52 protein-coding genes, 1 pseudogene and 1 riboswitch (1 of these 54 cut by a window edge) are annotated in these 56566 nt (G+C 65.2%); of the genes and pseudogenes, 16 read left to right on the forward strand and 37 right to left on the reverse strand.

What is annotated here, in order from left to right; genetic code table 11:
• Positions 1–460: 460 nt before the first annotated feature.
• Together XI03_RS16390 and XI03_RS16395 are read left to right on the forward strand one after the other, a co-directional pair.
• A complete protein-coding gene (locus XI03_RS16390; RefSeq protein ID WP_271592687.1) occupies positions 461–1369 on the forward strand; it encodes a DUF2189 domain-containing protein in 909 nt (302 codons plus the stop codon).
• A gap of 128 nt (positions 1370–1497) precedes the next feature.
• Positions 1498–2322: a lytic murein transglycosylase gene (locus XI03_RS16395; RefSeq protein WP_271592688.1), complete on the forward strand. Its 825-nt coding sequence runs from the start codon at positions 1498–1500 to the stop codon at positions 2320–2322.
• 70 nt (positions 2323–2392) lie between these two features.
• Here XI03_RS16395 and XI03_RS16400 read toward each other — a convergent pair whose 3' ends face one another.
• On the reverse strand, positions 2393–2719 hold the full coding sequence (locus XI03_RS16400) for a hypothetical protein (RefSeq protein ID WP_038949145.1): 327 nt from the start codon (positions 2717–2719) through the stop codon (positions 2393–2395).
• Between the two features lie 599 nt (positions 2720–3318).
• Between XI03_RS16400 and XI03_RS16405 the strand changes: the two genes are divergently transcribed.
• From XI03_RS16405 to XI03_RS16425, 5 genes are all read left to right on the forward strand, one after another.
• A complete protein-coding gene (locus XI03_RS16405; protein WP_007590701.1) occupies positions 3319–3471 on the forward strand; it encodes a DUF1127 domain-containing protein in 153 nt (50 codons plus the stop codon).
• 129 nt (positions 3472–3600) lie between these two features.
• Complete coding sequence (gene trmFO, locus XI03_RS16410; RefSeq protein WP_271592689.1) at positions 3601–5028, forward strand: methylenetetrahydrofolate--tRNA-(uracil(54)-C(5))-methyltransferase (FADH(2)-oxidizing) TrmFO; 1428 nt, start codon at positions 3601–3603, stop codon at positions 5026–5028.
• A gap of 7 nt (positions 5029–5035) precedes the next feature.
• Entirely contained in the window at positions 5036–6130 is a 1095-nt protein-coding gene (locus XI03_RS16415; RefSeq protein WP_038973380.1) for a serine/threonine protein kinase, read from the forward strand.
• A gap of 93 nt (positions 6131–6223) precedes the next feature.
• Positions 6224–6781: a CAP domain-containing protein gene (locus XI03_RS16420; RefSeq protein WP_028144484.1), complete on the forward strand. Its 558-nt coding sequence runs from the start codon at positions 6224–6226 to the stop codon at positions 6779–6781.
• 91 nt (positions 6782–6872) lie between these two features.
• Positions 6873–8051, forward strand: a complete 1179-nt coding sequence (locus tag XI03_RS16425) for an aminotransferase class V-fold PLP-dependent enzyme (protein WP_271592690.1) — start codon at positions 6873–6875, stop codon at positions 8049–8051.
• 56 nt (positions 8052–8107) lie between these two features.
• Here the strand turns inward: XI03_RS16425 and XI03_RS16430 are convergent, their stop codons facing one another.
• On the reverse strand, positions 8108–8569 hold the full coding sequence (locus XI03_RS16430; RefSeq protein ID WP_038949151.1) for a cupin domain-containing protein: 462 nt from the start codon (positions 8567–8569) through the stop codon (positions 8108–8110).
• Positions 8570–8695: 126 nt separating this feature from the next.
• On the opposite strand from XI03_RS16430, the gene XI03_RS16435 reads away from it, so the two are divergent.
• A complete protein-coding gene (locus XI03_RS16435) occupies positions 8696–10249 on the forward strand; it encodes a winged helix-turn-helix domain-containing protein (RefSeq protein ID WP_271592691.1) in 1554 nt (517 codons plus the stop codon).
• A 31-nt stretch (positions 10250–10280) separates the two neighbouring features.
• Here XI03_RS16435 and XI03_RS16440 read toward each other — a convergent pair whose 3' ends face one another.
• From XI03_RS16440 to yajC, 6 genes are read right to left on the reverse strand one after another with little or no spacing between them, the layout of a single operon-like run.
• Entirely contained in the window at positions 10281–11525 is a 1245-nt protein-coding gene (locus tag XI03_RS16440) for a threonine ammonia-lyase (RefSeq protein ID WP_271592692.1), read from the reverse strand.
• 45 nt (positions 11526–11570) lie between these two features.
• Positions 11571–12434: a phytoene/squalene synthase family protein gene (locus tag XI03_RS16445; protein WP_271592693.1), complete on the reverse strand. Its 864-nt coding sequence runs from the start codon at positions 12432–12434 to the stop codon at positions 11571–11573.
• Between the two features lie 7 nt (positions 12435–12441).
• A complete protein-coding gene (locus tag XI03_RS16450) occupies positions 12442–12825 on the reverse strand; it encodes an Mth938-like domain-containing protein (RefSeq protein WP_028144478.1) in 384 nt (127 codons plus the stop codon).
• Positions 12826–12885: 60 nt separating this feature from the next.
• The gene (gene secF, locus XI03_RS16455; protein WP_028144477.1) at positions 12886–13905 is read right to left on the reverse strand and encodes a protein translocase subunit SecF; all 1020 of its coding nucleotides are present in this window, start codon (positions 13903–13905) and stop codon (positions 12886–12888) included.
• A gap of 10 nt (positions 13906–13915) precedes the next feature.
• A complete protein-coding gene (gene secD / locus XI03_RS16460; protein WP_028144476.1) occupies positions 13916–15520 on the reverse strand; it encodes a protein translocase subunit SecD in 1605 nt (534 codons plus the stop codon).
• Between the two features lie 47 nt (positions 15521–15567).
• Positions 15568–15942 (reverse strand): preprotein translocase subunit YajC, encoded by a 375-nt coding sequence (yajC, locus tag XI03_RS16465; protein ID WP_014495068.1) that lies wholly within the window; start codon positions 15940–15942, stop codon positions 15568–15570.
• Between the two features lie 182 nt (positions 15943–16124).
• On the opposite strand from yajC, the gene XI03_RS16470 reads away from it, so the two are divergent.
• Entirely contained in the window at positions 16125–17105 is a 981-nt protein-coding gene (locus XI03_RS16470; RefSeq protein WP_271592694.1) for an ATP-binding protein, read from the forward strand.
• Between the two features lie 174 nt (positions 17106–17279).
• On the opposite strand, the gene XI03_RS16475 is transcribed toward XI03_RS16470, so the two are convergent.
• Together XI03_RS16475 and XI03_RS16480 are read right to left on the reverse strand one after the other, a co-directional pair.
• A complete protein-coding gene (locus XI03_RS16475; protein ID WP_271592695.1) occupies positions 17280–18680 on the reverse strand; it encodes a LysM peptidoglycan-binding domain-containing M23 family metallopeptidase in 1401 nt (466 codons plus the stop codon).
• A 109-nt stretch (positions 18681–18789) separates the two neighbouring features.
• Positions 18790–19440 (reverse strand): protein-L-isoaspartate(D-aspartate) O-methyltransferase, encoded by a 651-nt coding sequence (locus XI03_RS16480; RefSeq protein ID WP_038949157.1) that lies wholly within the window; start codon positions 19438–19440, stop codon positions 18790–18792.
• A 228-nt stretch (positions 19441–19668) separates the two neighbouring features.
• Here XI03_RS16480 and XI03_RS16485 point away from each other — a divergent pair, with 228 nt between their 5' ends.
• Positions 19669–20040, forward strand: coding sequence for a response regulator (locus tag XI03_RS16485; protein ID WP_008547195.1), 372 nt, complete (start codon positions 19669–19671; stop codon positions 20038–20040).
• 103 nt (positions 20041–20143) lie between these two features.
• On the opposite strand, the gene surE is transcribed toward XI03_RS16485, so the two are convergent.
• From surE to XI03_RS16545, 12 genes are all read right to left on the reverse strand, one after another.
• The gene (gene surE / locus XI03_RS16490; protein ID WP_018317879.1) at positions 20144–20911 is read right to left on the reverse strand and encodes a 5'/3'-nucleotidase SurE; all 768 of its coding nucleotides are present in this window, start codon (positions 20909–20911) and stop codon (positions 20144–20146) included.
• A 97-nt stretch (positions 20912–21008) separates the two neighbouring features.
• Positions 21009–21371 (reverse strand): hypothetical protein, encoded by a 363-nt coding sequence (locus tag XI03_RS16495; RefSeq protein ID WP_028145377.1) that lies wholly within the window; start codon positions 21369–21371, stop codon positions 21009–21011.
• A 94-nt stretch (positions 21372–21465) separates the two neighbouring features.
• Entirely contained in the window at positions 21466–22797 is a 1332-nt protein-coding gene (gene serS, locus XI03_RS16500; protein WP_028145378.1) for a serine--tRNA ligase, read from the reverse strand.
• A 138-nt stretch (positions 22798–22935) separates the two neighbouring features.
• Positions 22936–23751 (reverse strand): twin-arginine translocase subunit TatC, encoded by an 816-nt coding sequence (tatC, locus tag XI03_RS16505; protein WP_271592696.1) that lies wholly within the window; start codon positions 23749–23751, stop codon positions 22936–22938.
• Entirely contained in the window at positions 23748–24263 is a 516-nt protein-coding gene (tatB, locus tag XI03_RS16510; protein ID WP_271592697.1) for a Sec-independent protein translocase protein TatB, read from the reverse strand. Before tatB ends, tatC begins: the two co-directional genes overlap by 4 nt.
• A gap of 88 nt (positions 24264–24351) precedes the next feature.
• A complete protein-coding gene (locus XI03_RS16515) occupies positions 24352–24585 on the reverse strand; it encodes a twin-arginine translocase TatA/TatE family subunit (RefSeq protein ID WP_028145381.1) in 234 nt (77 codons plus the stop codon).
• A gap of 167 nt (positions 24586–24752) precedes the next feature.
• Positions 24753–25517 carry an SMC-Scp complex subunit ScpB gene (gene scpB, locus XI03_RS16520; protein ID WP_028145382.1) on the reverse strand — a complete coding sequence of 255 codons (765 nt, stop codon included), beginning with the start codon at positions 25515–25517 and terminating at the stop codon, positions 24753–24755.
• Between the two features lie 21 nt (positions 25518–25538).
• Complete coding sequence (locus tag XI03_RS16525; RefSeq protein ID WP_018317872.1) at positions 25539–26378, reverse strand: segregation and condensation protein A; 840 nt, start codon at positions 26376–26378, stop codon at positions 25539–25541.
• Positions 26375–27403 carry a beta-N-acetylhexosaminidase gene (gene nagZ, locus XI03_RS16530; RefSeq protein WP_271592698.1) on the reverse strand — a complete coding sequence of 343 codons (1029 nt, stop codon included), beginning with the start codon at positions 27401–27403 and terminating at the stop codon, positions 26375–26377. Before nagZ ends, XI03_RS16525 begins: the two co-directional genes overlap by 4 nt.
• 46 nt (positions 27404–27449) lie before the next feature.
• Positions 27450–29033, reverse strand: coding sequence for an SPOR domain-containing protein (locus XI03_RS16535; protein WP_271592699.1), 1584 nt, complete (start codon positions 29031–29033; stop codon positions 27450–27452).
• Positions 29034–29174: 141 nt separating this feature from the next.
• A complete protein-coding gene (gene argS, locus XI03_RS16540; RefSeq protein WP_271592700.1) occupies positions 29175–30965 on the reverse strand; it encodes an arginine--tRNA ligase in 1791 nt (596 codons plus the stop codon).
• A gap of 9 nt (positions 30966–30974) precedes the next feature.
• On the reverse strand, positions 30975–32183 hold the full coding sequence (locus tag XI03_RS16545) for a deoxyguanosinetriphosphate triphosphohydrolase (protein ID WP_271592701.1): 1209 nt from the start codon (positions 32181–32183) through the stop codon (positions 30975–30977).
• Positions 32184–32306: 123 nt separating this feature from the next.
• Here XI03_RS16545 and erpA point away from each other — a divergent pair, with 123 nt between their 5' ends.
• Positions 32307–32636, forward strand: a complete 330-nt coding sequence (gene erpA, locus XI03_RS16550) for an iron-sulfur cluster insertion protein ErpA (RefSeq protein WP_038949166.1) — start codon at positions 32307–32309, stop codon at positions 32634–32636.
• 4 nt (positions 32637–32640) lie between these two features.
• Here the strand turns inward: erpA and XI03_RS16555 are convergent, their stop codons facing one another.
• Positions 32641–34971: an ATP-binding protein gene (locus tag XI03_RS16555; RefSeq protein ID WP_271592702.1), complete on the reverse strand. Its 2331-nt coding sequence runs from the start codon at positions 34969–34971 to the stop codon at positions 32641–32643.
• Positions 34972–35105: 134 nt separating this feature from the next.
• Here XI03_RS16555 and xth point away from each other — a divergent pair, with 134 nt between their 5' ends.
• A complete protein-coding gene (gene xth, locus XI03_RS16560) occupies positions 35106–35903 on the forward strand; it encodes an exodeoxyribonuclease III (protein ID WP_212475501.1) in 798 nt (265 codons plus the stop codon).
• A gap of 61 nt (positions 35904–35964) precedes the next feature.
• Here the strand turns inward: xth and XI03_RS16565 are convergent, their stop codons facing one another.
• The 8 genes from XI03_RS16565 to XI03_RS16600 all read right to left on the reverse strand — a co-directional run bounded on the left by XI03_RS16565 (position 35965) and on the right by XI03_RS16600 (position 45965).
• Positions 35965–36795 carry a tetratricopeptide repeat protein gene (locus tag XI03_RS16565; RefSeq protein ID WP_271592703.1) on the reverse strand — a complete coding sequence of 277 codons (831 nt, stop codon included), beginning with the start codon at positions 36793–36795 and terminating at the stop codon, positions 35965–35967.
• Positions 36782–38506: a dihydroxy-acid dehydratase gene (gene ilvD, locus XI03_RS16570; RefSeq protein WP_028145391.1), complete on the reverse strand. Its 1725-nt coding sequence runs from the start codon at positions 38504–38506 to the stop codon at positions 36782–36784. The genes XI03_RS16565 and ilvD overlap by 14 nt, the downstream gene beginning before the upstream one ends.
• 1441 nt (positions 38507–39947) lie before the next feature.
• On the reverse strand, positions 39948–40529 hold the full coding sequence (locus XI03_RS16575; RefSeq protein WP_038971501.1) for a hypothetical protein: 582 nt from the start codon (positions 40527–40529) through the stop codon (positions 39948–39950).
• A gap of 63 nt (positions 40530–40592) precedes the next feature.
• Positions 40593–42830 carry a TonB-dependent receptor gene (locus XI03_RS16580; protein WP_271592704.1) on the reverse strand — a complete coding sequence of 746 codons (2238 nt, stop codon included), beginning with the start codon at positions 42828–42830 and terminating at the stop codon, positions 40593–40595.
• 114 nt (positions 42831–42944) lie between these two features.
• Positions 42945–43159, reverse strand: a riboswitch (cobalamin riboswitch).
• Between the two features lie 43 nt (positions 43160–43202).
• The gene (locus tag XI03_RS16585; protein ID WP_240536374.1) at positions 43203–43466 is read right to left on the reverse strand and encodes a hypothetical protein; all 264 of its coding nucleotides are present in this window, start codon (positions 43464–43466) and stop codon (positions 43203–43205) included.
• Between the two features lie 113 nt (positions 43467–43579).
• Entirely contained in the window at positions 43580–43789 is a 210-nt protein-coding gene (locus XI03_RS16590) for a hypothetical protein (protein ID WP_028141611.1), read from the reverse strand.
• A gap of 139 nt (positions 43790–43928) precedes the next feature.
• Positions 43929–44105, reverse strand: a complete 177-nt coding sequence (locus XI03_RS16595) for a hypothetical protein (protein WP_018320305.1) — start codon at positions 44103–44105, stop codon at positions 43929–43931.
• 123 nt (positions 44106–44228) lie between these two features.
• Entirely contained in the window at positions 44229–45965 is a 1737-nt protein-coding gene (locus tag XI03_RS16600; protein WP_028141610.1) for an adenylate/guanylate cyclase domain-containing protein, read from the reverse strand.
• A gap of 317 nt (positions 45966–46282) precedes the next feature.
• Here XI03_RS16600 and XI03_RS16605 point away from each other — a divergent pair.
• A pseudogene (locus tag XI03_RS16605) lies at positions 46283–48468 on the forward strand (transglycosylase SLT domain-containing protein).
• An 80-nt stretch (positions 48469–48548) separates the two neighbouring features.
• On the opposite strand, the gene XI03_RS16610 reads toward XI03_RS16605, so the two are convergent.
• From XI03_RS16610 to XI03_RS16620, 3 genes are read right to left on the reverse strand one after another with little or no spacing between them, the layout of a single operon-like run.
• A complete protein-coding gene (locus tag XI03_RS16610) occupies positions 48549–48845 on the reverse strand; it encodes a hypothetical protein (protein ID WP_240536373.1) in 297 nt (98 codons plus the stop codon).
• Positions 48846–48898: 53 nt separating this feature from the next.
• Complete coding sequence (locus tag XI03_RS16615; RefSeq protein WP_049801976.1) at positions 48899–49087, reverse strand: hypothetical protein; 189 nt, start codon at positions 49085–49087, stop codon at positions 48899–48901.
• Positions 49084–49479, reverse strand: coding sequence for a hypothetical protein (locus tag XI03_RS16620; RefSeq protein WP_095424098.1), 396 nt, complete (start codon positions 49477–49479; stop codon positions 49084–49086). The genes XI03_RS16615 and XI03_RS16620 overlap by 4 nt, the downstream gene beginning before the upstream one ends.
• A 709-nt stretch (positions 49480–50188) precedes the next feature.
• Between XI03_RS16620 and XI03_RS16625 the strand changes: the two genes are divergently transcribed.
• The 3 genes from XI03_RS16625 to XI03_RS16635 all read left to right on the forward strand — a co-directional run bounded on the left by XI03_RS16625 (position 50189) and on the right by XI03_RS16635 (position 53747).
• On the forward strand, positions 50189–52612 hold the full coding sequence (locus XI03_RS16625; RefSeq protein WP_038949824.1) for a PAS domain S-box protein: 2424 nt from the start codon (positions 50189–50191) through the stop codon (positions 52610–52612).
• Positions 52609–53274: a response regulator transcription factor gene (locus tag XI03_RS16630; RefSeq protein WP_028141606.1), complete on the forward strand. Its 666-nt coding sequence runs from the start codon at positions 52609–52611 to the stop codon at positions 53272–53274. Before XI03_RS16625 ends, XI03_RS16630 begins: the two co-directional genes overlap by 4 nt.
• 92 nt (positions 53275–53366) lie before the next feature.
• Positions 53367–53747, forward strand: a complete 381-nt coding sequence (locus XI03_RS16635) for a response regulator transcription factor (protein WP_085968097.1) — start codon at positions 53367–53369, stop codon at positions 53745–53747.
• A gap of 54 nt (positions 53748–53801) precedes the next feature.
• Here XI03_RS16635 and XI03_RS16640 read toward each other — a convergent pair whose 3' ends face one another.
• From XI03_RS16640 to lpdA, 3 genes are all read right to left on the reverse strand, one after another.
• Positions 53802–54773, reverse strand: a complete 972-nt coding sequence (locus tag XI03_RS16640; protein ID WP_038949823.1) for a tripartite tricarboxylate transporter substrate binding protein BugD — start codon at positions 54771–54773, stop codon at positions 53802–53804.
• A gap of 181 nt (positions 54774–54954) precedes the next feature.
• Positions 54955–56196 (reverse strand): threonine synthase, encoded by a 1242-nt coding sequence (locus XI03_RS16645; protein WP_271592705.1) that lies wholly within the window; start codon positions 56194–56196, stop codon positions 54955–54957.
• 215 nt (positions 56197–56411) lie between these two features.
• Positions 56412–56566 carry the 3' portion of a dihydrolipoyl dehydrogenase gene (lpdA, locus tag XI03_RS16650; protein ID WP_271592706.1) on the reverse strand. It continues 1267 nt past the right edge of the window, so 155 of the gene's 1422 nt are visible here — the last part of the coding sequence; its start codon lies beyond the right edge, outside the window — the gene reads right to left on this strand; it ends in the stop codon at positions 56412–56414.

Here is a 56566-nt window from a genome sequence, read left to right on the forward strand (position 1 = left end):
GCCGGAGCCGAAGCGTCCGGCGCGGCGCCTGCGGGCGCACTGCCCGGCGCTGCGCCACCGGCGGGCGCGGCGGAAGCAGGCTGGCTGCCGAAGATCGCGCTCATGATTTTCCCGAAAATGCTCATGTCTGCTCCCCGAAAAGGATCCGTTGGAAGGGCCTTGAGTGGCACTTATAGACCAAGTTACTGCGTAGCGCCCGCAAAGTTCCGCGAGCCAGCACGCAGCATCAGCTTATCTGCGGCGAAATGACGACCGAATGACACCGTCGAGTTGCGCTGCGGCATCGAATTTCACCCAAGCGTGAGGGACAGGACTCGCAAATGGGCGTACGCTTCCAGCTCAGCTCGCGATGTCATCCGGAATTCGCGTCCGGTCGGGATCGCGGGACTTCAGAGAATGGCGGCCGCTCGCGCCGTTTGCCGGCGCCGAATTCGGCCGCTCGGCAAGGGAGCTAGCGACCATGGCCACACTCTACCAGGGCAATGTCCCCACGATGGCCCAGCCCACTGATGCGGCTGGACCGGTGATCCGAACCATCCAGCTGTCCGATCTGCACGATGCGCTGAGGCGCGGCTGGGAAGATTTCAAGGCCGTGCCGAGCCACGCCATCATTCTCTGCGTGATCTATCCGGTGCTCGGCCTCGTGCTCGCCCGCGTGGTGATGGGCTATTCGGTGCTGCCACTGTTGTTTCCGCTGGCCGCCGGCTTCGCGCTGATCGGGCCCTTCGCGGCCCTCGGTCTCTACGAGCTCTCCAGCCGGCGCGAACGCTATGAGGAAGCCAGCGCCTGGGATGCGATGGAGGTGCTGCGTTCGCCCTCGTTCGGAGCGATGCTCGGCCTCGGCACATTGCTGCTCGCGCTGTTCGTGAGCTGGGTTGCGACCGCGCAGGCGATCTATGTCGCGGCGTTCGGCTATGAGGGCGTCACCGGGCTCTCGGACTTCATGACGCGCGTGCTGACGACGCAGCAGGGCTGGTGGCTGATCGTGGTCGGCTGCGGCGTCGGTTTCCTGTTCGCGCTCGCCGCGCTGTGCATCAGCGCCGTGTCGTTCCCCTTGATGCTGGATCGCCATGCCGGCGCGTTCGAGGCGATGAGCACCTCGCTGCGCGTGGTCGCCAGGAACCCGGTGCCGATGGCGGCCTGGGGCGTAATCGTCGCGGTCCTGCTCGCGCTCGGCACGATCCCGGCGTTCCTCGGCCTTGCCGTGGTGATCCCCCTGCTCGGCCATGCCACCTGGCATCTCTACCGCAAGGTGATCGTCTCGGAGCCCGGTGCACGTCCGGTGCCGCCCCCGCCGCATCGTCCGCGCAAGCCGGCTGCCGACTTCCCGGCCAACCTCTTCCCCTGGCGTAACAGGACGGACGCCTGACGATATCGTGACATGCGATCCTGCCCTGGTTCGGGCAGGATCGCGGCCTGTCGCACGCCTTGCTTTGGCCGCGGTTCCGATCGAGATTGCCGGCCGGCCAGATCGCTTCACGGAATTCATTACCTCGAATGACCTCGACGATTTCTCGTCTCGCTCTCGCAGCCTTCGCTCTCTCCGCGTCAATCCTGTCCGCCCAGCCAGTGTTCGCCGCGGTTGCCTGCGGCTCGGGCAATTTCGATGCCTGGCTTGCGGACTTCAAGACCGACGCTGCGGCCAAGGGCATTTCACAGCAGGCCATTGCATCTGGTCTCGCCGGCGTGACGCTCGATCAGAGTGTGCTCAACCGCGACCGCTCGCAAAAGGTCTTCGCCCAGACCTTCGAGGAATTTTCCGGCCGCATGGTGCCGCCGCGCCTGGAGCGCGGCTCCAACAGGATGAAGCAGTACGGCTCGGTGCTGTCGCGCATCGAGCAGACCTATGGCGTTCCCGGCGAGGTCCTGGTCGCGATCTGGGGCCTGGAGACCGATTTCGGCGTCAACACCGGCAAGTTCGCCACGATCCGCTCACTCGCAACACTGGCCTACGATTGCCGGCGCGCGGAGCAGTTTCGCGCCGAGCTGCTGGACGCACTGCGCATCGTCCAGCGCGGCGATCTCGTGCCAGCCGAGATGAAGGGCGCCTGGGCAGGCGAGCTCGGCCAGACCCAGTTCATGCCGTCGTCCTGGATGAAATACGCCGTCGATTTCGACGGCAACGGCAAGCGCGACCTCCTGCACAACGCGCCCGACGTGCTCGCCTCCACCGCCAATTATCTTGCCGGCTATGGCTGGCAAAAGGGCAAGGATTGGCAGCCGGGCAGTCCGAATTTCGCGGTGCTGCAGCAGTGGAACAAGAGCGAGGTCTATTCCAAGACTGTCGCCTATTTCGCCACCCAGCTGGCGCGCGCCCCCTAAACACCCATCAACAAACGCGTAGGGGCCGATCGCCCGGCGACCGGCCCTCTCTTGTGCGTCTACCTACCCATCACTTGCCCATGGTGGCGTGCATCGCCTTGTTCAGATGCGCGCCGCATGCGCCCATTTTGCCGTTGAGCAGCGAATCCTGCGCAGCCGCGATCTCCTTCTGCGCCACAAACTTGCTGTCACCGTCGGCCATGTTCTCGATCGCGGTCTCCGTCTTTTCCAGATTGGCCGAGCTGCAACCGCCCGTGGCGTGCTTGGCGGCCTGGGCCGGCGCGACGGCGAACGCGACGGCGGCGATTGCGATAACCCCGAGTAACTTCGTCATGACGTTACCTTCCTTCTCTTGATCTTGGGACAGACCCGGCGACATTGCCGGAATCTGCAACATGACTTTCCTCCCGACGCGGCAACTTGCCGCAATAAATTCCCCGCGAGAATTGCGTGATGTTGCGCGCCACGCAGAGCCGCATGCGAAATTTCTGATTTTCATTACATCCTGGTAATCATCGCCACACGCTCGGCGTGTGTGCGCTGCGTTATCGGGGTGCCAATGGGCCGTTCCGCTCCATTCCCGTCGCCAAAATCTGCTCCGGAAAAGCCTCTAGGACCAGTTCGGGGCTGACAAGAAGTGAACTTAAATTCAAATCGGCGAGGTCCGTCTCATGCGAATCACGCATGCCGGACTTGGGTATAGAAGCTAAGCGTCCGACTTGCCGGTGACAGGAACGCAACCTATTTCGGCTATGATCGAGATCAATCGACAGCTCTTAAATCCGTGATTTCACGGGAGTTTGTCGCTGGATTCGGTCCATACCGTCCAAGCCTTGGGCGGGACTGGTGAGAGGTTAAGCGTCCCTTACCCACGGTATGCGTTACTCGCTTAGCTGCATCGCAACATCGGAACTTTCGCACTGCACCACTCTCACTTATATTCATTTCAACGATGCAGTCCGGGCAAGGGCTGAATCGAACTACAGGAGACTACCAATGCTGCTCTCGCTCATCCGCATGATCCAGGCCTTCCGGGACTATCAGCGCAATGTTGCCGAGCTGTCCCAGCTCAGCGATCGCGAACTGGCCGATATCGGCCTCGATCGCTCGGACATCCCGCGCGTTGCCGCCGGTCAGTATCAGGGCTGATATCGTTTCAGCCCTTCCACCGGAACGGACCGATAGCGCCCGCCTCGTGCGGGCGTTGTCGCATCTAGCGGCAGAAAACTCGATCTCGGCGATTCCACTCCCCGCCGAAAAGCGCTACCTGTCCGCCCCATGACAGGACCTCAATCCAACATCGTGCACGTGATCGGCGCCGGCCTTGCCGGCTCTGAAGCCGCCTGGCAGGTGGCCAAGGCCGGCGTGCCCGTGGTGCTGCACGAGATGCGGCCGACCCGCATGACCGAAGCGCACCGCACCGACGGGCTCGCAGAGCTCGTCTGCTCCAATTCGTTCCGCTCGGACGACGCCGCCAACAATGCCGTCGGCCTGCTGCATGCCGAAATGCGCCGGCTCGATTCGCTGGTCATGCGTGCAGCCGACGCCAACCAGGTGCCTGCTGGCGGCGCTCTCGCCGTCGACCGCGACGGCTTCTCCGCGGCCGTCACCAAGGCGCTGAACGACCATCCCCTGATCCAGATCGCCCGTGGCGAGGTCAAGGGCCTGCCGCCGGCCGATTGGAGCAACGTCATCGTTGCAACCGGTCCCCTCACCTCCGCTCCACTGGCCGATGCCGTCCGCGAGCTGACCGACGAGAACGCGCTCGCCTTCTTCGACGCGATCGCGCCGATCGTGCACCGCGAATCCATCGACATGTCGGTGGCCTGGTTTCAGTCGCGCTATGACAAGGTCGGCCCCGGCGGCACCGGCGCGGACTACATCAACTGCCCGATGACCAAGGAGCAGTATGACGGCTTCGTCGCTGCGCTCATCGCCGGCGAGAAGACCGAGTTCAAGGAGTGGGAGACCAACACGCCCTATTTCGACGGCTGCTTGCCGATCGAAGTGATGGCGGAGCGCGGCCCGGAGACCTTGCGCCACGGCCCGATGAAGCCGGTCGGCCTCACCAATCCGCACGATCCCACGACCAAAGCCTACGCCATCGTGCAGCTGCGCCAGGACAACAAGCTGGGCACGCTCTACAACATCGTCGGCTTCCAGACGAAGCTGAAATACGGCGAGCAGCAGCGCATCTTCCGCACCATTCCCGGGCTGGAGAAGGCCGAATTCGCCCGCCTCGGCGGCCTGCATCGCAACACCTTCCTGAACTCGCCAAAGCTTCTCGACAGTCAGCTGCGCCTGCGCGCGCAGCCGCGGCTGCGCTTCGCCGGCCAGATGACGGGCTGCGAGGGCTATGTGGAATCGGCCAGCGTCGGCCTGATCGCCGGTCTCTATGCAGCCGCGGACGCGCGCGGCGAGACGCTCGTTAGCCCGCCTAGCACGACCGCGCTCGGATCGCTGCTCGGCCACATCACCGGCGGCCATATCGAGACCATCGAGCCCGGCACACGGTCGTTCCAGCCGATGAACATCAATTTCGGTCTATTCCCACCGCTTGCGACCGCGCCGACGAAGAAACCCGACGGCACGCGCCTGCGCGGTAACGAGAAGACGGTGGCCAAGAAGCAGGCGATGAGCGCACTGGCACTCGCCGATCTCGATCGCTGGATCGCCGATCATTTGCGCATTGCCGCAGCCGCGTGAGTTTGCGATGAGCCTCCCCAAAGACGACGCCGCGACGCTCTCGGCGCGCTGGACCGAGGGCGTGCTGCTCAAGCGCGACGTGTTCTCGACCGTCGAGCGCGGGCGCTTCCGCGGCGAGAGCGGCGAGGTCGATGCCGTGCTGCGCCGGCTCGACGAGGTGCCGTGGTGGTCGTTTCTCCTGGCGCGCCATCTGTTCGCCCGCGAGAAGCACGCTCTGGCGCTCGCCAAAGGCCTCAACGTTGGTCCGGAACTGCTGTGGGCCGGACGCCGTGCGCTGGTGCGCGGCTTCGTCGACGGCGTCGCCTTGCATCTGGCAAAGCCGCATGGCGACCTCGCCTATTTCCGCTCGGCCAAGGCGGCCCTGCGCCGGCTGCGCCGCGCCGGTATCTGCCACAACGATCTTGCCAAGGAACAGAACTGGCTGGTCGGCCGCGACGGCCTCGCCTATGTCACCGACTTCCAGCTCGCCGCCTGCTTTGCACGGCGCGGCCGGCTCTATCGCATCCTGGCCTATGAAGACCTCCGGCATCTGCTCAAGCACAAGCGCTCCTACGCACCTGAGGCGCTGACGCCGCGCGAGCGAAAGATCCTTGCGAAGAAGTCATTCGCCGCCAGCCTGTGGCTTGTCACGGGCAAGAAGGTCTACCGCGCGATCACGCGCGGCCTGTTCAACTTCACCGATCGCGAGGGCGGCGGCCGCAGGCTCGTGAACGACGCGCCGGTGCTGACCGAGCTGATCCGCAAGAACCCGGCCGTCCGCGACACCGCCATCGTGGCTTTCGCGGACCGCCGCTCCGGCGTCGGGCTCTATGCCTTCGTCGAAGCCGACCAGGCCACGCTCGAAGGCCAGTTGCGGAACGAGCTTGCGGCCGCAAAGGGGCCGAAACCGCCGGAGCACATCCAGGTGGTGCACGCGCTGCCGCGCGACGCCGGCGGCAAGCCGCGCACCGAGATCCTGCAACTGGTTGCCATGAACCAGCTCGACCTGATCGAGCCGATGATGAAGAACGACCAGGACCGCGCCTTCCTCAAGGACATCCTGGAACAGCGAAAAAATCTGCGCGACCGCTTCAACTTCGAGGCGGATCTGCCAACTCACTGACGGCCCGCCTCGCCTTGAAGCGTCCACATTGGCGATAGAGAAGCGGTCGGACAAGGCAGGCGCGGCGGAGTCATGGGCGCTCGGGGGACGATGATGCATCATCTGGTGGGCGGCCTGATTGCCGGCCTTCTGCTGCTGGCGGCCGCGCCCGCAATGGCCGAGACCCCGGCCGAGCTGATCTCCAGCTTCCGCCTCAAGCACGGTGAAGTTCGCGTCGTCCGCGATTCCACCCTCGACCGAATCGCCATGGACCAGGCCCGCGCGATGGCGGCGAAAGATGACCTCAGTCACGACGCGCTCGGCCCCTTCAATCGCCGCGTCGCGCCCGCCGGCGCGGGCCGCGCCGCCGAGAACATCGCCTACGGCTACGACAATTTCGAGAAGACCCTGGGACAGTGGATCGACTCGTCCGGGCACCGCAAGAACCTGTTGCTGCACAACGCCTCCCGCGTCGGCATCGCCAGCGCGAGGAATGCCAGCGGCAAGCGCACCTATTGGGCCATGGTGATCGCCGGCGATTATGAGCCGAAGGGCAAGGGCAAGAAGAACAAGGACAAGGAGCCCCTAATTGCCGTGAAGCGGGAAGCTGCGCCTGCGAGCAAGCCCAAATCGAGCAACTGCCACGTCAAGCTGCTCGGCCTCTGCATCTGAGATCCAGCCGACGTCCCTGGCCCGACGTCTTGCTCGGCCCCTTCGGCGCGTCTAATTCATGCATGAGGGATCGCGAGAAGTGGAGGCGTTGGTGATCGACATCGACCAAATTCGATCTGACACACCGGCCGCCAGTCGGCTCGCGTATCTCCACAATGCGGGGGCGGCGCTCATGCCGACTTCCGTTGTCGCGGCGATGAAGCAGCATATCGATCTGGAAAGCGAGATCGGAGGCTATGCGGCCGCGGATCGCGAGACCGACCGGCTCGAAGCGGTCTACGGCTCGGTGGCGCGTCTGCTGAATGCCGCACCCGACGAGATCGCGCTCGTGGAGAACGCGACGGTCGCCTGGCAGATGGCGTTCTACGCGCTTCCGTTTCGCAAGGGTGACCGCATCCTGACTGCTGAGGCGGAATACGCGGCCAATTTTGTCGCGTTCTTACAGGTCTCCAAGAGGACCGGCGCGACGATCGACGTCGTGCCGAGCGATGCCAGCGGCGAGCTCGACGTCGACGCGCTCGAGCGCATGATCGATGAGCGCGTAAAGCTCATCGCGATCACCTGGGTCCCGACCAATGGCGGACTGGTCAATCCGGCGGCAGCGGTCGGCAAGATCGCGCGGGCACGCGGCATTCCCTATCTGCTCGACGCCTGCCAGGCGGTCGGCCAGATGACGGTCGACGTCGAAGCCATCGGCTGTGACATGCTGTCGGCCACGGGTCGCAAATTCCTGCGCGGCCCGCGCGGCACCGGCTTTCTCTACGTTCGCCGCGCGCTGCTGCAACGGCTCGAGCCGCCGATGATCGATCACTTCGCCGCGCCCTGGGTCTCGCGCGATGAATATCGGCTTCGCGACGATGCACGCCGCTTCGAGACCTGGGAGAACAATTACGCGGCCCGGCTGGGCCTCGGCGCCGCCGTCGACTACGCCCTGGAGATCGGCATCGCTCCGATCGAACAACGCTGCCGAATGCTTGCCGGCCGTCTTCGCAACGGCCTCGCGGCCCTTCCCGGCATCACCATTCGCGACCTCGGACGCGCGCCGGGTGCCATCGTCAGCTTCACGCTGGACGGGCACGAGGCGGACGCCGTTGTCGCCAGTGCCGCTGCAGCAGGCATCACCATCGGCGCTTCAGATCCGTCGAGCACGCGCATCGATGCCGAACTTCGCGCCTTGCCGCATGTCGTGCGGGCATCGCCGCATTATTACAACACGGAAGCCGAGATCGATCGGCTGATCGCTCATCTGGCGGATCTGGCGGCACGGTAACAAAAGGCCGGCGCGGCCGGGCCTTGAAGTCGGTCCACAGTCGCGCCGTCTGGGCTTCAAGCTCTTGTCGTCAGCGCCGAGAGCTGGTCGGTATCGAAGCGGGCGCGTAGCTCGCTGATGGCCTTCGCATCCGGGCGACCGCTTGCCGTCAGCTTCGCCAGCTCCTCGAAGTAATGCTCGTGTCCCGGCGGGGATACGGTCATGAGCACACGCGCGGGCTTCTCGCTCGCGTTGGTGATGTTGTGGGGAACACCGGGAGGAATGAAGAGGAAGGTTCCTGGGGTTGCCCGGACAATCTCATCCCCGACGAACCATTCACACTCGCCTTCGAGCATGTAGAAGGTCTCCTCCTGGACACGATGAACGTGCCGGCCGGTGGCGAATCCTGCCGGAATTGTCCAGTCGAACATGCTCGTGTGCCTGGTGTCCTCGCCCGTCACCAGGAAGGCCATTGGCTGGCCGCGCAGCGTGACCCCCTCGGTCTCGCCGGGCCTGCGGATGACGTGTTTCGCGGTCATGTACACCTCCATCGCTGTTGCAGCGTTCCTCACGGCTCGCGCGATGGTGGTCCCGTCCAGCCGGAAAGTCGCGAAGCAGTTCGGAAAACGTTGCAAAAAACCTGCGAAATGTGGCCTTCTTCGGCGATGGCCACGATCCTTGAATTTGGTCCCTTTCGGCTCGATGGCGATGCGGGGATCCTGTTCCACGGTGCTGAGCCGACCGCTCTCGGCCAGCGCGCAGTGCTGCTGCTGGCGCTCCTCGTCCGGCAGGCTGGTGTGCCGGTTTCGAAGGATGCCTTGATCGAGGCGGCCTGGCCCGCCCAGGCCGTCGAGGACAGCAACCTGACCGTCCAGATCGCGGCGGTGCGGCGCACGCTGGCGGACATCTCCGGCGAGGCGCGTTGGATCGAGACGCTGCCGCGCCGTGGCTATCGCTATGTCGGTCCGACCGTGACGAGGTCCGATCCGGATCCCGCACGAGCAACACCGCAAGCGCCGTTGCTGTCACTGCCCGACAGGCCGTCGATCGCAGTGCTACCTTTCACGAACTTGAGCGGCGACGAGGAGCAGGACTATTTTGCCGACGGGATGGTCGACGACATCATCACCGGCCTCTCGCGCATCAACTGGCTGTTCGTGATCGCGCGGAATTCCACGTTCGCGTACAAGGGCCGCGCGGTGGACGTGAAGCAGGTCGGCCGCGAACTTGGCGTACGCTACGTGCTGGAAGGCAGTGTCCGCAAGACCGGCACGCTGGTCCGCATCACCGGTCAGTTGATCGATGCGTCGACTGGCATGCACGTATGGGCCGAGCGATTTGACCGCCGGTCCGAAGACGTCTTCGCCCTCCAGGACGACATCGCATCGTCGACCGTCGGTGCGATCGCACCCAGCCTGCGGCGCGCCGAGATCAACAGGGTCAGGCGCAAGCGGCCGGACAGCCTGGATGCCTATGATCTCGTCCTGCGCGCCCAGCCGGACGTCGATTCCGGCATGCCGGCCCAGGTCACCCAGGCGCTCGTGCTGCTCGAACGCGCGATCGCGCTGGAACCTGCGTATGCGCTCGCGCACGGCAATGCAGCGATGTGCCATCATTGCCTGTTTCTTCGAGCCGGATTGCAGGAGGCCAATCGCGAGGCCTCGATCCACCACGCGCGCTCGGCCATCGCCCATGGCCAGGATGATGCGCTTGCTCTCACGCTCGCAGGCTTTTCGATCGGCATGGACGGGCACGATCGCCCCGCAGCCTTCATCGCGTTCGAGGCCGCGCTCGCCATCAGCCCATCATCGGCGCTGACCTACATCCTCGGCAGCGTCATGCTCGGCTGGGGCGGAGATGCTGACCGCGCTATCGAATGGAGCGAACGAGGCCTGCGGCTCAGCCCGTTCGATCCATGGGCTTTCGCCGCTTTCGACGCCCAGGCTCTCGGGCACTTCCATCACGGCCGATATGAGGATGCGTGCCGCGCCGCTTACCGCTCGGTTCAGGCCAATCCTCGCCACAGCATCACCCATGTGCAATTGGCCGCGGCGCTGGCAAAGCTTGGACGATTGCAGGAGGCGAAGGCGGCGGCCGCGCGGGTGCTGGAGCTGCACCCGACGTTCCGCTATGGCCGTCAATTTCAGGGCGTCAACTGCGCGCCAGCGCTCGCTTCCTCGCTCGGCGACGCCCTCCGCATCGCAGGCCTTCCGGAGTAGCGCTCGGCTCGGCCTGGCGTCTCAACGTGCCCTAGGTGCAGCGCGCGCTCAGTCCGGACGCACTGAGCTTCGCCATCACCTCGTCGAGATGGGCGGCATCGCGGGTCTCGATGACGAGTTGCAGGAGCGTGGCCTTGGCCGGCAGGTCGGAGAAGGTCCGCTGGTGCGAAACCTCGATGATGTTGGCGCCGGCCTCGGCCAAAAGGGCCGCGACGGCGGCCAATTGCCCGGGTCTGTCTGGAATGTCGAGTGAGAGCTGGGTCAGCCGCCCCTCGCGCGCCAGCTCGCGCGTGAGGACGGATGCGATCAGCCGCGTGTCGATATTGCCGCCGCTCAGGACGAGACCGACTTTCTGGCCGGCAAAGCGTGACGGATCGGACATCAGAGCGGCAAGGCCGGCGGCGCCGGCGCCCTCGACGACCGTCTTCTCGATCGAGATCAGGGTTGCGACCGCGCGCTCGAGCTCGGCCTCGTTGACAAGCGCAATGTCGTCGACGAGGCGTCGGACGATTTCGGTCGTGATCTTGCCGGGCGATTTCACCGCGATGCCTTCGGCGAGCGTGTCGCCCCGCGCCGGCAGATTGCCGTCATGGATGGCGTTGTACATCGAGGGATAGAGCCAGGCCTCGACGCCCAGAATTCGCAGCGACGGCTTGATCGATTTCGCCGCGATGCCGATGCCGCTGATCAGGCCGCCGCCGCCGATCGGCACGACCAGCGTGTCGAGCTCCGGCACGGCCCTCATCATCTCCAGCCCGACCGTGCCCTGCCCCGCGATCACCAGCGGATCGTCGTAGGGGTGGACGAAGATCATGCTTTTGGCTTCGCCGTGGCTTCGCGCGAACGCGGCCGCCTCCTCCAGCGTCGCGCCTGTGACGACCACTTCAGCGCCGTGATGCCTGGTGTTCTCGACCTTCACCATGGGCGTGCCGACCGGCATGACGATGGTGGCGGGAATGCCGAGCCGCTTGGCGTGATAGGCGACGCCCTGCGCGTGGTTACCCGCCGACATCGCGATCACGCCCCGCGCGCGCTCCTCCGGCGTTAGCGCGGTGAGGCGGTTGAGCGCGCCCCGCTCCTTGAACGAGGAGGTGAACTGGAGGTTCTCGAATTTAAGCCAGATCTCGCAGCCGCAGATGCTGCTCAGCGTGCGGCTGTAGCTGCAGGGCGTCTCGACGACGGCGCCCCTGATCGTCTTGGCTGCGGCAGCAATGTCGCTTGGGGCGACCGGCAGACCGCTGAGATCAAAGGGCGGGATTGGGGACAAGTCAGCCATAGGACAGCATAGGGCATTTGGCCGGCTCAGGCGATAAGCCAGCCGCTATTTGGTAAACTCGCGCGACCGCGAAGCCCGCCACAGCGTCCACAGCGTGCGCAGCCGGGGCGATGGCCTCGGCGTGAAGGGATTGCGCCCGGGTTGCGACAGCAGCTTGAGGTCGGCCCGCACCTGTCCAAGCGGCAGAAATGCTGCCCGCGCCGCTGCCGGCACCTCCGCCAGCAACGACAGGGCCGTAGCCAGATGCTGCCTCGCTTCGCCCGCGAGCTGCTCCAGCACGGCACGCAAATTCGGCGTCTCCTTGCCGGCGAACACATCTTCCATGTTGCAATCGTGGCTCGCCAGCAGCTGCTGCGGCAGGAACAGCTGCCGGTGCGCGGCATCGCGCGGCAGGTTTGCAATGACCTGGACGATGCCCTGCGCCAGCCCGGCATGACGGGCGAGATGCTCGGTGGCGTCCGAGGGCGGCGCCAGGATCTGCGCCGCCAGAGCGAACAGCGCCGATGAGGTCGCGGCCAGATAGCCTTCCAGCGCCGCCATGGTCGGCATCGGGTCGTTGTAGAGGTCGAACTGGTGCTCGTCGACGAGCAGCGACAGCGGCTCGACCGGCAGGTCGAAATCGCGGATCGCTCGCAGCAGCTCCGCCGCCACCGGATTGCCCTCGGCGCTGCCATGGACGTGGCCGGAGAGCATGTCGGTCCACCATTGAAAGCGGATTTCGCCGGGCAAGGGCTGGCTCACCTGATCGCGGACGCGGACGATCTCGACATTGAAGGCATAGAGCGCCAGCAGCGCGCGGCGCTCGGCGGCGGGCGCGAACAGCGTCGCGACGTAGCGCGGAAAGTCATGGCTGCGCACGAGATCGGCGCAGAAGGTGACGGAATCGGGCGGCGGCGCGGCGCTGCTCATGTGCTGTTCATGGCACCGCGATCAGTGCAGCGGCAACCCGCCGCCGTTCGCCGATCATGATGTTGTAGGTGCGCACCGCAGGGCCGGTCTGCATCGTATCCAGCACCACCCTCACCGCCTTGAGCGCCTGCCGCAGCGCCGGCGGCGGCAGCCAGACCCCGGTTCCGGTGCCGATCAGGAGCGTGTCGATGCTGTTGGCGGCCGTGAAGACCCGGTCCAGCGAATAGCGGTCGATCTTCTGGGGATCCGTCACGTCCCAGGCCCAGATCGCGTCGGGCAGGCAAAGCAGCGAGCCCCGATGCGACATGCCGGCGAAGGCGAAGCCGCCCTTGCCATAGGCCTCGATCGGCGCCGAGCGCGGGAAATGCGGTGCATTGGGATCGCCGGCCATGAGCTTCGTCCGAATGGGCTTACTGCCCTCGCAAACGCCTGCGAGGGCATGCGGTTCGGATCATGCCTTGCTTTTCTTCGCCGGTGGTGCCGTATCGGGCGCATCCTCGCGATGCTCGCCGACGCCGAGATAGATCAGGATCGGCGCCGCGATGAAGATCGAGGTGTAGGTGCCGACCAGCACCACGCCGAACATCATCACCGCGGTGAAGCTGTGGATCGCGTGCCCGCCGAACAGGAGCAGCGCCAGCAGCGCCAACGTCACCGTGAAGTGGGTGATGATCGACCGCGACAGCGTCGAGTTGATGGACTCGTTGAGCAGCTGCGGCATCGGCATCTTCTTGTAGCGCCGCAGCATTTCGCGGATTCGGTCGTAGATGACGACGGTGTCGTTGAGCGAATAGCCGAGAATGGTCAGCAGCGCGGCGATACTGGTCAGGTCGAAATCGACCTGGCTGATCGACATGAAGCCGATCGTGAGCACGATGTCGTGCACGTTGGCGATCATGGCCCCTAACGCGAACTGCCATTCGAACCGGAACCAGAGATAGATCAGGATCGAGACGATCGCGAGCATCAGACCGAGCATGCCGAAGGCCAGCAGCTCGCCGGAGACGCGCGGGCCGACCACTTCGACGCGGCGATACTCGACGGAATCGCCGAGCGCGGAACGAACCTTCTGCACCGCCTCCTGCTGCGCGGCATCGCCGCCCGGCTGCTCTGCGACGCGGATCAGGACGTTCGCGGCATCGCCGAACTGCTGCAACTGCACTTCGCCGAGACGCAATCCATCCAGCGTCGTGCGCATCGCGGCGATGTCGGCGGCGCCCGACTTCGCCCTGACCTCCAGCAGCGTGCCGCCGCGGAAGTCGATGCCGAAATTCAGGCCATGGGTGAAGAACAACGTGATCGCGACGATCGACAGCGCCGCCGAGATCGGGAAGCTGATGCGGCGGAAGCGCGTGAAATCGAAATGCGTTTCGTCAGGGACGATACGCAGCGACGGCAGCAGGCCGAGCGCGGCAACCACGGTGAGGACGGCAATGAGGACGCCGAGCCCGATGAGAACGGTGTGAGTCACGATCAGGCTCCTAGATCGGCACGCTCTGCGGCCGCTTCCACCGCACCCACCAGGCGACGATCAGCCGCGTCAGCGTGAAGGCGGTGAACACCGTGGTGATGATGCCGATGCCGAGCGTCACGGCAAAGCCGCGCACCGGGCCGGTGCCGATGTAGAACAGCACCGCGGCGGCAATGAAGGTTGTGATGTTGGAATCGAGGATAGTCGCGAGCGCCCGCTTGAAGCCGGCGTCGATCGCCGAGATCGCGTTGCGACCGCCGCGCAGCTCTTCGCGGATACGCTCGTAGATCAGCACGTTGGAGTCCACGGCGATGCCGACGGTGAGCACGATGCCGGCGATGCCGGGCAGCGTCAGCGTGGCGTTGAGCAGCGACAGCAGGCCGAAGATCATGGCGACGTTGATGGCCACGGCGATGTTCGCGAACACCCCGAACAGCCGATAGGTCAGCAGCATGAAGATGATGACGAGGATGGAGCCGACATAGGCCGCGAGTTCGCCCTTCTCGATCGAGTCCTGGCCGAGGCCCGGACCGACGGTGCGCTCCTCGACCACCGTCAGCGGCGCCGGCAATGCGCCGGCGCGCAGCAGGATCGCCAGATCGTTGGCCGATTGCACGGTGAAGCTGCCGGAGATCTGGCCCTGGCCGCCGGTGATGGGCTCGCGGATGACGGGCGCCGAGATCACCTTGTTATCCAGAACGATCGCGAACGGCAGGCCCACGTTCTCCTGCGTGGCCTGCGAGAACTTGCGCGCACCCGAGGTGTTGAACTTGAAGCTGACGACCGGCTCGCCCGTGCGCTGGTCGAAGCTCGCCTGGGCGTCGGTCAGATCGCCACCGGCGACCAGCACCTGCTTCTTGACCACATAGGGCGTGGGCGGCGGCGATGCGCTCATCAGGAGTTCGGATTCCGGCGGCAACCTGCCCGCTTGCGCCTGATCCGGCGGCACGGAGGTGTCGACCATGCGGAATTCCATCTTCGCAGTCTTGCCCAGCAGTTCCTTCAGGCGGGTCGGGTCCTGAAGTCCGGGGACCTGCACCAGGATGCGGTCATTGCCCTGGCGCTGGATCACGGGCTCGACGGTGCCGAGCTCGTTGACGCGGCGTTCGACGATCTGGATCGACTGCTCGATGGTCTTGCGCAGGCGATCGAGCATCGCGGCCTGCGGGACGCTCAGGCGGATCACTCCGCCGCCGGCATCGGTCACCTCGAGGTCGCGCTGACCGCTGGATCCCATCAGGCCGCCCAGCGGCTGAGACAGCTCGCGCAGCTTGGCGAGCGCCGCCTGAGCGTCGGATTCCTTGGTGATGCGAACCTCGACCGCGTCGTTGCGCACGGTGACGCCGCCGGTAAAGCCGATCTTGGCATCGCGCAGCGTGCGGCGAACGTCGTCGCGGACCTGGTCGAGCCGTTCCTTCTTCACGTAGTTGGAATCGACCTCGAGCAGCAGGTAGGAGCCGCCCTGGAGGTCGAGGCCGAGCACGAGCCGGCGCTGCGCCCAGGCGGGCCAGGTCTTGACCTGGGCCTCGGGGAAGAAGTTCGGGACCGCGCAGAGGCACACGATCAGCGCCGTCAGGATGATCCCGAGCGCCTTCCACCGCGTGAAATACAACATCGACTGGACCTGTCAGATCAGGAGACTTGAGATGCTCGCGGACGCGCTCACTTCGAGGCGGCGTCGTCCTTGGCGGCTTCCTTGCTATCCTTGGATTCCTTCGCCGGCTCGCCCTTGGCGCGCACGCCCGAGATCATCTGGCGCATCTGCCGCACGCGGACGCCGTCGGAAATCTCGAACTCGATCTGGTCGTCGTCGACGACCTTGGTGACCTTGCCGACGAGGCCGCCCGAGGTCACGACGGTGTCGCCGCGGCGGATATTCTTCACGAGGTCGGCGTGATCACGGACCTTCTTCTGCTGCGGACGCAGAATCAGGAAGTACATGATCACGAAGATCAGGGCGAACGGCAGCAGCGACATCAACATGCTGTTGGTGTCGCCGGCGCCCGCGGCCTGGGCATACGCAGGGGTAATCAGCATTCGGACGATCCTCGTGAGAACGGGGGAAAGCCGGTCAGGCCCTCAAAGGCGACCGGTTCGGTCAAATTCGCGCGGACTATAGCGGCCATTGCCCCAATTGCAACGCTGCCAGACTGCCCTTTTGACCCACCTTGCGGCGCGCCGTCAGGCCCGATAAGGCTGCGTTCTCAGGAACTTCGGACATGCCCAAAAACCTTAGCAAAAGCCCGGCCGGCAAAGGCCCCCGCACCCCTGCCCGCAAGCCCGCCCCCGTCGCGGCAAAACGCCCCAAGGGGGCCGTCAAGGCAGCCCCAGACCTCTCCCAGGAGCGCATCGTCCGCGCGCTGGAGACAATTGCGGCGCACCTGTCCGCCCAGGGCAAGCCGGCCCTCGAACGCGAGTCGTTCGAGCAGGCCGATGCCTATGTCTGGCACCCCGACGGCCGCCTCGCAGCCGTGCCGCGGGTCAGCCGCGTCGAGCTGTTCCTGCTCAAGGGCGTCGACCGGATGCGCGACATCCTGATGGAGAACACCGAGCGCTTCGCCAATGGCCTGCCCGCCAACAACGCGCTGCTCTGGGGCGCGCGCGGCATGGGCAAGTCGTCGCTGGTGAAGGCGGCGCACGCCAGCATCAACGCGGAGCGCAAGCCTGCGGACAGGGTGAAGCTGATCGAGATCCATCGCGAGGACATCGAAACGCTGCCGACGCTGATGGAGAAGCTCCGGGACGCCAGCTTCCACTTCATCGTGTTCATCGACGACCTCTCCTTCGACGGCAATGACGCGTCCTACAAATCGCTGAAGGCCGTGCTCGAAGGCGGCATCGAGGGCCGGCCCGAGAATGTCATCCTCTACGCCACCTCCAACCGCCGCCATCTGCTGGCGCGCGACATGATCGAGAACGAGCGCTCGACCGCGATCAATCCCGGCGAAGCCGTCGAAGAGAAGGTCTCGCTGTCAGATCGCTTCGGCCTGTGGCTCGGCTTCCACCGCTGCAGCCAGGACGAATACCTCGCCATGGTGCGCGGCTATTGCAGCCATTTCGGCATTGAGGTCGACGATGAGGCGCTGGAGCGCGAGGCGCTGGAATGGTCGACCACCCGCGGCTCCCGCTCGGGCCGCGTCGCTTGGCAGTTCGTGCAGGAGCTGGCGGGCCGGCTGGGCGTGAAGCTGACGGCGAAGTAAGGCTAGCTATAGCCCCGCCCACAACTGTCATTCCCCGCCTTGTGCGCAATTGCGCACTGGAGCGGGGAATCCAGCACGCAGTGGCTTTTCGGCTCAACAATGACTGCCTCTGGAATACTGGGTCGCCCGGCCAGGCCGGGCGACGACAGCTTCAATGCGGAGGCAATTTAGGCCTTACGCCCCGTTCAGGAATTGAAGCGGGTCAACCGGGCTCGATCCCTTGCGGATCTCGAAGTGGAGCTGCGGCGACGCCACCTCCCCGGATTGACCCGACTTGGCAATGACCTGACCGCGCTTGATGGTATCGCCGCGCTTCACCATCAGCTCACTCGCATGGGCATATGCGGTGACGTAGCCGTTGGAGTGCCGAACCAGGACCAGATTGCCGTAACCTTTCAGCTCGTTGCCGGAATAGGCGACGACGCCGTCTTCGGCCGCCTTGACCGGCGTCCCCTCGGGCACCGCGAGGTTGATGCCGTCATTGGACTTGCCGTTGGTCTTGGCGCCGTAGGTGGTGACCACCTTGCCGCGCACCGGCCAGCGGAAGGTCGGCAGCGCGCTGGTGGTCTCCGCAGCTTTCGCCGGAGCCTCGGCGGGCTTCTCTTCGACATTGGTCGTGGCCTGGGCCAGCCGAGCACTCTGCACCGGTGCGGCGACAGCCGCCATCTTGGTGGCGGGCGCAGGAGCGGCAGCAACCGGCTGGAGCGTCCCGACAACCGGAGCAGCCCCCACGGGAGCCGCCGCAACCGGCGCCGCGAGGGCAGCGGTCTTGGCACCGGGCACGGTCAGCCTGGTGCCGAGCTTGAGCTTGGCCGACGGATCGAGGCCGTTGGCACGGGCGAGCTCAGCCGACGATATATGGTTCTTGCGGGCAATGCTGGCGAGCGTGTCGCCGTGATTGACGAAGTGGGTGCTCGGCGGCGCAGCCAACGCCGCAACCGGCTTGGCTGCAGGCGCCATCGCGGGAGCCGCCGCGACGGGAGCCAACGCGGGCGCGGGTGCAGCGGCGGTGGCCGGATGCGGGATGATCAGCTGCTGGCCGGGCGAGAGCGAACGCGGCCCCTTGTAGCCGTTGGCCGCGAGGATCGCCTGCGGCGTGACACGATAACGCTTGGCGAGCACGTCGAGCGTGTCGCTGGTGCCGACGATGATCTTGGTCCCTCCGGCCGGCTGAGCCGCGGCAACGGAACGCGGCGGCACGGTGGCCGTGGTTTCCAGATGCGGCTGCGCCGGGGGCGCGTAGGAGCTGACGCCGCGCCCGCCTCCGGACACGCCACCACCACCCGTGACTGGATAGGATTGCGGTGCGGCCACCGCCGGCGGCGGCAAGGGCTGCGACTGATAATAGCCCGGCTGCGTCTGCGGCCGCGAATATTGCGGCAGCTCGCGCTGCTGCGGCGGCGGGGCCTGCTGCACCGAACCGGTCTGGTCAGAGGAGAAGGGGTTGGAGAAGTTCGACTGGGACAGCCGCGACGACATGTCGGCGCTGCACCCTGCGAAGCTGAAGGAGATCAGCGCCAGCACCGCGACCTGCGGTACGCGGCGCGAGTAAAGCAACTCGGCGACGACGGACATGGTTACTCACTCGTACGCAACAGAACTGGTGTTTTAAGTAAACACGCGCCGAGTAAATAACGGCTTAACCCTCCCAATAAGATGTTGGCCGCGCAGCCGATCCGGAAATCTACAGCTCCCGCGCCACCCCGGGCAGTGCCGGCACGAAGCGGACCTCGACGAGTTCCTTGCGCTCGATCCCAGCTTCGGTGCGGGTCAGGCGGACCAGCGTCTGCACGCCCTGATGCGGGCCGACCGGCGCGATCAGGATGCCGCCGACCTCGAGCCGCTCGACCAAATTGTCCGGAAGCCGCTCCACTGCGGCGGTGACGATGATGCGGTCGAACGGGCCGATATTGGGCGGCAGATTGAGCCCGTCGCCGAGCATCACCTCGACATTGTGACAGTCGAGCTTTTCGAGCCGAGCGCGCGCCGTATCGGCAAGCTTGCGATAGCGTTCGACGGTCAGGACCTGGCCGGCGAGCCGCGACAGCACGGCGGCCTGATAGCCGGAACCTGCCCCGATCTCGAGCACGCGGTGCCGCTTCTGAAGCTGGAGCTGCTCGGTCATGTAGGCCACGACGAAGGGCTGGCTGATGGTCTGCCCGCAGGCGATCGGCAGCGCGCTGTCACGATAAGCGCCCTCGCGATCGGCCTCGTCGACGAAAAGCTCGCGCGGCACCTCCTCCATGGTTCGCAGCACCGCCTGATCGCTGATGCCCCGACGCCTCAGCGAGAGCTGAAACATCATCTTTTCCGGCGGATGCTGATCGGGGGTCATTGCCTGCTTGTGCTGTCGTGCCGGGTCCGGTGGACGTTAAGCCCGGGCGCAGGAATCGTGTTCCTGCTCAGGAACCCATGATAACCTTCGCCTGGAGCATTTGACCACAAATTGGCTTGCCATGGGCGAGCCGCGATGACCATTTTCAGGTATCCGTTCGTCGAAACGCGCATTGCGTCAATTCGTGTTATCTGCGAACGTTTTTGGCAATGGGCAAGGGACTCAACTATGACCGCGACAGGGCTTTCCGGCCGCTCTGTATTCCTCGTCGAGGACGAGGTGATGATCAGGATGATGGTCGCGGACATGCTCGAAGAGCTTGGCTACAAGGTCGCAGCTGAGGCGGGCGACATCACCGAGGCCATGCGGCTCGCCCAGGCGACCGAGTTCGACATCGCCATTCTCGACGTCAACGTCAACGGCAAGGTGATCTCGCCGGTCGCCGACGTGATCAAGGCGAAAGGCTGCCCGTTCATCTTCGCCACCGGCTACGGCTCCTCCGGCCTGCCCGAGCAGTACCGCGACCGGCCGGCGCTCCAGAAACCGTTCCAGCTCGACGCGCTCGGCAAGACCATCGAAGCCGCGCTTCGCGGTGGCTAAAGCATGATCCGGAAAAGTGCGCAGCGGTTTTCCGAAAAGATCATGCTTAAACGACAACCTAAAGCGCGATGACGATTCATCCTGATCGCATCGCGCTTTAGCGTTACTTCAGCGTCGCGCTGAGCTCTTCCGAAAACGCTTCGTTGGTGCGGTCGAGCCTGAGGGGGGTGACCGAGACATAGCGCTCGCGAAGCGCCGCCAGATCAGTGCCGTCGGCCGGCGTATCCATCATCGCGGCGCGCTCGAATCCGATCCAGAAATAGGGATTGCCGCGGCCGTCCTGGCGCTCGTCGATCCTGAGGAAACCGAGATTGCGCTTGCCCTGGCGCGTGACGCGGATGCCCAGCACATCCTCCGGCGCGCAGGACGGGAAATTGACGTTGATGACCGTGTCCTTCGGAATGCCCGCGGCAATCACCTTGCGCAGGATGTCGGGCCCGAACTTGCGCGCGGTGTCCCATGGCGGGCGCTCGCGGGTCTCGACGCTGAACTCCTGCGACAGCGCGAATGACGGCAACCCCAGGATGGTGCCTTCCAGCGCGCCGGCGATGGTGCCGGAATAGACCACGTCCTCGGCGACGTTGCGGCCCTTGTTGACCCCGGACAGCACGACGTCAGGCAGCTTGGCACCGAGGATATGGCGCGCGCCCATGATGACGCAGTCGGTCGGCGTGCCGCGCACGGCAAAGTGCCGCGGCCCGACTTCGCGCAAGCGCAAGGGATCGTTCAGCGACAGCGAGTGCGACACGCCGGACTGGTCGAGCTCGGGCGCCACCACCCAGACGTCGTCGGACAGCGCGCGCGCGATCTCCTCCACGACCTTGAGGCCGGGGGCATGAATGCCGTCGTCATTGGTGCAGAGAATACGCATGCGAAGGGTCGATTCCAAAAAAGCGGGGTCTGAGCCGTCTTATCCGGCTCCGGCCGATCAGGCAAACCGGCTGATCAGGGGTTCCTGCCTGAACCCGTTAGCGGCGGATGCGCCATTGTGGAAGGAAGCGCGCCAGCCGCCCCTCCGCACGCAGACTCATCGCGGGTACCGCCGGACTGACGACGGCAGCCTCGATCACGCCGAGCGCCTCCAATTGCGCAACGAACGCATCCGGCTCCGGCTCTCGCGGAAAGCGTTCGCGCGCCACCGTCAGCGCGTTGTCGAAGTCGGCAGCGTTCACACCGGGCTTGGCCCGCCGGCTCTGCACGAGGTCGTCGTCCCAGAGCCGGGCGATCTCGATGTCCAGCACGCCGCGCAGGCGCTGATCGACGGCCTGGATCCCGGCCCCCGTCACCGCCCATTGTCGGCCGACCCAGAAGATGTCGCGGTGCAAGGCCATGAACGGAGGGTTCGCGTTGCGGGTGGCCGGCAGGATAGCCGGCCGCCCGATCTTCGCAACCAAACGTTTCTGCGTTTCAGGCAGGTAACACGCCCTACTCGCGCCCGATCACCTTCACGCCGCCCATATAGGGCTGAAGCACGTCGGGGACCGCGATCGAGCCGTCCTCCTGCTGATAGGTCTCCATCACGGCGATCAGCGCGCGGCCGAGCGCGGTGCCCGAGCCGTTCAGCGTGTGGACGAAACGCGGCTTGCCGTCGGGACCGCGCGAGCGCGCATCCATGCGGCGTGCCTGGAAGTCGCCGCAGACCGAGCAGCTCGAGATCTCGCGGAATGCCCCGCCCTCGCCCTGCCCCGGCATCCAGACCTCAATGTCATAGGTTTTTTGCGACGAGAAACCCATGTCTCCTGCGCAAAGCGTCATCACGCGATAATGCAGCCCGAGCCGCTGCAGCACCTGCTCGGCGCAGGACAGCATGCGCTCCAGCTCGTCCTTGCTCACCTCCGGCGTCGTGATCGAGACCAGCTCGACCTTGGTGAACTGGTGCTGACGGATCATGCCGCGCGTGTCACGTCCGGCCGCGCCGGCCTCGGCGCGGAAGCACGGCGTCAGCGCGGTGAGCCGCATCGGCAATTGCTTCTCGTCGAGGATGGATTCGCGCGCGAGGTTGGTGAGCGAGACTTCCGCGGTCGGAATGAGGCCGAGGCGCTCTGTCCTCAGCCGCTCCTGGTCGGGCGAGGCAAGGAGCTCGCCCTTGATCGCCCAGAACTGATCATCCTCGAACTTCGGCAATTGTCCGGTGCCGAACATGATCTCGTTGCGCACCAGCAGCGGCGGATTGATCTCGGTATAGCCGTGCTCGTCGACATGCAGATTCAGCATGAACTGGCCGAGCGCGCGTTCGAGCCGCGCCAGTCCCTTCTTCAGCACGACGAAGCGTGCGCCGGAGAGCTTTGCCGCCGCCTCGAAATCCATGTCACCGAGCGCGGTGCCGAGATCGTCATGCAGCTTCGGCGCAAAGCCGTAGTTGCGCTTGTTGCCGAATACGTGGTGCTGCACGTTGCCGTGCTCGTCGACACCATCGGGCACGTCGTCGAACGGAATGTTCGGGATGGCGGACAGCTCTTTGGTCAGCTCCTCATCGGCGGCTTTCGCGGCGGCTTCGAGCTGCGGCATCGTGGTCTTGAGCTCGGCGACCTCGGCCATCAGCTTGGCCGCGCGCGCCTCGTCCTTCGCCTTCTTGGCATCGCCGATTTCCTTGGAGGCCGCGTTGCGCCGAGCCTGCGCCTGCTCGGAGGCCAGGATCGCCGCGCGCCGCGTCTCGTCGATCGCGAGCAGCGAGGCCGACAACGGCTTCAGGCCGCGCCGGGCGAGGCCGGCGTCGAAGGCTTGCGGATTGTCGCGGATCGATTTGATGTCGTGCATGGCTGTCTTCCCGTCATGGCCGGGTTAATCCCGGCCATCCACGTATCTGCCGCCTTAGATCAAGTCGTGGATGCCCGGGTCAAGCCCGGGCATGACGAATCATGGGCTGAATGGCGCTATGATAGAGCGAAAGCGCCTCTACTCCGCCGGATTGGCCGGCGTCGACACGTCGGTGCCGGTGGTCGCCTGCGAGGCTGCCGCCGCCTTCTTCTCCACCATCCCCACCGCGATGATCGAACCCTCGTAGAGCAAGAGCAAGGGAAGCGCGAGCGAGCACTGGCTGAGCACGTCGGGCGGGGTCAGCACCGCCGCGATGACGAAGGCGATGACGATGAAATAGCGGCGCTTCTCGCGCAGCATCTTCGAGGTCACGATGCCGATCCGCCCGAGCAGCGTCAGGATCACCGGAAGCTGGAAGGCGATGCCGAAGGCGAAGATCAACGACATCATCAGCGACAGATATTCGCCGACCTTGGGCAAAAGCTGGATCTGCGCGGTCTCGTCGCTGCCGGCCTGCTGCATGCCGAGCGAGAAGCGGACCAGCATCGGCAGCACGACGAAATAGACCAGCGCCGCGCCGAGCACGAAGAAGAACGGCGTTGCGACCAGGTACGGCAGGAAGGCCTGCTTCTCGTGCTTGTACAGCCCGGGCGCGACGAATTTGTAGATCTGCGTCGCCACGATCGGGAACGAGATGAAGCCGGCGCCGAAAAGCGCGAGCTTGAGCTGGGTGATGAAATATTCCAGCAGCGCCGTGTAGATGAACTTGGAATTCTCCGGACCCGCGACCCACACGAACGGCCAGACCAGCACGTTGTAGATCTGCTTGGCGAAGAAGAAGCAGAAGATGAAGGCCACGCCAAAGCCGAGCAGCGCCTTGATCAGCCGCGAGCGCAGCTCGATCAGGTGGTCCATCAGCGGGGCTTTGCTGGCCTCGATATCGGCGTCGCTCATGACGCTTTGGCGTCCTTGATCGCTTCGGATGGCGCGGTGTCCTGCGCAACCTGCGCCTGCTCGACCTCACGGGTGATGGCGAGCGGCTCGTTCGCAGCCGCATGCGCCTCGGCTTCCATGAAGGTCGCGGGCGTCGGCGCTTCCGGAGTGGTAGGAGTGACAGGCGCTTCAATTGAAGTCGGCGGCGGTTCGACAGCCGTCGTGGTCGGCGTCTCGGCGGGCTTGTCCAGCGCGTCGACGCGGAGCGCGTCGCTGACGTCCTTCTGGAGCGAGGACAGCGGATTGAAGCCGGTCGCGGCTTCCTTGACCTCGTCGAAGCTCTTCTTGAGGTCGGCCATTTCGGCCTCGCGCATCGCTTCCTGGAACTGGCCCTGGAATTCGGCGGCCATCTTGCGGGCCTTGCCCATCCACTGTCCGACCATGCGCAGCACGCCCGGCAGCTCTTTCGGGCCGATGGCGATCAAGGCCACGACCCCGATCAGGACCAGTTCACTCCACCCGATGTCGAACATGAGGTCTTCCGTTCACGCGAAGCCGCAGCCGACCCAATCCCTTGCGCGCAGGATCGGGCCGCACCCCGCGTCTCGCGTGCTCTTTGGCTCAGACGGCCTTGCTGCCGACGTCGGACCGCGCCGCGGTCGGCGCATTGTTGTGCTCGATGGACTTGGCCGGCTCGGGCTTCTCGGCGGGCTTGTCGTCGTCCTGCATGCCCTTCTTGAACGCCTTGATGCCCTGCGCCACGTCGCCCATCAGATCCGAAATCTTGCCGCGGCCGAACAGCAGCAGGACCACTGCGATCACCAGGATCCAGTGCCAAATGCTGAGTGAACCCATCCTGCAACCCTCCAAACGCGCATGGCCGGGGACCCGGCCGATCTTCACTGAAACCTAGGCTTGGCGGGTGTCAAAAACAAGGACCAAGGCAGCGCCAATTCGCTGTTGGCACTACGTAATCTTGCTAGTGTTAACCGGTCGCAGGGCACCGGTAAAACGCAAAGGCCTCACTCTTCGGTGCCGCCTTCGCCGCCCTCCTCTTGGCCGCCTTCCGGTGCCTCCTCCGGAGTCTCGGGCTCAACCGCAGGCGCCAGCGCCAGATCGAGATCCTCGCCCGGTTCCAAGGGATCCTCGTCCTCGCGGAGCTGCGGGTCGTCCGACGGCGTCGGCACGCTGAATCCGGTCGGCAGGCGCGAATCCAAGAGGCCCGTGCCCTTCAGCTCCTCGAGACCCGGCAGATCGCCGAGCTGTTCCAGGGTGAATTGCGACAGGAAGTCCTCGGTGGTTCCGAAGGTCAACGGACGGCCCGGCGTCTTGCGGCGGCCACGCGGCTTGATCCAGCCGGTCTCCAGCAGCACGTCGAGCGTGCCCTTCGAGGTGACGACGCCGCGGATCTCCTCGATCTCGGCGCGCGTCACCGGCTGGTGATAGGCGATGATCGCCAGCACCTCGATTGCCGCGCGCGACAGGCGGCGGGTCTCGGTGCTCTCCCGCGTCATCAGCCAGGCGAGATCGCCGGCGGTGCGGAAGGTCCATTTGTTCGCAACGCGAACGAGATTCACCCCGCGCAAGGAATAGTCGGCCTGCAATTGCTCGAGCGCGGCCTTGACGTCGACGCCCTCGGGCATGCGCTTGGCCAGCGTCGCGGTATCCAGCGGTTCACTCGAAGCGAACAGCAGTGCTTCCAGCAGCCGCAATTCCTCGGGACGTGCCTGGGATTCGTTCTCCATCGGCTCGGCCTCTTCTACCCGCACTTCAGCCAGGCTTGCCATGGCAGCTTCTCCTTCTTGCACTTAACCGACCGGCGCATCAGGCGCAGGAGCTGCGTCCGGCACCGGTTTGGGGCGCCCCTTCCGGAAATAGATGGGCGCAAACGCCTCTTTCTGGTTCAGCTCCAGCTGACCTTCGCGCACCAATTCGAGCGCAGCAGCAAAGCTCGAGGCGAACACCGTTGCGCGCTGCGTCGGATCGGCGACGTGCCGGACCAGGAAGTCGTCGAGCACGCCCCAATCGTCCTGCTCGCTGATGCTGCCGACCAGCCGCTCCAGCGTGGCGCGCGCCTCGGCGAGCGACCACACCGTGCGCTTGGCCAGATGCACGCTCGCCAGCACGCGCGACTGGCGCTGCGAGGCGTAGGCGGTGAGCAAATCGTACAGCGTCGCCGTGTATTTCGGGTGCTTGATCTCGGCGATCTGCTCGGGCTCGCCGCGCGGGAAGATGTCGCGCAGCAATTGCTGCCTGTTCATCAGCCGGTTGGCGGCTTCGCGAATGGCCTCCAGCCGGCGCAGGCGGTTGGCGAGCGCCGTCGCCATCTGCTCGGCGCTCGGGCCTTCCGCGCTCGGCGGCTCCGGCAGCAGCAGGCGCGACTTCAGGAAGGCGAGCCATGCCGCCATGACGAGGTAATCGGCGGCGAGCTCGAGCCGGATCTTTCGCGCGGCTTCGATGAAGTGGAGATACTGGTCGGCCAGCGCCAGGATCGAGATCTTGGCGAGGTCGACCTTCTGCTGCCGCGCCAGCGCGAGCAGCAGATCGAGCGGACCCTCATAGCCCTCGACGTCCACCACCAACGCCGGCTCACCCTCGGCAAGCTCTGCGGGCCGCCCGGTTTCGAAAGATAGAATTTCTGCGGTCATGCCGATGCCGTGTTTGCCCGTGCGATCAATGCGTTCAGCTCAGTGCGTGCGGCGACGCGATCGAGCGGTTGCGGCGCCTTGCGCGCGGCGAGCGCGGCGTTCGCCCGCTCCAGCGCCCTGCCCGACAGCTCAGGTGTCTGGCCGGCGACCTCGCGCATCTCCTCGATATTGCCGTTGCAATGCAGGGCCACATCGCAGCCGGCCGCGAAGATGGCGCGGGTCCGCTCGGCGATATTCCCCGACAGCGCGTTCATCGACACGTCATCACTCATTAACAAACCCTGGAACCCGATTGCGCCGCGAATCACGTCAGCAATCATTGTCGCAGATGTCGTCGCCGGATGGGCGGGGTCGACCGCGCTAAACACAACATGTGCAGTCATGGCCATCGGCAGGTCCGACAGCGGCTTGAAGGCGGCGAAGTCGGTCCGTTCCAGCTCGCCCCTGGGCGTATCGACCGTCGGCAGCTTGAAATGGGTGTCGGCAGTGGCCCGGCCATGGCCGGGGATGTGCTTGAGCACCGGCAACACGCCGCCCTGCTCCAGGCCCTCGGTGACCGCGCGCGCGATCGCCGCGACCTTGCCGGGCTCGGTGCCATAGGCCCTGTTCCCGATGACAGCATCGGCACCCTCGACGGGCACGTCGGCCAGCGGCAGGCAATCCACGGTGATGCCGAGATCGGCAAGATCAGCCGCGATCAGGCGGGCGGACAGGCGCGCCGCGGTGAGCCCGAGCGCCGAATCAGTGTCGTACAAGGTCGAGAAAACGGCGCCCGGCGGATAGACCGGCCAGTGCGGCGGACCGAGCCGCTGTACCCTACCGCCTTCCTGATCGATCAGGATGGGCGCGTCGGCAGCACCTGCCGCCGTCCGCAATTCCGCAACCAGTGCAGCGACTTGAGCTGGCGTTGCGACATTGCGCTTGAATAGGATGAAGCCCCATGGGCGCTGGTCGCGGATAAACTCCCGCTCGACGGCGGTCAGTTCCGTTCCGGATACACCGGTAATGAAGGCCCGCGTGCTCATAACGGCCGATTAACCCTGACCCGCGAGGGGGTCAAGGAAACGGCCGTTAATTCCTCTGGACGAAGCAGGCGGACAAGCCTGCGGACTTCAGGCTGTTGCAGGCGTGCGTCGCTTCCTCTGCCGAACCATAGGGCCCAGCGAAGGCGCGGTAGACGACCCCCTTGCCCTTGTCGCTGAGGTCGACCCGCTTGATCACCGGCGAACGGGAGCCGAGCACGCTGCCATATTTGCTCTGAAGCACGCGATACGACGCGGCCGCGCTATCCTCGCTCTGCTGCGAGGAGACCTGCACGATGTAGCCGCCACCGCCGCTGCTGGCGGGCGCGATTTGCGTCGGGGTGGTCGCAGCCATCCGCTGCGGCGGTTCGGCTGCCGGGACCGATTGCGGCGCCAGCGACATCGGCTGGTTGGCGCTGGCATTGGCCGAGGTCGGCGGATTGCGCGGCGCGACCGGCGCAACGGGCGCAGCCACAGGCTTCGGCGCAGCCGTTGGCCTGGCGGCAGCGGCCGATTGCGGCGTGGCGCTGTCGGTCTGATCGCCCTTCACGGCGACAGTCCTGATCGGGCGCGGCGAATTGTTCGACATCGTGCCGTTGCTCGCGCCCGTGCTCGGCGGCGGCACCGCAGACGGCGACACGCTCGCCACCGACGGCGGGTTCGCATTCTGGTTCAGCGGCGGGAACACCACGCGAGGACCGCCCGCCTTGGCGTTGACGTCGACCGGCGCCTCTTCCCGCGGCACGATCTTCTCGGTGCCATCGCCGCTCACCATGCGATCCGGCACCTTGGCCGAGGAATCCGTCGGCGCCGGCACGATCTTGGTCGGGGTGTTGTCGGCCTTGATGATCGGCGGCTCGCCGCTGCGGGGCGAGCCGACATAGGTCTTGTAGGCGAAGGCGGCGCCGGTGCCGACCACGGCAAGCGCCAGGATCGCTGCGACCGTCATCATGCCGCCGCGCTGCTTCTTGGGCTCTTCGGGCTCCGCCTCCGGATAGTCGCTCTGATACGCGTAGGGATCGTCGGGATAGGCGGGATCGCGCTGATAATCCTGCTCGCCTGCCTCCAGCCGGCCGTAGAGCGCATCGTCGTAACGCGCCGGATCGGGCTGCTGATGTGGCTCCTGATAGGCCTGTTGCTGGTAAGCCTGATCCTGCTGGTAGGCCTGATCCTGGTAGGATTGCGCCTGATAGGCGTGATCCTGATAAACCTGCGGCTGATGAAGCTCAGGCTCGGGCGCGGCAGGCTGGGCTGAATAGCGGTGCAACGGGTGGACCGGGTTTACGGACACGGGATAGTCTGGCTCGGGAGCTGGCGCCGGCTGCGGCTGCACGTTGGCCCGCCGCATCCATGAGGGCGGCCCGGGCTGCGCCGGGGGGGCCTGCTCGGCATAGTCCTGTTGATAATCGTCCTGTCGATCCTCTTGCCGATAGTCGTCGTCCTGATAGCCCTGCGCGGGCGCGGGGGCTGCCGGCGGATGTGCGCCGGGCCGCCCCTGAGCTGCGAAGGGATCGGTCTGTCCGATCAGGCGGGCGAGCTCGGCCAAGGGATCGCTCTCCGCCTTGCCATGCTGGGCGCCACCGCGACCATAGTCATCGGAGGGCAACGGTCTGTCCTGATATCGTTCGGCCATCGTGATGATGCGTCCCTTCGGGAAAGCCGCGCGCCCCTCGACCAAGGCACGGCTTTCGACCCACAAGGCTTTCAACCAAGTCTAAGCGATCCGGCTTCTGCCGGTTACCCCCGATATTCCCCTTAAGTAGTTCGCCCCAAACTACCGCATCTCGTTCGGAGCATGGACGCCGAGGATGGCGAGGCCCGATGCCAGAACCGAGACGACGCCCTGGACCATGGCCAGTCGCGCCTTTGTAAGCTCTGCATCATTATTGATAATGAAGCGTAAATAGGGCAAATCGCGCCCCTTCGTCCAAAGTGCATGAAATTCGCTGGCTAAATCATAGAGATAAAAGGCAATTCGGTGCGGCTCGTGGGCCGCGGCTGCGGCTTCCAGCATGCGCGGAAATATTGCGAGACGCTTGAGCAGGTCGAGCTCGACGGGGTCTGAGAGCCGTTCCACCGCCGACTCAGCGAGCCAGGCGATCCGCTCGCCGGCATCCTCCGGCAGTTCCGGGAACACCTCCGTCCGCGCGTTGCGGAAGATCGAGTGGCCGCGAGCGTGGCCGTACTGGACGTAGAACACCGGGTTGTCGCGCGACTGTTCCATGACCTTGGCGAGGTCGAAGTCGAGCACGGCGTCGTTCTTCCTGTAGAGCATCATGAAGCGGACGGCGTCCTGGCCGACCTCATCCACCACCTCACGCAAGGTGACGAAGTCCCCGCTCCGCTTGGACATTTTCACCGGCTCGCCGTTGCGCAGCAACTTGACGAGCTGGACGATCTTGACGTCGAGCGAGCCCTTGCCCGACGTCGTCGCCTTTACCGCCGCCTGCATGCGCTTGATATAGCCGCCATGGTCGGCGCCCCAGACGTCGATCATTTCCGCAAAACCGCGGTCGAACTTGTTCTTGTGGTAGGCGATGTCGGCGGCGAAGTAGGTGTAGGAATTGTCCGACTTGATCAGCGGACGATCGACGTCGTCGCCGTAAGCCGTCGCCTTGAACAGCAGCTGCTCGCGGTCTTCCCAATCCTCGACCGGCGCGCCCTTCGGCGGCGGCAGGCGGCCTTCGTAGACGTCGCCCTTGGCCTTCAGGAAATCGATGGTCTCGGCAACCTTGTTGTTGCCGGTCTCGATCAGCGAGCGCTCCGAGAAAAACACATCATGACGGATGTTGAGGGCGGCGAGATCGTCCTTGATCTCGTCCATCATCATCGCGATCGCCTTGGCGCGCACCGTCGGCAGCCATTCGACCTCGCTCATCGCGAGGAGCTTGTCGCCGTGCTCTTTCGCCAGCGCCGCGCCGACCGGCTTCAGATAGTCGCCCGGATAGAGCCCTTCCGGGATCGCACCGATGTCCTCGCCGAGCGCCTCGCGGTACCGCAGGAACGCGGAGCGCGCGAGCACGTCGACCTGGGCGCCGGCGTCGTTGATGTAATATTCGCGCGCGACGTCGTGGCCTGCGAAACGGAGCAGGCTCGCCAGCGCGTCACCAAACACGGCGCCGCGGCAATGGCCGACATGCATCGGTCCGGTCGGATTGGCCGAGACGTATTCGACATTGACCTTGGACCCGCCGCGGACGCGGCCGTAATCGGCGCCCTCGCGCAGCACGGTCCGCAGCGCCTCGGCCCAGGCGGCGGGCTTCAAGGTCAGATTGATGAAGCCGGGACCGGCGACGTCGACCTTCGCGATCAGCGCGTCGGCGCGCAGCCGCTCGGCGATCTGCTCGGCGAGGTCGCGCGGCTTGGCCTTTGCCTCTTTCGCCAGCACCATGGCAGCGTTGGTCGCCATGTCACCATGGGAGGGATCGCGCGGCGGCTCGACCACCACGCGCGAGAAATCGATGCCCTCGGGCCAGTTGGCTTCCACGGCCAGCGTACGGCAGGCGGCGTGCACGCGTGCAAGCACGTCGGCGAACAAATGCAGTGCTGAGGATGTGTCGGGCATGGCCGCCGCCTAACGCAAATCCGGGGTCGAGTCAAAAAGCCGCTGGTGCTCGGTCAGGGCGAACCGGTCGGTCATTCCGGCAATGAAATTGCCGATCCGGCGGGCCCGGTCACCCTCATTGTCAGCCTCCGCCCCCGAGAGCCATTCCGGCGGCAGCTCGCCCGGGGATTTCAGGTATCTCGCGAACAGGTCGAACAGGATCTGCTCCGCCTCCCCCATCACCCGCATCACCCGCTTGTGACGGTACATGTGCTGGTAGAGGAAGGTCTTGATGGCGGCCTCCTCCTCGGCGACCTCGGCCGGAAATGCGACCAGCGCCCGGCTCTGCTGGCGGACATCCTGGGCCGATTGGGGCTTCAGCGCGGCGAGGTTCTTCTGCGCCTGCGCGAACACCGCACCGATCAGGTGCGAGATCAGCTCGCGCACCAGCTCGGCACCGCGCCTGAGGTCCTCGAGGTCGGGATAGTGCGCCGAGGTCTCGGCGATGATCTCAGCCGTGAGCGGCATCACCTTGAGATCGTCGAGATGGAACAGGCCGGCACGCAGACCATCGTCGATGTCGTGGGCGTCATAGGCGATGTCGTCGGCGATGGCGGCGACCTGCGCCTCCAGCGAGGCGAAGCTCCACAATTCGAGGTCGTAGGTCTCGATATAGTCGGCGATGCCGACGGGAATGCCGTGCTCGCGATAGCGCCCCACCGGCGCGCCGCTGTGGTCGGTCAGCGGACCGTTATGCTTGACGATGCCCTCCAGCGACTCCCAGGTCAGGTTGAGCCCGTCGAAATCAGGGTAGCGATGCTCGAGCGAAGCGACGACGCGGAGCGTCTGGGCGTTGTGGTCGAAGCCGCCAAAATCCTTCAGGCAGGCGTCCAGCGCCCGCTCGCCGGCATGGCCGAACGGGGGATGACCGAGATCGTGGGCCAGCGCCAGGGTTTCGGTGAGATCCTCGTCCAGCCCGAGCTGCCGGGCCAGCGCACGGGCGATCTGCGCCACCTCCAGCGAATGGGTCAGCCGGGTGCGGTAGTGGTCGCCCTCGTGGAACACGAACACCTGGGTCTTGTACTTCAGGCGGCGGAACGCGGTGGAGTGGATCACCCGGTCGCAATCCCGCCGGAACGGGCTGCGGGTCCGGCTCGGCGGCTCCGCGACCAGCCGGCCGCGGCTGCGGTCGGGATCGCAGGCATAGGGCGCATGGGGGGCAGCCATTCCGACGGACACGACGAATTTAGTCCCTATCCATTTGATTCTGCGTATCCTTGCACTTAACTATGCCGGACGCGGGATACCAAATGAATTGGGCAAGTGAACCTGGTATGACCGCGGGACTATCGGAGACGAGCCATGACGACCGACGTGACCATCAGTGACCGCGCCGCACGCCGGATTGGGGAGATCCTCAAGGGCGAAGGCTCTGGCGCGATGCTGCGCATCTCGGTCGAGGGCGGCGGCTGCTCGGGTTTCCAGTACAAATTCGACATCGACCGTGCGCGAACCGACGACGATCTCGTGATCGAGCAGGACAATGCGGTGGTGCTGGTCGATTCCGCCTCGCAGCCGTTCCTGGCGGGATCGCAGGTCGATTTCGTCGACGACCTGATCGGCGCCTCGTTCCGCGTCAACAATCCGAACGCCACGGCATCCTGCGGCTGCGGCACCAGCTTCTCGGTCTGACCGCCTACGCGCCTGTTATCTGCCTCTCCTCATCCGTCCACTCCATCTCGGCCGGCATCAGCTCCGGCTGCAGCGGCGCGTCCTCGGACATCACGTGGCCGTCGAGCGCACGCAGCAAGGCCGCGACCAGCGCCGGCTTGCGCAGCGGCTTGGCGAGGAAGTCCGACATGCCCGCCTCGCGGCAGATCCTGACATCCTCGGGGAAGGCATTGGCGGTCAGCGCGACGATCGGCAAGGCCGCGAAGCGCCCGCCTTGCGCACGGATCGCGCGGGTGGCGGCAAGCCCGTCCATGTCGGGCATGCGCACGTCCATCAGCACCACATCGTAATTGCCTTCGGATGCTGCCGCGACGGCCTCAGCGCCGTCGGTGACGACGCGCAGCTCGACGTCGAAGGCCCCCAACATCTTGCTCACGACCATGCGGTTGACCGCATCGTCCTCCGCGACCAGCACCTTCAGCGGCCGATCGAGACCGGCGATACGGGTCTTGAGCTCGTGGGCCTCATCGTGGCCGGCCGTCTGCTCGGAGGCCTGCGCCTGGCTCCAGGGCAGGACCAGCGTGAAGCGGAAGGTCGATCCCTCGCCCGGCGTCGAGGTGACGCCGATAGTGCCGCCCATCTGCTCGATGATGCGCCGGGAGATCGCAAGCCCGAGCCCGGTGCCGCCGAAGCGGCGGCTGATCGAGGCGTCGGCCTGCGCGAAGTCGCTGAAGAGCTGGCCAAGCTTTTCGGGGGCGATGCCGATGCCGCTGTCGGTCACCGTCCATTCGACGGTCGCCAGCAAGTCGCGGCGCGCCTGGCAGGTCGCCGAGATCGTCACCTCGCCTTCATCGGTGAACTTCACCGCGTTGGACGCGAGGTTGAGCAGCACCTGGCGGATGCGCGCGACGTCGCCGCGCAGCGTCGGCGGCAGGTTCGGGTCGAGTGCCAGCTTGACCGTCAGCCCCTTGCCCTTGGCGCTCGCGCGGACCACGGTCACGACAGCCTCCACCAGCGCCTGCGGGGCGAAGTCGATCACTTCGAAGGTGAAGCGCCCGGCCTCGAGCTTGGACAGGTCGAGGATGTCGTTGAGGATGCGCTGGAGATTGTCGCCGGACTCGCGGATCGTGGTCACGGCCTCGCGCTGCTCCGGATCGAGCTTGGTTTCGAGCAGCATGCTGGCAAGCCCGAGCACGCCGTTCATGGGCGTGCGGATCTCGTGGCTCATCACGGCGAGGAAGTCCGACTTGGCGCGGCTCTCGGCCTCGGCCTTTTCCGCGCGCCAGCGTTCGGTCACGTCGCGGCCGAAGCCGCGATAGCCCAAAAATTGTCCCTCGCGATCATAGGCCGGCTTGGCCGTCAGCGACCACAGCCGCGCCTCGCCGCCGGCGACGACCTTGAGGTTCATCTCGTGCAGCGGCTCGTTCTGCTCCATCAGGCCGACGACGTTGTAGGCCGCGCTCTTGTCCTCGGGGCACAGCATGTCGAGCACGTCGGCGAAATGCGATCCCTTCAATAGCGGCAGCGGCAACTGAGCGACGTCTGCGAAGCGCTCGGGCACGTCGACCAGATGCCCTTCGGCGTCGGTCTGCCACAACCAGTCGCTGGCGTTCTCCTGGAAGTCCTTCAGCAGCAGCGAGATGATCTCGGTCTGGCGTTCGAGCTCGAGCTGGGCCTTGAGATTGCCGAGGAACAGATTGCCCTGCGAGACGATGCTGCGCGCCATGAAAAATGCGAACAGCAGCAGGAACACCGCCGTCACCAGATACGGCCCGGCGCCGCAGAGCAATAGCGCCCCGGCGCAGGCGGTCGTCATGGTGGCGAGATAGACGAGGCCGGCGCGCGGGAACGTCGACAGCGTGAAGGCGCCGCCCGACATCATGCCGACCATCAGGCAGGCCAGGATCAGCTGGCTCGTCGGCTCGATGCGGCTGAACAGAGCGAGCGGCAGCGCGCCCCAGATCGCGGCGAGCAAGACCGCCTGCCGCAGCATCTGCCGCGCAGCGCGGGGCGAGGCCTCTTGCGGCGGGTTCTGATGCGACCGCCGCCAGGCGCGCACCGCGAGCGAGGCGGTGGCGGCGAGCGTCAGGCCCCAGATCGCGAGGAAGTCGTTCCATCCCCTGCCCCAGAACAGGATCAGCACGATGGCGACGTTCAGCATCGTCACCGCCATCGTCACGGGGATCAGCCGCGTCACGGCGTCGATCTGCTTGGCGCGGATGCGGCGGATCTCGCGCTCGCTGAGATCGGCGGTCAGGCCGTCCTCGATCTCGAAGCCACCGAGCCAATACAGGAACGCGCCGATCAGGCCGTCACGCGGCTCGGTTCGCTTCATCGATTTGTCCGGCCATCCCATTCGCGGAACCTTTTGACGATCAATGGCCTGCCGCCTGCTTAAGCCGGGTTAATTTTGTGGGAGATTTTGCGGCGTCCTTGACGGGCGCGTTTGCAGTTTGTTCTAACCATGGCCCCTTCCCGGAGCCCGCCGACATGACCATCAGAGTTGCCACCTGGAACGTGAACTCGGTCCGGCAGCGGATCGACCTCCTGCTGACCTGGCTGAGGGAGTGCCAGCCGGACATCGTCTGCCTCCAGGAGATCAAATGCGTCGACGAGGCCTTCCCGCGGCTCGAGATCGAGGCGCTCGGCTACAACGTGGTCACGCACGGGCAGAAGACGTTCAATGGCGTCGCGCTGCTCTCCAAGCTCCGGTTCGACGAGACCAAGTCGGGGCTCGCCGGCGACGACGAGGACGCCCATGCCCGATTCATCGAGGGTGTGGTCACGCTCAAGCGCGGGGTGCTGCGCATCGCCTGCCTCTATCTGCCCAACGGCAATCCGGTCGGGACGGAGAAATATCCCTACAAGCTCAAATGGATGTCGCGGCTTCTTGACTATTCGAAGGAACGCCTCAAGGCCGAGGAGCCGCTGATCCTCGCCGGCGATTTCAACGTCATCCCGCACGCCCGCGACGTGCACAATCCGGCCGCCTGGACCGAGGACGCCCTGTTCAAGCCCGAGACGCGGGAGAGCTTTCAGTCCCTGCTCGGCCTCGGCCTCACCGATGCCTTGCGGGCCGTCACGGATGAGCCCGGGCTTTACACCTTCTGGGACTACCAGGCCGGGGCCTGGCAGAAGAACCAGGGCCTGCGGATCGACCATCTGCTGCTGTCGCCACAGGCCAGCGACCGGCTCGCCAATGTCGGGATCGACAGCTATGTGCGCGGCTGGGAGAAGCCCTCGGACCACGTGCCGGTGTGGGCGGATCTGGATCTGGAGGCGGCGTAACGTCCGCAGAGTTGGTGGGCCCGCTGCGCTTTGCCCACCCTACCGGCACCGAGTTGCCGCCCTACTCCCGGCGGCCGCCCTGCACCCACTGTTCCAGCATTTGCAGGCACATGGCGCGGTCGTCGTCGGAGGCCTTGGCGAAGGCGCGGCTGTAGCTTTCCTTGATCCAGGTTTCGTCGGCACCGGCGCTGTCGCGCGCCAGCGTCAGCCACATCAGGCCGCGCGCGGCCTGTCGCGGCAGACGGTCGCCGTTGAACAGCATCTGGCCGAGCAGCGCCTGCGCCTCGTGCTGGCCCTTCTGCGCGGCGAGGCCGAGCCAGCGCGCGCCGTAGCGGAAATCCTCGCGCGAGGCGTCCGGCGTCTTCAGGTAGAGCCGGGCGAGATCATATTGCGCGTCGGCATTGCCGAAATAGGAGGCAGCATAGGAGAACATCTCCCGCGCCCGCTCCGGGTCCGACTTGACCTTCGAGTTCGGGATGCCGCTCAGATAGTAGCGGCCGAGCGCGACGAAGGCGTTGGCCACGATCTGCGCCTGCGGCGCCGACGGGCTGTCCTCGGCATGCGCATTGGCGATCCGGCTGAAATATTCGAAGGCGCGCACATCGTCCTGGGCGACGCCGTCGCCATTGGCGTACATGCGGCCGAGCTTCCACTGCGCGATGGGGTGACCACCCTCGGCGGCATATTGCAGCGCACTGAGCGAGGTCTCCTGAGGCACGGCCGCCGGCGCGACTTTACCGCGTGCGGTCGCCGCGCTCCCCGGCAAGGTGGTCACGACAGGGATGGTCGCGTCCTTCGGGTTGACCGGAGCCCCGTCGAAGGCAAGCGCCGGCGCGGCCAGCGCACCGACCCCCAACACAAACGCAACTATGGCACGCCTAGATGTCCGCATAGCACTGTTTCTCGTGCGCGCCGCCCGGATGGGTCACTGCCCCCCCGACCGCTGGTCCAACCTGTTGAGCATATTTCCAGAGCGCACCCGACGTGTGGTTAGTCGCGCGAGCGGTCCATTTGGTCTTGCGCTGGGCGAGCTCGGCGTCGCTCAATTTTACGTTAAGGGTACCGGCGACCGCGTCGATCTCGATGATGTCGCCGTCCTCGAGCAGCCCGATCGGGCCGCCAATGGCAGCTTCCGGCCCGACATGGCCGATGCAGAAGCCCCGGGTGGCGCCGGAGAAGCGGCCGTCGGTGATGAGCGCGATCTTGCCGCCCATGCCCTGGCCGGTCAGCGCCGCGGTGGTCTGGAGCATTTCCCGCATGCCGGGGCCGCCCTTGGGCCCCTCGTAGCGGATCACGATGACTTCGCCTTCGCGGTAGGTGCGCTTCTGGACTGCCTCGAAAGCATCCTCCTCGCGGTCGAAGCACCTGGCCGGACCGGTAAACCTGAGGTTGGACATTCCCGCGACTTTCACGATCGCACCTTCTGGCGCCAGATTGCCCTTCAGACCGACCACACCGCCTGTCACGGTGATGGGCTTGTCTGCCGGGTGCACCACGTCCTGGTGCGGATTCCACTTCACGCTCTTGAGGTTTTCGGCGATCGTACGGCCCGTGACGGTAAGGCAATCACCGTGCAGGAAGCCGTTGTCGAGCAGCGTCTTCATCAGAAGCGGTATGCCACCTACTTCAAACATGTCTTTGGCGACATAACGGCCACCCGGCTTCAAATCCGCGACATATGGTGTCTTTTTGAAGATTTCGGCAACGTCGAACAGGTCGAACTTGATGCCACACTCATGCGCGATCGCCGGTAGGTGCAGCGCAGCATTGGTCGAGCCGCCAGAGGCGGCGACCACGGCGGCGGCATTCTCCAGCGCCTTGCGGGTGACGATGTCGCGCGGCCGGATGTTTTGGGCGATCAGGTCCATCACCTGCTCACCCGCGGTCATGCAGAAGGCGTCGCGGATTTCATAGGGGGCCGGGGCACCGGCCGAGTAAGGCAGTGCGAGGCCGATCGCCTCGGACACGGTCGCCATGGTGTTGGCGGTGAACTGCGCGCCGCAGGCGCCCGCCGAGGGGCACGCCACGCGTTCGATCTCGTCGAGGTCCTCGTCCGACATGGCGCCGACCGAATGCTTGCCGACGGCCTCGAACATGTCCTGCACGGTGACCTGCTGCCCGCGGAACGTGCCGGGCAGGATCGAGCCGCCATAGATGAAGATCGAGGGCACGTTGAGGCGGACCATGGCCATCATCATGCCCGGCAGCGACTTGTCGCAGCCGGCGAGCCCGACCAGGGCGTCATAGGCATGGCCGCGGACGGTCAGCTCGACGGAGTCGGCGATGCATTCGCGCGACGGCAGCGAGGAGCGCATGCCGTCATGCCCCATGGCGATGCCGTCGGTGACGGTGATGGTGCAGAACTCACGCGGGGTGCCGCCGGCTGACGCCACGCCCTTCTTCACCGCCTGCGCCTGGCGCATCAGGGCGATGTTGCAGGGAGCGGCCTCATTCCAGCAGGATGCGACGCCGACGAAAGGCTGGTGGATCTGCTGGGTGGTCAGACCCATGGCGTAGAAATAGGACCGATGCGGCGCGCGCGCAGGGCCTTCCGTCACGTGACGGCTCGGCAGCCTCTGCTTGATGTCGGTCTTCGCGTTCATCGCAAACCAGTTTCCTCGGTCAACCCTTTCAGACCCGAAAAATCAGAGCCAAGATTTGAATCGACCTTGGGATTTTCTCGTGGCCCTTCGAAGACCGCCGCTGCCCGTAAAACATTAGAGTGATTTTATTCATGTTCGGGTGTGGCCAAAAAGCGGCGGCGATGCGAACCGCCGGTGATGAGGGTTAAATCCGAGATGAGTGTTGCGGAGACAGCACAATCGTTACCGGGAAGACACGGGCTGGATTACTGCAATACCCTCAGGAAGATGACGATCCACAACTTCAGATTTTGTGGCACGCGCACTGCGCCCAACTCCTCCTCGGCGACCAGGCGTGCGAAAGTGAGTCGGTGTGCCCTTCCGCTCGTTGGCTACTCCCTCCCGTATCCCGGACAAGTCGCAACGCGCGAGCGTTGCGGCGCAGAGCCGGGACCAGAAACCACAGATAGCGCTCGCGGAGACATGGGCCCCGGCTCTGCAGCGCACCGGACGATGCTTTCGCATCGCCGGGGCGCTGCGCTGCGTCCGGGGCGCGAGAGCGGTGAGTGGCGCGCGCTCTCCACGGTCATTACAATGCGCCAGTGCGCATCCCAGCGGCAGTGCCGTAGAGTGGGCAAAGGCGCATAGCGCCGTGCCCACGATCTCTCTCCATAAGCAACAAGGCGTGGGCACGCTTCCGCTTTGCCCACCCTGCGAGATCGAGTTTGTGGCACGTAGCTCAGCTCACAGACACGCCTCTTCGGCCTCGCGGCGGATTTCGCCCGAGCTTTGCCTGGTCTCGCCACCCTCCAATCCAAGAGGGCGCAGGGAAGGCCGGGTGCCAGCTCGCACCCGCGGTCCGCTGCGCGAAATGCACACGCAGAAAGAACCGCACAGCAGCATACAGGTGGTGCCGATCACTCGGCCTGCCCTGCGCGATGGCTGGACGGCTTATGCCGTGATCTCCCGGGAGCCGACCATTCCTTCTGGCCTCCCTCGCCGTTCGAATTGACGATGCCGTCCACCCGGTTGGGCTCGCGCGCATCTTCGAACAGCTTGACCGTAGCAACGACGGCCAGGACCACACGGTTTTGCCGTACGCACGGCCCGCCATTTCGCCGCAGTTTTTCCTGGCCCCGTCGACGAAGCCGGAAACTTACAGACGAGACGAAGCCTAGCAGCGCCGTCGTCCGCACGAAGCCTCGGGCTCGCAGGGACACCCCGCCCTGCCCGCGCCTCTCGTGCCGACGCTGCCGCGTCCACCGCAAGCCCGGCTCGCGATGCGTGACGACACATGATCGCCCCTCTTGGTGAGCCGGGATGGACCACACATACGCCGAAACCGAATTTCGGTAAAGTGGAATATTTTTGCACGCGTGGATTGACAGAGGGCGACACAGACGCGGTCCCGTAGCGCGGATGGAGCGCCAGCGTAATCCGGGCTACGGCCACGAGCGGCCGCTCAGGCCGACATCGCACGCTTGCGTCCGGCCGGGTCGACCAGACGGACGATCTCGCAGACGGCGACGAGGCCGGCGAGCCAGACGGCGCAGGTCAGGGCGATGCGCGTCACGATGGCGGCGGTGAAGGCGCCCTCGCCGCCGAGGAACGGCGTCGCGGCGAGCAGCGCGATCTCGTAAATCCCGTAGGCGGCGATGAGCGTGATCGCCAGCGCCAACGGCGTGCGGCCTTGCGGCAGCAGGCCGAGCACCACCGACGAGGCCGCGGTCGCCAGAAGCGCAGCCGCGCCGATGACAAAGCCCCAGGCAATCGTGCTGGCATCAACGGGATAATGCAGCACGCCGAAACCGATGATCTGGTTGACGAGCCAGGCGCCGGTGACGACGAGCAGCGCCGGACGCTGCGGCAGCATCGCCGCGGCAATGACGGCGAAGGCCGCGAACGGCGTGGCGCACGCGAACGCAAAGCTTGCGAGCGCGCATGACGCCGTCAGCAGCGCAAAGCAGAACATCGGCGCAAGGCGCGGCGCGACCGGGTGAAGCCGGAAGCGATCGTCACCAGACGGCAGGATGCCGAGAGCCATGGTTGAATCTCCTTCTCTTCGAATTCTAGTCCGTTTGAGGGCGTGTGACGGCCCTGGCGAAAATCAGAACGTTGCGCCGGCCTTGAGCAGATAGGTGCGGCCGGGCAGCGGATAGGCACTGAAGCGGCCGTCCGTGAAGGTGCTCGCGATGGCGTAGTCGTAGTAGAGCGCGTTCAGCACATTGTTGACGCTGAGGGACCAGAAGTAGCGCTCAACCTGGCCGCTGAGCTTGAGATCGATCGTGCCGTTGGCGGGAATCAGCTTCTGGGTGCCCGCCTGGTCGTTGTCCATGCGACGCTCGCTCCAGAAGCGCGCGGTGGCATCGAGCACCACGTAATTCTGCCAGATGTTCCAGGTGACACCCGCACTCGCCGTGTAGCGCGAGACCAGCGGCACGTCGTTGCCGGCCCAGATGCCTTCGCGGAAGACCGCACTTGTATAGGCCACGCCGGAGCGCAGCAGCAGGGCGTCGTTGACGCGATAGGACAGATTGGTCTCAGAGCCGTAGCGGCGGGTCGGATCAAGATTTGTGTTGTAGAACAGGACCGGATTGAAATGGACCTCGTTGGTGAGATCCATCAGATAGAGACTGCTCTGCAGCTGCAACCCGCCGCCCTTGATGCGAACACCGCCCTCGATGTCCTGCGAGGTCTGGGTCTTGAGCTGGAACGTTTGCGGGATCGCAGCGAAGGTCAAGGGATCGAACGAAGGCCCCGAGGACAGGCGCTCGTCGACATCAGGCGTGCGGAACGCGCGAGCTACGCGGCCGAACAGCGAGACCTGGTCGTTCAGACGATGCTCGGCGCCGAGATGCAGCGCATATTGGGTCTCGTTGCTCGTCAGCGGCAACGCGCCGATGTCGGCGTTGAACGGAGCTGCCGGGTCGAAATTGTCGCGTGCCGCAAGACTGACGTTCTGCACCCGCGCGCCGTAGGAGATGTCTGTCGTGGGGGCGATTCCCAATGTGTGCTGGAAATAACCCGCAACGGTCTGCTGCCTGAGGTCGTAATTGTGCCAGGGGGCGAGCCCCTGCCCGGCGCCGCGGTTCTGCTCAAAGCTCGCATCGTAATAGTCGATGCCGGTCAGAAGCTGCGACGGCATGCCGAGCAGCAGGCTCTTCACGCTGAGCCGTGGCGTGATCGACCATGTCGTCAGATGGGAACCGACATAGGTCGACGAGAAGAAGGCCGGAACCGGCGTCGGGGTGGAGAAGAACGCACTCTGCTGCTTCTTGTCGCGCACGCCGCCATCGACGATGAGATCGACGCCGTTGACCAGGGTCTTGGTGAACCCGGCGGTCGCGCCAATACCCTGCTGGTTGGCATAGTTGAACGGCGTGTTGGTCCCCCTTCGGTTGGTCGCGACCTCATTGAGGCCGATCGAGGGATCGACGGTGCGGCCGCCCGGCAGTCGCAGCTCCTGATTGTCACCGGTAACCGTGAGAAAGGCAGTCAGGCCTGGCGTGGTGTAATTGAGATTGCCGACGCCATTCTGCTGGGAATAGCGGTTGTTGTCGCGATAGCCATCGGTCCTGACCGTATTGCCGTAGAACGAGGTCGACCACCGACCGGAATTGAGCGAGGTCGACACGTTGCCGAGCCTGGTGTTGAACGAGCCGAAGCCGGCCTCGATGCGCGCGGTCACGGGCGGTCCGCCGACGCCGTTTTTGGTGACGATGTTGATCACACCGCCGACCGCGTTGTCGCCATAGAGCACCGCGCCGGAATTGCCGCGCGTCACCTCGATGCGCTCGATGGAATTGAGCGGGATGGTGGAGAGGTCCAGCTGTGCCATGTCGACGTCGTTCAACCGCCGGCCGTTGACCAGCACCAGCGTGTTGGCGGTGGCAAAGGCGCCGAAGCCGCGCAGGTCCACGCTGGTCTTGGCGCCGATCTGGCCGCCATAGAACGTCGTGATCTGGGCCCCCGGCGTCTGCGTCGCGATGATCTCGGCAAGCGTCTGCGATGGCGAATGCGCGATATCCGCGGCCGTGATGACGGTCGTGGCGGCCCCGACGATGCCGCCGTTGCCGGCGGCAGCCTCACCGCCGGAGCCGGATGAGCCGGCGCCATTGCCTGCCGGCGCGACATTCGTCCTCACCCCCTGCCGAGCCGCCTCGCCGTCACCGATCGCCCTGGCGCGCGTGCGGTTTTGATCGTCGGGCCTGGTCACCTCGATCGGCGGCAATTGCTCGGCAAGCGCCTGTTGGGCGAAGGCGGAGGACAGATCGAGCGAAGGGAAGGAAACGGATGCGAGCAGGCCGACGCTGAGGCGCCTGGCAGCAGGGACAAGACGGGACACAATGGTAACCTCGGTATGACGTCAGTGGCACGTCACAGCGAACGAGGTTTCACGGCAGAGCGATGGATTGCTCCGGTGAAGCCAATGTCTGTACTCCCCGACCGACATCTTCGCGTGTGACCACGGCTGACGGCAGGTCTCCTGGCTCGCGGGTCGTGACCTTGCGTCGCCTTCCCAGGACCGAGATTCCCAGTGGCATGAGACGAAAGATTCACCGCTTACAGTTGCGGGGGCAGCCGTGGCGTTGAGACAAATCCCTGCGTTGGGACAATCCCGCACCACATTCCCTTTTGATCTCCATGAGGAGAACCGTCGCCGATCATTTACGAGCCGTTCGCCCCGGGAGTCAATCGACCGTTAGGTGCCGGCCGCTCAGGTCCGCCCTCGCACCCGTTGCGCCTGGGCCCAGGCGGCAGCGACGTCGCGCGGCGGAACATCGACGCGCTTGATCGGGGTCAATTCGCCGGAGGCCGAGACGATCGCGGTCTCCTCGCGCCGGCAGCGCGTGCAGACAAAGCGCACCTCGTGTGGAGACGCCGTCCAGCTCGACCGCTTCACGTTGGCTGCCATCGGCCAGGCATCGCAATGCGAGCACGACACCAGAAACCGGCCGGGATCGAGCATACCCATTTCCATCGGACTCCGCGTCCTGCCCACTTGCTTCAATGATTGACCCATGTGAATCGTTCCGGTGCCCAGGCACCGCCCATTCCACAGGTTGCATCCCTACAAGGCAGAAGGCGGTGCGCTCAGCGCGCGCCCTTGAGGGTGCAGGAGGTCGTGCAGGTGACCGTGGTGCCGCGATCGCACGATTTGCAGGCATTGACGCACTGGTTCATGTCGCGGGGATTGTAGCTGTAGTTCCGCATCGGGCAGGTCGGCGTCGAGCCGGTGATGTCCTGCTCCTGGTCGCAGGCCGCCGTCATGAGCGCGAATATGATCACGGCAACGAGGCGCATGTGATTGCCCTGTCAAGCATGGCAAATGACACTCGCGAGGTGCGCTGCATTGCAGCGAACCCCGGCCTTTCCACCACGAGCGATCGCTCGCGAGCGTCAAGGATGCGCGCCAAACCTTAAGAACGGATTGCAGCCGGCGTCAGGCAGCAGCCTTGGTCGCGATCGCCTGCCGCATGTCCACCGCCAGCTGACGGTATTGCTCCGAGAGTTTCAGATAGAACTCGCGCTTGGTGCTGTCGGTGGCGAGCTTGGCGATCAGCTCGCATTCGGCGGTGAGCGTCTCGAACCGTTCCAGCCTGTCCTGAAGTTCCGTCATCGGCGTGTCCCCGTCAAACGCCTCAAGGACATCCAACCTAAGCCCGGGAAATAGGTCACGGCGAACATCGTTATCGAGTAGAAACGTTTTTTCCGGACAGGGCGAGCTGGCGCAACAAAACGGCTATTTCTGCTCCAGCCGCCAGGCGCCGTCCCACCCCTCTTCCGGCGGCTTGGCCTCGAACTGCGCGATGCGGCCGAGCATCGTGCGCGAGGGGCCGTCGCCGGGGACGGCTTCGAGCGCGGCGTTGAAGGCGGCGCGCGCCTCGTCGAAGCGACGGGCCCGATAGGCGGCGAGCGCTTCGGCATAATGCGTGCGCAGGCTGTCCTGCGCGCCGGTGAGTGCGCCCGCCCGCGCCATCACCTCGAAGATCGGCTGCGGCGCGCTCTGGCCCGCGACCGCCAGACGATCGATCTCGCGCAATTCGAGCCGTGCTCCGATCGCGTCAGCAGTTGCCTGCGAGATCAGGATGCGGGTTCCGTAGACCTTGTTGACGGCCTCCAGCCGCGAGGCCAGGTTCACGGCGTCGCCCATCACGGTGAAGCTCATCATCAGCTCGGAGCCGATGCTGCCGGTCAGGACCTCGCCGGTGGCGATGCCGATCCGCAGGTCACACGGCGCCGGCATGGCGCGGATGCCGAGCAGGTCGGGCAGCTGCTTCTGCAGCGCGGGCACCTGGTCGACCATCTCGGTTGCGGCGATGCCGGCCAGGAGCGCCTGCTCGTCTTCCTCGATGAAGGGCGGGCCCCAATAGGACATGATGGCGTCGCCGATATATTTGTCGATGATGCCGCGATTACCCCTGATCGGTCCGGACATCACCGTGAAATAGTGGTTCATCACCCTGACGAGGCCGCGCGGGGTCATGCCCTCGCTCATCGAGGTAAAGCCGCTCATGTCGCAGAACATGATGGTCATGACCCGGCGCTCGCCGTCGATCGCGACCTCGGGCCGGTCGATCAGCCCCTGCACCACCTTGGGATCGATGTAGCGGCCAAAGGTCTCGCGGATGCGCTCGTTGTGCCTGAGCTGCTCGGTCATGCGGTTGAAAGCCGCGGCGAGCTCGCCGATCTCGTCCTGCGTGGAGACGGTGATGGTCTTGTCGAAGCGGCCGGCCTCGACCTCGCGGGTGCCGGCGAGCAGCAGCCGCACCGGGCGTGTGATGCCGCTGGACACCAGGAGCGCAAAGGCAAAGCCGACGATCGCCGCGAGCAACGTCACGATGCCAGAGACGATGATCGCTTGGTGCTGATGGCCGATCACCTGCGACGTGCTGGCGAAGACCTGCTTGAGCATGTCGGCCCGGATCGCATCGATCTTCTGGTTGAACTGGTCGCGCAGCGCGTCGATATGCTCGAGCGTGATGCGCGCTTCCGCCATCTGCTGTGCGTCGATCTGGTTGAGGAGTTTCGCGTGGCTCTCCTTCTGATCGCGGCGCAGCTCGCCGACGGCGGTCTCGATGCGGGTCTCGATCCGTGCCAGCGCGGCGTTGTCGGACGGCGTGCGAGGGTCGTCTATGATCGCGTTGATCAGCTTGCGCGCGCGCTCGGCCTCCTCCTCGATCTTGCGGTCGGCGTCCTCGAACTCGCGAAGGCGCGCCGCATAGGCCTCCTCGTCCGAGGACGCCTGCATCTTCGTCATGATCATCCGCCGCAGCGCCACCGATCGCTCCAGCGAGCGGATGTTGACGCGCGCGAGATCGCCATAGGCCGGGATGTAGCGGTTGGTCAGCTCGTCGAGCAGGACGCCGACCTGGCTCGACATCACCATCGACAGGATCGAGGTGACCAGCATCAGGACGATCAATCCGAGGGCGATACCGACGATCTTGCGCCTGATCGACTGGTTGAAAATCGGCATAGCTGCAGGGACAAAGGCCAAAGGGACGGAGCAAGGGAACTCCATACACCGGATCTTGCTGCGGGAACACGCGCAATCTGGTTCCTCCTGGCGCCCAGGACCATGGCCGGTCGTCGCGCGAGCCCGGATCGTTAACAAAGGTTAAAGGAACTGCCCCCCAGCGGAAGTTCCCTCGTCACATCCGTATTTTGCCGCATTGTTGCGACAGCGTGAGGAATGCGAAACGATGCCGTGGCATCGTTTTCGATGTCGTTGATTCTCAAGCCGCATGTCGTCGCGGACCTTGGTTTGTAGTGGTTTCGCAGGGGGACCATGGGATGAACCAGTGCCTACGCTCGCTCGCGTGTCTCGTTGCCGTGGCCGCAATGGCCCTCCTCCCACCGAGCTGGCGGCGAAGAGCAGCCACAAATCGTCTGCGCCGAAAAAGTCGCATGAGGCGAAAGCCGGCAAGCAGCGACATGCCGTGGCCAAGTCCCGTCACGGCAAGCATGCCGAGGCCAAGCGCAAGTCGAAGAAGACCGGCGACGAGCCGTCAGAGAAGCCGGCCGCCCCGCCCCTCACCGGCGACCTCGCCGCGCTGAAGGATGCGATCGACCTCGCGCGCAAGGGCAAGACGGATGACGCGAGCGCGGCGCGCGACCGCATCACTGATCCCGCCGGTCAGAAGCTCGCCGACTGGTTCATGCTGCGCCATTCCGAGAGCACGGCGAATTTCAAGCGTTATGCCGCCTTCCTTGCCGCCAATCCGGATTGGCCGAGCAGCGCCCTGCTCCGCCGCCGCGCCGAGGCGCGGCTGTGGCAGGAGAAGGCCGACGCGGCCACCGTGCACAAATTCACCATGGACCGCCCGACCAGCGCCAAGGGCAAGTTCGCCCTCGCCCGCGTGCTGCTCGCTGAAGGCGACGTCGACAGGGCTACCCGGCTCGTGCGCGAGGCCTGGCGCACCGACGAATTGTCCGAGCGGAGCGAGGAGGATTCCTACGAAGCGTTCCGCGATCTGCTCAACTCCGAGGATCATCGCGCCCGCATGGACAAGCGGCTCGGCGCCAAGGACTATGCCGGTGCGCGGCGCGCGGCAAAACGGCTCGGCGAGGATGCGCTGGCGATCGTCAAGGCTTGCGCCGCCGTCACCGGCAAGGCCAGCAAGGCCAAGGATGATCTCGAGGACGTACCGACTGAAGCGCGCCGCGATCTCGGCTATGTGCTGTGCCGCGCCCAATGGCACCTCCAGAAGGACCGCATCGACGACGCCGCCGAGGTGATCCTGGCCGCTGCGCCCGACACCATGGCCGCCCAGGATACCGACGCCTGGTGGCGCGAGCGTCGCCTGCTCGCGCGCAAGCTGCTCGACCAGGGCAAGTTCAAGACGGCGTATGACGTGGTGCGCACCGCCGCGGTGCCCGAGAAGGAAGTCTACCGCGTCGATTATCATTTCATGTGCGGCTGGATCGCGCTGCGCTTCCTCGGCGATCCCCAGGCGGCGATGGTGCACTTCGCCGCCATCGACGAAGGCTCGGCCAATCCGATCGCGCTGTCGCGCGCCCATTACTGGCGCGGCCGTGCCGCCGAGGCGATGGGGGCGACGGCCGATGCGCGCATGAGCTACCGGGCGGCCGCGCGCTATCCGACCGCCTATTACGGCCAGCTTGCGCGCGCAAAGCTCGGCCTCGATCGCATCGAGCTGCGACCGCCCTCGCCCGTGCTGGCCGCGCTCGACACCCCGCCCGCAGACGAGCGCGTGCGCGCCGCCGACATGCTCTACGGCATCGGCGAGCGCGACACGGTGTTCTATTACGCCGAGGATTTCGCCAAGGAGAGCACCGACGTGGCGGCCCTCGAGGGCCTCGGCGAACTCGCCGGACAGCGCCGCGATGCGCGCGTGATGCTGGAGGTCGGCAAGTCGGCGCTGGCGCGCGGGCTCGCCCTCGACCATTACGCTTTTCCGACCATCGGCATCCCCGAGCACCAGCAGGTCGCGCCCGCGATCGAGACCAGCGTGATCTATTCGGTGGCGCGCACCGAAAGCTCGTTCGACCAGCGCGACAAGTCGCCGGCCAATGCGGTCGGGCTGATGCAGGTGACGCCTGAAGCCGGCCGCGACACCGCCAAGCGCTTTGGCCTGACTTACGACTGGGACAAGATGGTCTCCGATCCCGTCTACAACACGCAAATGGGCGCGGCCGAGCTCAGCGCGCTGCTGTCGGAATATCGCGGCAACCAGATCATGACCTTTGCCGGCTACAATGCCGGCCGCGGCCGCGTGCGCGAATGGGTGCAGGCGCGCGGCGACCCCAGGGATCCCAAGGTCGATCCGGTCGACTGGGTCGAGCGCATCCCGCTGTCGGAGACGCGCAACTACGTCCAGCGCGTGATGGAGAACGTGCTGGTGTACCGCGCCAGGTTCGAGGGCAGCAGCATGATCGCCGGCAAGTCCGACCAGCGCGTCACGACGCAGGAAGTGAGCGCGGCACCAACGGGATCGGCCGCAGCCCTCTCGCCCTAGCCTCGCCACCGCCGGGGCTGGACGCGGCGCGGGCTGGACGCGGTGACTGCGGCCGACTGTTCTGCGCGGCCGTCATCGAGCTAGCCGTCACCTCCTTCCATGGTCAGAAGGTCGTACTCGCGCAGATATGCCTCGGCCAATGAGCGCGACAGCGCGCCCATCTGAATCATCCAGCCCCAGCTCGAAATCGCCGTCAGCACCGCGATCGCCTCGAACGGGCTGCGGGGCCACAGCATGTCCATGGCCGTCTGCTGACGGTAGCAACCGTAGTCGCAATACCGCTCTTGCTTGGACACATGCCGGACGTAACTCGCACCCAGCGGCCGCGCGCATGCGCCGCAGACGCCGTGGCAGGGATGTTCCTGATTGACGAGCATGAATCTCAATGCCGTGTCCTCTCCTGCCGAATGCGTCCTGCCAGCCTGACGGCTCAAGATGCCGCGCGCGTACGTCCCTCGATCAACGGCGCGGCCTCGTGATGAAGTGCGAAGCACTCGTAGCCGCAGTAGCGCAGCAGCGTCCTGGCGTCCCGCAGATAGCCACCATCGATCTCCTCGCAGCACCAAAGGCACGACGTCTTGCGGAACGGGGTTCTGCCATTCACCAATATGAATCTCACGTGGCACCTCCCAACGCGAAACAGTAGACCAAGTCGACCAGAGAGGCGGACGGCGGTGGCGCGCAGATATGGTTGCGGCCATCGGGATTGTCCCTGTTGCGCTCGACCTTCTGGGACGGGATCAGGATGTATTTGCCGTCTTCCCGGCGCCGCGCGTAGATCCTGCCGTCGACGTAGCGAATCTCGGTCGGGTAGCAATCGGCATTGTTGCAGCAGCTCAGAACCGGATTGTCCGGCATGTGCCAGCTCGAATAGAACTTCTCGTGCAGCAGTTGATCCTGGGGCGGATGGTGACGATGTGGCCCATTCCCTCCGGCTTCGTCGGCCTCCACGCCCGTCACCAGCGGAAGCGGCAGCGCGATCGCCAACAGGAGCTTGCAGGTACGGTTCAACGCAGCCTCCCGACGAAGAAATTGCCTGAGGTGGCAGGCGCGGCGGCTGGTCCTCAGGCCGCCTGATATCGGAACAACCAGCGGCGGTCGCGCTCGCGGCGCGCCCTGAACCGGTCGAGACATTTCCTCGAGCAGAGCGGCGTCCGCCAGGAATAGTATCGGATCAGGCCAAACTTCGCCGTGCAGACGGCACAGCCTTTGGTCTCGGGACGGCGCTCGGAATGCTCTGGGCTATCGCACATCATCCTCTCCTCTTGACCTCTCAGGGGTCCCGGCTTCCTTGTGCGCAAGCTCGGGTCGCCACGGTCGTCACGGAAAATGCGGCTTCTCAATCGTGACCGCCAATTCGTCCGGCAAGTCAGGGGCGGATGCGGAGCCTGGCTCTTTGGGGGCAACACCCCCGAGCCTTTCAGCGAATGTGCTCCGCAATCGTCTCCTCTCGATTGACCGCAAAACTAGGCCGCCTGCACCGCATCGCTCAATTGTACGGAGGTAAATGCGCGCTAGAACTAGGGTTGTGCGAGCTATACGTAGGTTTGTGCCGTAGTTTTGCGGTCCTGGCCCACCCGCGCAACGAGACGGCGCAACGCGCGCAAGCTGCACGGCAACCGGGAGCTTTGCCGGGAATCCGACTTTGGTCGGGGGCAATTGCCCCTGTTCTGGCAAAGTGCTCTACTCGCCTTGACGCTAGCGCGCCGGGACGCTTGCGATGATGCCTGGCCAGATCACGAAAATCGGGACTTCGGCCGCACAATTCCTGCTCGGCGGCCTTGCGGCGCTTCGATCATTCGGCAACGGCGAGAAGGACCGGTCCGCGGTCGCTGACGCCTCGCGGCAGAACACCGATCTGCGTGACGCCATGAAGCAATGGCGCGAGGTGTTCGAGCACAATCCGGTCATGTACTTCATGGTCGATCCGTCCGGAACGGTGCTCAACGTGAATACGTTTGGCGCCGCACAATTGGGCTACTCGACGGCCGAGCTGATCGGCCAATCCGTGCTGAACGTCTTCTTCGAGGAAGACCACGACTTCGTTCGTCAATGCGTCGCTTTGTGCCTGACGACCGTGGACCAGTCGCATACCTGGGAGATTCGCAAGTTCCGGAAGGACGGGTCGGTGCTCTGGGTCCGCGAAAACGCCAAGGCGATGCTGCGCGGCGACGGCACGCCGATCCTGCTGGTCGCCTGCGAGAACATCACCCAGCGCAAGGAAGCCGAGGATGCGCTGCGACAGAGCGAGGCCTACCTCGCCCAGGCCCAGGAATTGAGCCACACCGGCAGCTTCGGCTTGAACCTCGCCACCGGCGAGGCGGTCTGGTCGAGGGAGACCTTCCGCATCTTCCAATGCGACCCTGCGACGAAGCCGACCCTGAACTTCGCCTTTCAGCGCATCCATCCGGAAGATCGCGACATAGTCCGCGGCACCCTTGATCGGGCCTACCGGCTGGCGGAGGATTTCGACCACGAATACCGCCTGCTGATGCCCGACGGATCGATCAAATATCTCCATTCCGTGGCGCGCGCCGTGCGGCACCCGTCCGGGCGCATCGAGTTCGTCGGAGCGGTGACCGATGTCACGATTGCGAAGGAAGCGGAACAGAGGCTGCGTCGCAGCGAAGCCTATTTGGCCGAAGCCCAACGCCTCAGCCATACGAGCAGCTGGGCCTGGGACGTTCATCGTCAGGAGTTCGCCTACCGGTCGGCTGAACTGTACCGCCTGTTCGGATTTGAGCTGGACCAGACCGATGTCCCGGCCCGGGCTTTTCAGCAACGTATCCTGCCGGAGGACTTTCGGCGGATTGTCGAGGTGGAACGTGAAGCTGTCAGGCAAAAGCAGCCCTTCCAGATCGACTTCCGGATTGTGCGCCCCGACGGTTCGATCAGACACGTCCACAGCGAGGGACATCCTGTGATCGGCCGCGACGGCGAGGTGATGGAAATCATCGGCACGCACGTGGACGTCACCGAGCAGTTCGCGGCGAAAGATGCCCTGCATCAGGCGTTCGATGAGCTCAAGACATCCGAACAGCGCTTCCGCGACTATGCCGAAACCGCATCGGACTGGTTCTGGGAGACCGGGCCGGACCACCGCATTACCAGGATATCGGAGCACGCCGAAACCTCCAGCGCTGCGCCGAAGGGCCTGATCGGCCTGGCCCGCTGGGACATTCCGCCCGACGCCGAGTTCGAGCCGGAGAAATGGGAGCAGCATCGCGCGGCGCTCGATGCCCACGTTGCGTTCCGCGATCTGATCTACCGCAGCAGGGATGGTAACGGATCTCCAATCTACGTGCGGACCAGCGGCAAGCCGTTCCATGATGCGACAGGCAATTTTCTCGGCTATCGCGGCGTCAGCAGCGACGTCACGGCGGCGATCCGCGTCGAGCAGGCGGAAGAGGCGCTGCGCAAGGCGCAAGGCGAGCTCGCCCACGTCACCCGCGTCACGACGCTCGGGGAACTGACCACCTCGATTGCCCACGAAATCACCCAGCCCATCGCCGCGGTGATCTCCAACGCGGACGCGTGCATCGCTTGGCTTGACCGCGACCCCGCCGACCTGAAGGCCGCGCGCCGTTCCGCAGAGTGGATTGTCGAGGATGCCAATCGGGCAAGCGAGGTGATCCGCCGGATCAGAGCGCTTGCGAAGAAGACCGAGATCGAAATGGCTCCACTCGACATCAACCAGGTCGTCAGGGAGGCAGTGGCGCTGGTTCGGCGCGAGCTGGCGATCCATGCGGTGTCGGTGCGAATGGAGTTGGCGTCCGATCTGCCGAGGATTTGCGGCGACCGGATCCAGCTTCAGCAGGTGCTGATCAACCTGGTGGTGAACGGCATCGAAGCCATGCATGCCAATGTCGACCGCCCGCGCGAGCTGGCGATCCGCTCGAGCCGGACGGACGACGACCGCCTGCTCCTCACCGTGACGGACCGCGGTGTCGGCCTTGGCAAAGACGTCAAGGAACGCATCTTCACCCCCTTCTTCACGACGAAATCGGGCGGTCTGGGAATGGGACTCTCGATCTGCCGATCGATCATCGAGGCTCATGCGGGCCGGCTTTCGGCCATTCAAAATGAAGGGAGCGGAGCAACATTCCAGATCGCCCTGCCCTTGCCACACAAGGACACGTCGTGACTGATCATGCCAAGCAGGCCCAGGCGAGCGCCGGTGATCCGATCGTCCTGATCGTCGATGATGATCCGTCGATGCGCCGTGCGCTCACCAATCTCTTTCAATCGGTCGGCCTCAAGGTCGAAGCCTTCAGCTCGGCGGCGGAGATCATGGAAGCCAAACCGCCGGCGGTCCCCAGTTGCCTCGTGCTCGACATCCGCCTGCCGGGCTTGAGTGGCCTCGACCTCCAGGCGGACCTCGCCAAAGCCAATATTCACACGCCCATTATCTTCATCACCGGTCACGGCGATATTCCCATGACCGTAAGAGCCATGAAAAGCGGTGCCGTCGATTTTCTGACCAAGCCGGTGCGCGACCAGGACATGCTGGATGCCGTGCAGGCGGCGATCGAACGCGATCGCAAGCGGCGCGATGCCGAGCAGTCGATCTCGGGGGTGCGATCCCGTTTCGAGGGACTGACGGCGCGCGAACGCGACGTCCTCGCCCTGGTTGCATCCGGCCTGATGAACAAGCAGGTCGCCGCCGAGCTTGGATTGGCCGAAATCACCGTGAAGATCTATCGCGGCCAGATCATGCGGAAAATGGCGGCGAAGTCGTTGGCCGACCTCGTCAGAATGACCGACGCGCTCGGAATCCCGCGCAACAGGGGTCATTTGCAAACCTAAGTATGCTTTCCAATCTCGCTCCGGTGGCCCACCTTCCCTCAAGCGGCTGAATCGCAGCCGGCGGCTCCCCGTGCAGGAGCATTATATTGCCAGTGTCTTCGATCATTTCCGTCATTGATGATGATCCCTCCGTTCGTCTTGCGACGAACAACCTCCTGACGTCGCGCGGGTATACGGTCCACACCTTTGGCTCGGCTCACGAATTTCTCCAATCCGCCCAACTGGAGACGACCGGCTGCGTGATCACGGACGTGCAGATGTCGGTCATGAGCGGCGTCGAGCTGCTGACGCACATGCGCGGCCTCGGGCGCGTCACGCCCTTCATTTTCATGACGGCTTTTCCGGATGAGGCCGTACGCGACCGCGCACTCAGGGCCGGCGCGATCTGCTTTCTCGCCAAGCCGTTTTCGACGCCAGCCCTGATCCAGTGCCTGGAGACCGCATTGTCGGACCCCGGTGACGCCACGATGTGATGCGGCGGCCCCGCGTCCCCACGGCCACGACACGTCTGCGGCCATGCGGCATGCTCAATCCACCTTGATGTTGGCCGCCTTGATCATCGGCCACCATTTGGCGATCTCGGCCTTCTGACGGGTGCCGAGCGCTTCGGGCGTGAGCTGGTCCTTCGGCGTCATCTCCAGCCCCTGGCTTTCGAGCTGCTTCTTCACGGCGGGATCGTTCAGCGCCTCTACGGCCGCGGCGTTGAGTTTGGCAACGATCTCCTTTGGCGTGCCCTTCGGCACCCACATGCCCGACCACAGCGTCATGTTGAAGCCTTTGAGCCCTGCCTCCTCCGCGGTCGGAATCTCAGGGGCCGAAGACAGGCGCTTGCTGTCGGTGATGGCGTAGGCGCGGATGGTGCCGGCGCGGACCTGCGCGATGGAGTTGGAGGTCTGGTCGATGATGACGTCGATCTGGCCGGCGATGAGATCGTTCAGCGCGGGTGCCGTGCCGCGATACGGCACGTATTGCAGCTTGATGCCGGAGACGCTCTCGAAATAGACGCCGGCGATGTGGCTGCCGGAGCCGGCGCCGGCGGTGCCCGCTGTCGGCGGCGACGGCCGTGACTTCAGCCATTCGATCAGCTCTTTCAGCGACGTCGCCGGCACCGCGTTCTTGCTGACGACGATCATCGGATTGCTCGGCAGCAGCACCACCGGCTCGAGGTCGGCAACGAGGTCGTATTTGAGCTTGTAGACGGCGCCATTGGCGACGTGGGTGCCGAGATGGCCGAAGGAGATGGTGTAGCCGTCCGGCGGCGATTGCACGGCGCGGCCGACGCCGATCGACCCGCCCGCACCGGTGACGTTCTCGACCACGAGGGGCTGGCCGAGCGGAGTGCGCATCCGCTCGGCGAGCACGCGCGCCATCGCATCCGACGGGCCGCCGGCTGCGAACGGCACGATGATGGTGATGGGACGGGAGGGATAGTCATCGGCGCGCGCGGCGCCGGTCACAGCGAGAATAGCAAACAGCGCAGCCCAGACGGCCTTCGTCATTGTCTTCTCCCCAGCGATGTCGTTCTTGTTTTTCTTCACCTCGCCCCGCTTGCGGGGAGAGGTCGAATTGCGAAGCAATTCGGGTGAGGGGGAGTCTCCGCAGGTTCAGCTGTCACCGCCCCCGCGGAGACTCCCCCTCACCCCAACCCTCTCCCCGCAAACGGGGCGAGGGAGAAGCAAGCTAGAACTGTGTGTAATCGATCGGCTTGTGGCGATCGAGCGTGCGGGTCACCGGCGGCAGCGGATATTTCAGGCCGGTCGCGCAATTGAACAGCATGACGCGGTCACCCTTCGAGACGCGGCCATCGGCGAGGCTGTCCTTGTAGGCGGCATAGGTCGCGGCGCCCTCGGGGCAGAGCAGCAGCCCCTCCTCGCGCGCAACCTCGTTCAGCGCCGACGAGATCTTGTCGTCGTCGACCGCGATGGCAAAGCCCTTGCTCTCGCGGACCGCGCGCAAGATGAGAAAGTCGCCGATCGCCTGCGGCACGCGGATGCCCGAGGCGATGGTGTGGGCGTCCTCCCAGCGCGTGGCGTGCTCGGTACCGGCGTCATAGGCCCGCACCATCGGCGCGCAGCCCGAGGCCTGCACCGCGACCATGCGCGGGCGCTTCGAACCGATGAAGCCGATCTTCTCGAGCTCGTCGAAGGCCTTCCACATGCCGATCAGGCCGGTGCCGCCGCCGGTCGGATAGAAGATCACATCGGGCACGTCCCAACCGAGCTGCTCGGCAAGCTCGAGGCCCATCGTCTTCTTGCCTTCAATGCGGTACGGCTCCTTTAGCGTCGAGGTGTCGAACCAGCCGACCTTGGCCTTGCCCTCGCCGACGATCTTGCCGCAATCGTCGATATAGCCGTTGACGCGGTAGACGGTCGCGCCCTGCAGCTCGATCTCGCTGACGTTCACCTCCGGCGTATCGGCCGGGCAGAAGATCGTGGTCTTGATGCCGCAGCTCGTCGCGTAGGCGGCGAGCGCCGCACCGGCATTGCCGTTGGTCGGCATCGCCATGTGCTTGATGCCGAGCGCCTTGCCCATCGACACCGCCATCACGAGGCCGCGCGCCTTGAACGAACCGGTCGGCAGCCGCCCCTCGTCCTTGACGATGATCTCGCCGCCGCCGAGCTTTTTTCCAAGCTTCGGCAGCCGGATCAGCGGCGTCGTGACCTCGCCGAGCGAGACGATGTCCTTGCATTTGCGCACCGGCAGCAGCTCGCGGTAGCGCCACATGTCGCCGGGGCGCTGGCTGAGCGCGTCCTTGGTCAGCGCCTTCTTCACGCCTGCGAGGTCGTAGCGTACAAGCAGCGGCTTGCCGGCCTTGGAGAGGTTGTGGACCTGGTCAGCAGCGTAATGATCGCCCTCCATTGCGCATTCGAGATGGGTGACGAAGGTCGGGCGTTCGACGATGAGGTTGTCGTTGTCGTGCATGGGTTCATTCCCTTTTGTTGTTTTCGTATTTCTCTATCAAACCCGCCACCCCGAGGCGCCGGAGCGAAGCGGAGGCCTCGAAGGGCAACGAGCCCGGCTGCTGCAGCTCGGCCGTTCATCCTTCGAGGGTCACTCGGCGGCGCGGTGCGCCGCCGAACTCGCACCTCAGGATGACGGGACTGATGGCAGCACGCTGCGCCGCAGCCCTCGTTCCATCAAATATTCAACACCTTTCCATACGCATCCAGCACGGCTTCCTTCATCATCTCCGACAGCGTGGGATGCGGGAAGACCGTGTGCATCAGCTCTTCTTCCGTCGTCTCCAGATTCATGGCGACGACGTAGCCCTGGATCAGCTCGGTGACTTCAG

Source organism: Bradyrhizobium sp. CCBAU 65884, from assembly GCF_028128835.1.
GTDB lineage: Bacteria > Pseudomonadota > Alphaproteobacteria > Rhizobiales > Xanthobacteraceae > Bradyrhizobium > Bradyrhizobium ottawaense.

What these genes read in the sequence shown, in the direction of transcription:
- XI03_RS16390 (WP_271592687.1), top strand. Translation starts at nt 461, where the DNA reads ATGGCCACACTCTACCAGGGCAATGTCCCCACGATGGCCCAGCCCACT.
- XI03_RS16395 (WP_271592688.1), top strand. Translation starts at nt 1,498, where the DNA reads ATGACCTCGACGATTTCTCGTCTCGCTCTCGCAGCCTTCGCTCTCTCC.
- XI03_RS16400 (WP_038949145.1), bottom strand. Translation starts at nt 2,719, where the DNA reads ATGTTGCAGATTCCGGCAATGTCGCCGGGTCTGTCCCAAGATCAAGAG.
- XI03_RS16405 (WP_007590701.1), top strand. Translation starts at nt 3,319, where the DNA reads ATGCTGCTCTCGCTCATCCGCATGATCCAGGCCTTCCGGGACTATCAG.
- trmFO (WP_271592689.1), top strand. Translation starts at nt 3,601, where the DNA reads ATGACAGGACCTCAATCCAACATCGTGCACGTGATCGGCGCCGGCCTT.
- XI03_RS16415 (WP_038973380.1), top strand. Translation starts at nt 5,036, where the DNA reads ATGAGCCTCCCCAAAGACGACGCCGCGACGCTCTCGGCGCGCTGGACC.
- XI03_RS16420 (WP_028144484.1), top strand. Translation starts at nt 6,224, where the DNA reads ATGCATCATCTGGTGGGCGGCCTGATTGCCGGCCTTCTGCTGCTGGCG.
- XI03_RS16430 (WP_038949151.1), bottom strand. Translation starts at nt 8,569, where the DNA reads ATGACCGCGAAACACGTCATCCGCAGGCCCGGCGAGACCGAGGGGGTC.
- XI03_RS16435 (WP_271592691.1), top strand. Translation starts at nt 8,696, where the DNA reads ATGGCCACGATCCTTGAATTTGGTCCCTTTCGGCTCGATGGCGATGCG.
- XI03_RS16440 (WP_271592692.1), bottom strand. Translation starts at nt 11,525, where the DNA reads ATGGCTGACTTGTCCCCAATCCCGCCCTTTGATCTCAGCGGTCTGCCG.
- XI03_RS16445 (WP_271592693.1), bottom strand. Translation starts at nt 12,434, where the DNA reads ATGAGCAGCGCCGCGCCGCCGCCCGATTCCGTCACCTTCTGCGCCGAT.
- XI03_RS16450 (WP_028144478.1), bottom strand. Translation starts at nt 12,825, where the DNA reads ATGGCCGGCGATCCCAATGCACCGCATTTCCCGCGCTCGGCGCCGATC.
- secD (WP_028144476.1), bottom strand. Translation starts at nt 15,520, where the DNA reads ATGTTGTATTTCACGCGGTGGAAGGCGCTCGGGATCATCCTGACGGCG.
- yajC (WP_014495068.1), bottom strand. Translation starts at nt 15,942, where the DNA reads ATGCTGATTACCCCTGCGTATGCCCAGGCCGCGGGCGCCGGCGACACC.
- XI03_RS16470 (WP_271592694.1), top strand. Translation starts at nt 16,125, where the DNA reads ATGCCCAAAAACCTTAGCAAAAGCCCGGCCGGCAAAGGCCCCCGCACC.
- XI03_RS16475 (WP_271592695.1), bottom strand. Translation starts at nt 18,680, where the DNA reads ATGTCCGTCGTCGCCGAGTTGCTTTACTCGCGCCGCGTACCGCAGGTC.
- XI03_RS16480 (WP_038949157.1), bottom strand. Translation starts at nt 19,440, where the DNA reads ATGACCCCCGATCAGCATCCGCCGGAAAAGATGATGTTTCAGCTCTCG.
- XI03_RS16485 (WP_008547195.1), top strand. Translation starts at nt 19,669, where the DNA reads ATGACCGCGACAGGGCTTTCCGGCCGCTCTGTATTCCTCGTCGAGGAC.
- surE (WP_018317879.1), bottom strand. Translation starts at nt 20,911, where the DNA reads ATGCGTATTCTCTGCACCAATGACGACGGCATTCATGCCCCCGGCCTC.
- XI03_RS16495 (WP_028145377.1), bottom strand. Translation starts at nt 21,371, where the DNA reads ATGGCCTTGCACCGCGACATCTTCTGGGTCGGCCGACAATGGGCGGTG.
- serS (WP_028145378.1), bottom strand. Translation starts at nt 22,797, where the DNA reads ATGCACGACATCAAATCGATCCGCGACAATCCGCAAGCCTTCGACGCC.
- tatC (WP_271592696.1), bottom strand. Translation starts at nt 23,751, where the DNA reads ATGAGCGACGCCGATATCGAGGCCAGCAAAGCCCCGCTGATGGACCAC.
- tatB (WP_271592697.1), bottom strand. Translation starts at nt 24,263, where the DNA reads ATGTTCGACATCGGGTGGAGTGAACTGGTCCTGATCGGGGTCGTGGCC.
- XI03_RS16515 (WP_028145381.1), bottom strand. Translation starts at nt 24,585, where the DNA reads ATGGGTTCACTCAGCATTTGGCACTGGATCCTGGTGATCGCAGTGGTC.
- scpB (WP_028145382.1), bottom strand. Translation starts at nt 25,517, where the DNA reads ATGGCAAGCCTGGCTGAAGTGCGGGTAGAAGAGGCCGAGCCGATGGAG.
- XI03_RS16525 (WP_018317872.1), bottom strand. Translation starts at nt 26,378, where the DNA reads ATGACCGCAGAAATTCTATCTTTCGAAACCGGGCGGCCCGCAGAGCTT.
- nagZ (WP_271592698.1), bottom strand. Translation starts at nt 27,403, where the DNA reads ATGAGCACGCGGGCCTTCATTACCGGTGTATCCGGAACGGAACTGACC.
- XI03_RS16535 (WP_271592699.1), bottom strand. Translation starts at nt 29,033, where the DNA reads ATGGCCGAACGATATCAGGACAGACCGTTGCCCTCCGATGACTATGGT.
- argS (WP_271592700.1), bottom strand. Translation starts at nt 30,965, where the DNA reads ATGCCCGACACATCCTCAGCACTGCATTTGTTCGCCGACGTGCTTGCA.
- erpA (WP_038949166.1), top strand. Translation starts at nt 32,307, where the DNA reads ATGACGACCGACGTGACCATCAGTGACCGCGCCGCACGCCGGATTGGG.
- XI03_RS16555 (WP_271592702.1), bottom strand. Translation starts at nt 34,971, where the DNA reads ATGGGATGGCCGGACAAATCGATGAAGCGAACCGAGCCGCGTGACGGC.
- xth (WP_212475501.1), top strand. Translation starts at nt 35,106, where the DNA reads ATGACCATCAGAGTTGCCACCTGGAACGTGAACTCGGTCCGGCAGCGG.
- XI03_RS16565 (WP_271592703.1), bottom strand. Translation starts at nt 36,795, where the DNA reads ATGCGGACATCTAGGCGTGCCATAGTTGCGTTTGTGTTGGGGGTCGGT.
- ilvD (WP_028145391.1), bottom strand. Translation starts at nt 38,506, where the DNA reads ATGAACGCGAAGACCGACATCAAGCAGAGGCTGCCGAGCCGTCACGTG.
- XI03_RS16575 (WP_038971501.1), bottom strand. Translation starts at nt 40,529, where the DNA reads ATGGCTCTCGGCATCCTGCCGTCTGGTGACGATCGCTTCCGGCTTCAC.
- XI03_RS16585 (WP_240536374.1), bottom strand. Translation starts at nt 43,466, where the DNA reads ATGGAAATGGGTATGCTCGATCCCGGCCGGTTTCTGGTGTCGTGCTCG.
- XI03_RS16590 (WP_028141611.1), bottom strand. Translation starts at nt 43,789, where the DNA reads ATGCGCCTCGTTGCCGTGATCATATTCGCGCTCATGACGGCGGCCTGC.
- XI03_RS16595 (WP_018320305.1), bottom strand. Translation starts at nt 44,105, where the DNA reads ATGACGGAACTTCAGGACAGGCTGGAACGGTTCGAGACGCTCACCGCC.
- XI03_RS16600 (WP_028141610.1), bottom strand. Translation starts at nt 45,965, where the DNA reads ATGCCGATTTTCAACCAGTCGATCAGGCGCAAGATCGTCGGTATCGCC.
- XI03_RS16610 (WP_240536373.1), bottom strand. Translation starts at nt 48,845, where the DNA reads ATGCTCGTCAATCAGGAACATCCCTGCCACGGCGTCTGCGGCGCATGC.
- XI03_RS16625 (WP_038949824.1), top strand. Translation starts at nt 50,189, where the DNA reads ATGATGCCTGGCCAGATCACGAAAATCGGGACTTCGGCCGCACAATTC.
- XI03_RS16640 (WP_038949823.1), bottom strand. Translation starts at nt 54,773, where the DNA reads ATGACGAAGGCCGTCTGGGCTGCGCTGTTTGCTATTCTCGCTGTGACC.
- XI03_RS16645 (WP_271592705.1), bottom strand. Translation starts at nt 56,196, where the DNA reads ATGCACGACAACGACAACCTCATCGTCGAACGCCCGACCTTCGTCACC.